Origin of the sequence: Solibacillus sp. FSL W7-1472 (assembly GCF_037969775.1) — a bacterium.
Lineage (GTDB): Bacteria > Bacillota > Bacilli > Bacillales_A > Planococcaceae > Solibacillus > Solibacillus silvestris.
In genome coordinates, this window is record NZ_CP150208.1 from 270,172 (window position 1) to 327,842 (window position 57,671).

The 57,671-nt window shown below is 40.0% G+C and carries 52 protein-coding genes and 2 riboswitches (2 of these 54 only partly in view); of the genes, 35 read left to right on the forward strand and 17 right to left on the reverse strand.

Annotated elements, in window-relative coordinates:
• From MKY07_RS01355 to MKY07_RS01385, 7 genes are all read left to right on the forward strand, one after another.
• Positions 1–611 carry the 3' portion of a sensor histidine kinase gene (locus MKY07_RS01355; protein WP_008407991.1) on the forward strand. It extends 973 nt beyond the left edge of the window, so the window shows 611 of its 1,584 coding nt (coding positions 974–1,584); its start codon lies beyond the left edge, outside the window; its stop codon occupies positions 609–611.
• A gap of 5 nt (positions 612–616) precedes the next feature.
• Positions 617–1,306 carry a response regulator gene (locus MKY07_RS01360; protein ID WP_014824949.1) on the forward strand — a complete coding sequence of 230 codons (690 nt, stop codon included), beginning with the start codon at positions 617–619 and terminating at the stop codon, positions 1,304–1,306.
• A 176-nt stretch (positions 1,307–1,482) separates the two neighbouring features.
• Positions 1,483–2,502, forward strand: a complete 1,020-nt coding sequence (locus MKY07_RS01365) for a tripartite tricarboxylate transporter substrate-binding protein (RefSeq protein ID WP_087617090.1) — start codon at positions 1,483–1,485, stop codon at positions 2,500–2,502.
• A 59-nt stretch (positions 2,503–2,561) separates the two neighbouring features.
• Positions 2,562–3,026: a tripartite tricarboxylate transporter TctB family protein gene (locus MKY07_RS01370; RefSeq protein ID WP_008407994.1), complete on the forward strand. Its 465-nt coding sequence runs from the start codon at positions 2,562–2,564 to the stop codon at positions 3,024–3,026.
• Between the two features lie 19 nt (positions 3,027–3,045).
• Positions 3,046–4,572, forward strand: a complete 1,527-nt coding sequence (locus MKY07_RS01375) for a tripartite tricarboxylate transporter permease (RefSeq protein WP_339263560.1) — start codon at positions 3,046–3,048, stop codon at positions 4,570–4,572.
• Positions 4,573–4,661: 89 nt separating this feature from the next.
• Positions 4,662–5,639 (forward strand): zinc-binding dehydrogenase, encoded by a 978-nt coding sequence (locus tag MKY07_RS01380; RefSeq protein ID WP_339263561.1) that lies wholly within the window; start codon positions 4,662–4,664, stop codon positions 5,637–5,639.
• A gap of 120 nt (positions 5,640–5,759) precedes the next feature.
• Positions 5,760–6,851, forward strand: coding sequence for a nitric oxide synthase oxygenase (locus tag MKY07_RS01385; protein ID WP_339263562.1), 1,092 nt, complete (start codon positions 5,760–5,762; stop codon positions 6,849–6,851).
• 92 nt (positions 6,852–6,943) lie between these two features.
• Here the strand turns inward: MKY07_RS01385 and MKY07_RS01390 are convergent, their stop codons facing one another.
• Positions 6,944–7,498, reverse strand: coding sequence for a restriction endonuclease (locus MKY07_RS01390; RefSeq protein WP_339263563.1), 555 nt, complete (start codon positions 7,496–7,498; stop codon positions 6,944–6,946).
• Positions 7,499–7,559: 61 nt separating this feature from the next.
• Entirely contained in the window at positions 7,560–8,759 is a 1,200-nt protein-coding gene (locus tag MKY07_RS01395; RefSeq protein ID WP_339263564.1) for an MFS transporter, read from the reverse strand.
• Between the two features lie 155 nt (positions 8,760–8,914).
• Positions 8,915–9,095: riboswitch (Lysine riboswitch) on the forward strand.
• A gap of 92 nt (positions 9,096–9,187) precedes the next feature.
• Between MKY07_RS01395 and MKY07_RS01400 the strand changes: the two genes are divergently transcribed.
• The 4 genes from MKY07_RS01400 (at position 9,188) to MKY07_RS01415 (ending at position 13,920) form a co-directional block, all read left to right on the forward strand.
• Positions 9,188–10,645, forward strand: coding sequence for an amino acid permease (locus MKY07_RS01400; protein ID WP_339263565.1), 1,458 nt, complete (start codon positions 9,188–9,190; stop codon positions 10,643–10,645).
• A 256-nt stretch (positions 10,646–10,901) separates the two neighbouring features.
• Entirely contained in the window at positions 10,902–11,597 is a 696-nt protein-coding gene (locus MKY07_RS01405) for an RNA 2'-phosphotransferase (protein ID WP_065217523.1), read from the forward strand.
• Positions 11,598–11,722: 125 nt separating this feature from the next.
• A riboswitch (purine riboswitch) is annotated at positions 11,723–11,824 on the forward strand.
• 149 nt (positions 11,825–11,973) lie between these two features.
• Positions 11,974–12,546 carry a xanthine phosphoribosyltransferase gene (locus MKY07_RS01410; RefSeq protein WP_008408004.1) on the forward strand — a complete coding sequence of 191 codons (573 nt, stop codon included), beginning with the start codon at positions 11,974–11,976 and terminating at the stop codon, positions 12,544–12,546.
• A 90-nt stretch (positions 12,547–12,636) separates the two neighbouring features.
• Positions 12,637–13,920 (forward strand): nucleobase:cation symporter-2 family protein, encoded by a 1,284-nt coding sequence (locus tag MKY07_RS01415; protein WP_339263566.1) that lies wholly within the window; start codon positions 12,637–12,639, stop codon positions 13,918–13,920.
• 52 nt (positions 13,921–13,972) lie between these two features.
• On the opposite strand, the gene MKY07_RS01420 is transcribed toward MKY07_RS01415, so the two are convergent.
• The 6 genes from MKY07_RS01420 to MKY07_RS01445 form a co-directional block, all read right to left on the reverse strand.
• Positions 13,973–15,733 carry a hypothetical protein gene (locus MKY07_RS01420; protein ID WP_339263567.1) on the reverse strand — a complete coding sequence of 587 codons (1,761 nt, stop codon included), beginning with the start codon at positions 15,731–15,733 and terminating at the stop codon, positions 13,973–13,975.
• A gap of 21 nt (positions 15,734–15,754) precedes the next feature.
• Positions 15,755–16,360: a prepilin-type N-terminal cleavage/methylation domain-containing protein gene (locus MKY07_RS01425; protein ID WP_339263568.1), complete on the reverse strand. Its 606-nt coding sequence runs from the start codon at positions 16,358–16,360 to the stop codon at positions 15,755–15,757.
• Positions 16,353–16,811 (reverse strand): prepilin-type N-terminal cleavage/methylation domain-containing protein, encoded by a 459-nt coding sequence (locus tag MKY07_RS01430; protein ID WP_339263569.1) that lies wholly within the window; start codon positions 16,809–16,811, stop codon positions 16,353–16,355. The genes MKY07_RS01425 and MKY07_RS01430 overlap by 8 nt, the downstream gene beginning before the upstream one ends.
• 729 nt (positions 16,812–17,540) lie before the next feature.
• On the reverse strand, positions 17,541–19,469 hold the full coding sequence (locus MKY07_RS01435; protein ID WP_339263570.1) for a hypothetical protein: 1,929 nt from the start codon (positions 19,467–19,469) through the stop codon (positions 17,541–17,543).
• A 1-nt stretch (position 19,470) separates the two neighbouring features.
• Positions 19,471–19,986, reverse strand: a complete 516-nt coding sequence (locus MKY07_RS01440) for a prepilin-type N-terminal cleavage/methylation domain-containing protein (RefSeq protein WP_339263571.1) — start codon at positions 19,984–19,986, stop codon at positions 19,471–19,473.
• Positions 19,979–20,392 (reverse strand): prepilin-type N-terminal cleavage/methylation domain-containing protein, encoded by a 414-nt coding sequence (locus MKY07_RS01445; RefSeq protein ID WP_339263572.1) that lies wholly within the window; start codon positions 20,390–20,392, stop codon positions 19,979–19,981. Before MKY07_RS01445 ends, MKY07_RS01440 begins: the two co-directional genes overlap by 8 nt.
• 411 nt (positions 20,393–20,803) lie before the next feature.
• Here MKY07_RS01445 and MKY07_RS01450 point away from each other — a divergent pair, with 411 nt between their 5' ends.
• The 9 genes from MKY07_RS01450 (at position 20,804) to MKY07_RS01490 (ending at position 29,998) form a co-directional block, all read left to right on the forward strand.
• Positions 20,804–22,222, forward strand: a complete 1,419-nt coding sequence (locus MKY07_RS01450; RefSeq protein WP_339263573.1) for a VanW family protein — start codon at positions 20,804–20,806, stop codon at positions 22,220–22,222.
• 17 nt (positions 22,223–22,239) lie between these two features.
• Complete coding sequence (locus MKY07_RS01455) at positions 22,240–23,904, forward strand: ATPase, T2SS/T4P/T4SS family (protein WP_339263574.1); 1,665 nt, start codon at positions 22,240–22,242, stop codon at positions 23,902–23,904.
• Between the two features lie 14 nt (positions 23,905–23,918).
• Positions 23,919–24,965: a type IV pilus twitching motility protein PilT gene (locus MKY07_RS01460; protein WP_339263575.1), complete on the forward strand. Its 1,047-nt coding sequence runs from the start codon at positions 23,919–23,921 to the stop codon at positions 24,963–24,965.
• Positions 24,962–26,170 (forward strand): type II secretion system F family protein, encoded by a 1,209-nt coding sequence (locus MKY07_RS01465; protein WP_339263577.1) that lies wholly within the window; start codon positions 24,962–24,964, stop codon positions 26,168–26,170. The genes MKY07_RS01460 and MKY07_RS01465 overlap by 4 nt, the downstream gene beginning before the upstream one ends.
• A gap of 93 nt (positions 26,171–26,263) precedes the next feature.
• Positions 26,264–26,743: a prepilin-type N-terminal cleavage/methylation domain-containing protein gene (locus tag MKY07_RS01470; protein ID WP_339263579.1), complete on the forward strand. Its 480-nt coding sequence runs from the start codon at positions 26,264–26,266 to the stop codon at positions 26,741–26,743.
• A 128-nt stretch (positions 26,744–26,871) separates the two neighbouring features.
• A complete protein-coding gene (gene pilM, locus MKY07_RS01475) occupies positions 26,872–27,849 on the forward strand; it encodes a pilus assembly protein PilM (RefSeq protein WP_339263580.1) in 978 nt (325 codons plus the stop codon).
• Positions 27,846–28,439 (forward strand): PilN domain-containing protein, encoded by a 594-nt coding sequence (locus MKY07_RS01480; protein WP_339263581.1) that lies wholly within the window; start codon positions 27,846–27,848, stop codon positions 28,437–28,439. The genes pilM and MKY07_RS01480 overlap by 4 nt, the downstream gene beginning before the upstream one ends.
• Positions 28,436–29,209: a potassium transporter gene (locus MKY07_RS01485; RefSeq protein WP_339263582.1), complete on the forward strand. Its 774-nt coding sequence runs from the start codon at positions 28,436–28,438 to the stop codon at positions 29,207–29,209. Before MKY07_RS01480 ends, MKY07_RS01485 begins: the two co-directional genes overlap by 4 nt.
• 33 nt (positions 29,210–29,242) lie before the next feature.
• Positions 29,243–29,998, forward strand: coding sequence for a prepilin peptidase (locus MKY07_RS01490; RefSeq protein WP_339263583.1), 756 nt, complete (start codon positions 29,243–29,245; stop codon positions 29,996–29,998).
• A gap of 556 nt (positions 29,999–30,554) precedes the next feature.
• Here MKY07_RS01490 and MKY07_RS01495 read toward each other — a convergent pair.
• From MKY07_RS01495 to MKY07_RS01535, 9 genes are all read right to left on the reverse strand, one after another.
• Positions 30,555–30,779: a hypothetical protein gene (locus MKY07_RS01495; protein WP_339263584.1), complete on the reverse strand. Its 225-nt coding sequence runs from the start codon at positions 30,777–30,779 to the stop codon at positions 30,555–30,557.
• Positions 30,780–30,864: 85 nt separating this feature from the next.
• Positions 30,865–32,256 (reverse strand): class II fumarate hydratase, encoded by a 1,392-nt coding sequence (fumC, locus tag MKY07_RS01500; RefSeq protein ID WP_008406176.1) that lies wholly within the window; start codon positions 32,254–32,256, stop codon positions 30,865–30,867.
• 370 nt (positions 32,257–32,626) lie between these two features.
• Complete coding sequence (locus MKY07_RS01505) at positions 32,627–32,938, reverse strand: hypothetical protein (protein WP_008406178.1); 312 nt, start codon at positions 32,936–32,938, stop codon at positions 32,627–32,629.
• 106 nt (positions 32,939–33,044) lie between these two features.
• Positions 33,045–33,605 (reverse strand): DUF1273 domain-containing protein, encoded by a 561-nt coding sequence (locus tag MKY07_RS01510; RefSeq protein ID WP_039966958.1) that lies wholly within the window; start codon positions 33,603–33,605, stop codon positions 33,045–33,047.
• A 71-nt stretch (positions 33,606–33,676) separates the two neighbouring features.
• On the reverse strand, positions 33,677–34,879 hold the full coding sequence (locus MKY07_RS01515; protein ID WP_339263585.1) for an ornithine--oxo-acid transaminase: 1,203 nt from the start codon (positions 34,877–34,879) through the stop codon (positions 33,677–33,679).
• A 66-nt stretch (positions 34,880–34,945) separates the two neighbouring features.
• A complete protein-coding gene (locus MKY07_RS01520) occupies positions 34,946–36,109 on the reverse strand; it encodes an MFS transporter (RefSeq protein WP_014824922.1) in 1,164 nt (387 codons plus the stop codon).
• Between the two features lie 111 nt (positions 36,110–36,220).
• Positions 36,221–37,054 carry a MerR family transcriptional regulator gene (locus MKY07_RS01525; RefSeq protein ID WP_008406183.1) on the reverse strand — a complete coding sequence of 278 codons (834 nt, stop codon included), beginning with the start codon at positions 37,052–37,054 and terminating at the stop codon, positions 36,221–36,223.
• Positions 37,055–37,173: 119 nt separating this feature from the next.
• A complete protein-coding gene (locus tag MKY07_RS01530; RefSeq protein ID WP_339263586.1) occupies positions 37,174–38,358 on the reverse strand; it encodes a YbfB/YjiJ family MFS transporter in 1,185 nt (394 codons plus the stop codon).
• A 147-nt stretch (positions 38,359–38,505) separates the two neighbouring features.
• Positions 38,506–39,780, reverse strand: a complete 1,275-nt coding sequence (locus tag MKY07_RS01535; protein WP_008406185.1) for an OFA family MFS transporter — start codon at positions 39,778–39,780, stop codon at positions 38,506–38,508.
• Between the two features lie 808 nt (positions 39,781–40,588).
• Here MKY07_RS01535 and MKY07_RS01540 point away from each other — a divergent pair.
• From MKY07_RS01540 to MKY07_RS01610, 15 genes are all read left to right on the forward strand, one after another.
• Positions 40,589–41,200 carry a flavin reductase family protein gene (locus tag MKY07_RS01540; protein ID WP_008406186.1) on the forward strand — a complete coding sequence of 204 codons (612 nt, stop codon included), beginning with the start codon at positions 40,589–40,591 and terminating at the stop codon, positions 41,198–41,200.
• Positions 41,201–41,445: 245 nt separating this feature from the next.
• Positions 41,446–42,555 carry a dipeptide epimerase gene (locus tag MKY07_RS01545; protein WP_339264610.1) on the forward strand — a complete coding sequence of 370 codons (1,110 nt, stop codon included), beginning with the start codon at positions 41,446–41,448 and terminating at the stop codon, positions 42,553–42,555.
• Positions 42,556–43,233, forward strand: coding sequence for a benzoate transporter (locus tag MKY07_RS01550; protein ID WP_014824919.1), 678 nt, complete (start codon positions 42,556–42,558; stop codon positions 43,231–43,233).
• Positions 43,234–43,705: 472 nt separating this feature from the next.
• Complete coding sequence (locus tag MKY07_RS01555; RefSeq protein WP_339263587.1) at positions 43,706–43,888, forward strand: amino acid transporter; 183 nt, start codon at positions 43,706–43,708, stop codon at positions 43,886–43,888.
• Between the two features lie 165 nt (positions 43,889–44,053).
• Positions 44,054–47,185 (forward strand): BTAD domain-containing putative transcriptional regulator, encoded by a 3,132-nt coding sequence (locus tag MKY07_RS01560; RefSeq protein WP_339263588.1) that lies wholly within the window; start codon positions 44,054–44,056, stop codon positions 47,183–47,185.
• Positions 47,186–47,716: 531 nt separating this feature from the next.
• Complete coding sequence (locus tag MKY07_RS01565; RefSeq protein WP_339263589.1) at positions 47,717–48,970, forward strand: substrate-binding domain-containing protein; 1,254 nt, start codon at positions 47,717–47,719, stop codon at positions 48,968–48,970.
• Between the two features lie 355 nt (positions 48,971–49,325).
• The gene (locus tag MKY07_RS01570; protein ID WP_014824915.1) at positions 49,326–50,084 is read left to right on the forward strand and encodes an ABC transporter ATP-binding protein; all 759 of its coding nucleotides are present in this window, start codon (positions 49,326–49,328) and stop codon (positions 50,082–50,084) included.
• A complete protein-coding gene (locus MKY07_RS01575; RefSeq protein WP_339263591.1) occupies positions 50,077–50,784 on the forward strand; it encodes an ABC transporter ATP-binding protein in 708 nt (235 codons plus the stop codon). The genes MKY07_RS01570 and MKY07_RS01575 overlap by 8 nt, the downstream gene beginning before the upstream one ends.
• Before the next feature lie 13 nt (positions 50,785–50,797).
• Entirely contained in the window at positions 50,798–51,661 is an 864-nt protein-coding gene (locus MKY07_RS01580) for a branched-chain amino acid ABC transporter permease (RefSeq protein ID WP_339263593.1), read from the forward strand.
• Between the two features lie 4 nt (positions 51,662–51,665).
• On the forward strand, positions 51,666–52,691 hold the full coding sequence (locus tag MKY07_RS01585) for a branched-chain amino acid ABC transporter permease (protein ID WP_008406201.1): 1,026 nt from the start codon (positions 51,666–51,668) through the stop codon (positions 52,689–52,691).
• A complete protein-coding gene (locus MKY07_RS01590) occupies positions 52,688–53,692 on the forward strand; it encodes a 3-oxoacyl-ACP synthase (protein WP_339263595.1) in 1,005 nt (334 codons plus the stop codon). Before MKY07_RS01585 ends, MKY07_RS01590 begins: the two co-directional genes overlap by 4 nt.
• Position 53,693: 1 nt before the next feature.
• Positions 53,694–54,593 (forward strand): alpha/beta hydrolase, encoded by a 900-nt coding sequence (locus tag MKY07_RS01595; protein ID WP_339263596.1) that lies wholly within the window; start codon positions 53,694–53,696, stop codon positions 54,591–54,593.
• 16 nt (positions 54,594–54,609) lie between these two features.
• Positions 54,610–55,341, forward strand: a complete 732-nt coding sequence (gene fabG / locus MKY07_RS01600) for a 3-oxoacyl-ACP reductase FabG (protein ID WP_339263597.1) — start codon at positions 54,610–54,612, stop codon at positions 55,339–55,341.
• Positions 55,342–55,356: 15 nt separating this feature from the next.
• Complete coding sequence (locus MKY07_RS01605) at positions 55,357–56,835, forward strand: AMP-binding protein (protein WP_339263598.1); 1,479 nt, start codon at positions 55,357–55,359, stop codon at positions 56,833–56,835.
• 137 nt (positions 56,836–56,972) lie between these two features.
• Positions 56,973–57,671: the start of an MMPL family transporter gene (locus tag MKY07_RS01610; RefSeq protein WP_339263599.1), read on the forward strand. The gene runs 1,404 nt beyond the window's last position; the window shows 699 of its 2,103 coding nt (coding positions 1–699); the start codon lies at positions 56,973–56,975; the stop codon falls past the right edge of the window.

The window sequence follows — 57,671 nt, forward strand, 5'->3', positions numbered from 1 at the left end:
AGTATATCGAATCGTTACGGGCACAGACACATGAATACAATAACTTTTTATATACGATTTCAGGGTTGATTCAACTGAAGGAATATGATGAAGCCCTCTACTTGATTCATTCTGAGCGACTTGGGAATCATGCGTTAATATCCTTTTTAAACGAAAAAATACAAGATACGTTTATTTGCGGTCTTATCATCGGGTTTTATAATAGAGCGAAAGAATTAAAGGTTACGTTATTACTAGATGAAGATAGTTTTTGTGGGAAACTGGGTCAACATCTTGAAAAGCATTTACTTATTTCAGTCCTAGGGAATTTAGTAACAAATGCCTTTGAAGCAGTAGAGCATTTAGATGAAGAAGAACGTATCGTACGAATTTATATTTACGAGGATGAAAAAGAAGTCATTTGTGAAATTGAAGATTCAGGGAATGGAATCGATCAACAAGTGATCAACAATATATTTGAAAAAAAGCAGTCAACAAAAGACAAAGAGCATCGGGGTTATGGCTTGTTTATCGTCGATGAAAACCTGAGAAAATTAAATGGATCAATTGCAATTGAGAGTGGAGAATTGGGTGGGGCACTATTCATTTTTTCAATTCCAAAAGAGGGGTGAGTCGTATGGGGAATACAATTGAAGTACTAATCGTTGAAGATGATATGCGGATTGCTCAAATACATGAAAAGTTTCTTGAGCAAATTGATGGTTTTAAAACGATAGGAATGTCCCATACAATTGAAGAAGCAAAAATTTGGCTGGATACAATAAAGCCGGAATTGATTTTGCTGGATATTTACTTTGCCGATAACTTGGGGACAGAACTAATCGATTATATTAAGCAAAAGGATATGGATACCGATATTATTTTAATTACGGCAGCAGCGGAGGTTGAAATTGTAAAAAAGGCATATGCGAGCGGTGTGATTGATTTTTTATTAAAGCCTTTAACACTACAGCGTTTTAAAGAATGCCTTCTCAAATATAAAGAGAAAAAAACAATACTTAGCTCAACCGACCGCTTACAGGCTGAGGATATAAAAAAACTGTGGAATAACCTTACATATGCGGGTGAACTGGAAAAGGGAAGCAACCCTAAAGGCATTGATTCTGTTACAAAAGAAAAAGTGGTGACCTATATTCAAAATTGCGATGAAGGAATTACTGCTGAAAAACTTGGCAAAGAAATAGGGATCAGCAGAACTACAGCGAGGCGTTATTTGGAGCATCTAATGGATGAAAAAGTAATTTTTGTTGAGCATATTTATGGCTACGTCGGCAGACCAGAGCGCCGGTACTTTATAAAAAAATAACAAACAAGAGTATGTCGAATAGGGACATGCTCTTTTTTATGTCGTGAACAATATGAACAATATAGACACTATGAAAATAAAAGACAATAGTTTCGTTATATATAAAAAAGACACAATATCCTTTTTAATTAAGATAACGCTTACATAACGCGTGAGACAGAAGGGGGACTATTTTTATGACAATGAAAAAGAAGCTGTTAACTTTATTTTCAGCAGCGGCGTTAACACTGACATTGGCAGCGTGTACTGATAGTGAGGGGACATCATCAGGCGATAAAGACTATCCGACAAGTAACTTAACAATCGTAGCACCATCCGGGGCTGGCGGGGGATGGGATTTAACATCTCGTTCGATTGCAAAAGTTATGAATGAAACAAAATTAATCGAAAAACCGATAACAGTAGAAAACAAACCAGGTGGCGGTGGTGCCGTATTCATGGCAACTTACGCGACAAAAGAAGCTAAAAACGACCATATGTTAATGGTAAAATCACCACCGATTTTAATTAATAACTTAAAAGCTGAAGGGAATAGCCCTTACGGATATAAAGATACAACACCTTTAGCACAGCTAACGAAGGATTTTGGTGCAATTGTTGTTCGTGCTGACTCTCCTTACGAATCGTTAACTGATTTATTGGATGCTATTAAGGCAGATCCAACAGCGCTTACAATGGCTGGCGGTTCCGCTCCAGGTTCAATGGATCACTTAGTTACAATTTTACCTGCATATGAGTACGGCATTGATCCAAAAGCCGTAAAATATGTTTCTTATGACGGCGGCGGGGAAGCGATGGCAGCATTATTAGGGAATAATGCCGATGCGATCGGAACAGATATTTCAACTGTAACACCTTATGTGAAGAGCGGTGACGTTCGAGTATTGGCAGTTACATCACCGGAAAAGTTAGCACTTGAAGGTTTAGAAGAAATCCCGACATTGTATGACTTAGGGATTGAGGCAGAGTTCACAATTTGGCGCGGTATTTTCGGACCTAAAGATATGTCTGATACTGCAAAGGATTATTGGATTGAAAAACTAACAGAGTTAAACGATAAAGAGGAATGGAAAACAGAATTAGAGCGTAACGGCTGGGCTCAAGACTTCCGTGTAGGTGATGATTTCGTGAAATTCCTTGAAGAACAAGAAGGAACGATTACTGAAATTTTAACAGCTTTAGGTATGCAAAAATAATGAAACCTTGATGTGGGCAAATTTATTGCCCATATCTTCTTTATAGGAGGTGTACAACGTTGAATTTAAAATTTGACCGTGTTGCTAGTGTTGTGTTTTTAGTGCTAGGAATATTAATTATCGTCGAATCCCAAAAAATATCTACAAGTGCGTACGGCTCTCAAATAGGCCCGAGTACATTTCCGTTTGGATTAGGAATAGCTCTAATTATATTAAGTATTTTGCTATTTTTTGAAACGATTCGTCATCAGGCAATGTATAAAATTGCTGAAGATAAGGAAGGGGAGAGCTTCTCTAATTATAAGCGATTCCTGATTATTTTTGTTTCAGCGGTTGCTTATGCATTTTTGCTTGAAAAACTAGGTTATTTAGTTACGACCTTTGCATTTTTATTAATCTCATTTCAAACACTTGAACGAGGAAAGTGGGTTAGCTCAATTATAGTGGCAGCCGCATTTTCAGCAATTATTTACTTCGGCTTCGTCAACGTATTAGGCGGATCATTGCCTAAATTCCCACTCTAAATAGAAAGGAGGAGCTAATTTGTCAACGATACAGTACTTATTAGATGGGTTTGCTATTGCTTTTCAATGGCATAATATATTATTCGCATTATTAGGTGTAGTTATTGGAACAGCTGTAGGCGTACTACCAGGAATTGGCCCAATGAGTGGGGTTGCATTATTAATTCCTGTTACGGCTACATTAACGTCAGGTTTACCAATAGAAATGGCTGCAACTAGTTCAATCATATTACTGGCGGGAGTATACTACGGTGCAATGTATGGTGGATCTACAACATCTATTTTATTAAATACACCAGGCGAATCTTCTTCAGTTGTTACGACGCTGGACGGATATCAAATGGCACGGCAAGGAAGAGCTGGAGCCGCCTTATCTATTGCGGCAATCGGTTCTTTTGTCGCAGGTATTATTGCGTTAATCGGATTGGTTTTATTAGCCCGACCATTATCTAAAGTAGCAATAAATTTTGGTCCGGCAGAATATTTTTCGCTAATGCTGTTAGGATTGGCAGCGGTAAGTGGTTTAGCGGGTAAATCGATTACGAAGGCATTAATTATGACGGTTCTCGGCCTATTATTAGGAACGATTGGAATAGATGCTGTTTCAGGAATTGCCCGATTTACATATGACCAACCGGTTTTATTTAGTGGAATTGAATTTTTAACAGTTGCAGTAGGTTTATTTGCATTAGGTGAAGTATTTAAAACGATTTTTGAGAAGGATGGCAACGATGAACCTATCGCGAAAATTAATCGCATTTTACCTACAAAACAGGATTTAAAAGATAGTGCGGCACCAATTACACGTGGCTCATTCCTTGGTTTCTTTTTAGGGGTGCTACCAGGTGCAGGAGCGACGCTTGCTTCATTCTTTGCTTATATTACAGAAAAGAAAATCAGCAAAAATCCGGAATCGTTTGGTAAAGGAAACATTGCCGGCGTTGCTTCTCCGGAGTCTGCAAATAATGCGGCGTCGGGTGGAGCGATGATTCCTCTTTTAACATTAGGAATCCCGGGATCAGGAACGACAGCTATTTTAATGGGTGCGTTCATTATGTACAATATTCAGCCAGGCCCATTACTATTTGAGGAACATCCGGATGTAGCATGGGGATTAATCGCGAGTATGTTCCTTGGAAACTTAATGCTGCTTGTATTAAACATGCCGCTAGTTCGAGTTTTCGCTAAAATCATCCAAACACCGAAAAGATTTTTACTGCCTATTATTATTGCCATTTCATTCTTTGGTGTATATGCAGTTCAGTATACGACATTTGATTTATTCCTATTATTAGGATGCGGTATTGCAGGTTATTTCTTTGCGAAAAATGATTTCCCTGTGGCCCCATTAGTTTTAGCGCTTGTGTTAGGACCAATGATTGAGAACAACATGCGTCGCGCATTAACAATTTCCAATGGAGAATACAGTATTTTCGTAGCAAAACCACTTTCATTAGTCTTTTTAATTATTGCAGTTTTATGGATACTGATTCCGATTCTTATGAAATTACGTGGGAAAAATGTAATTATTAATGAAGAAGGATGAGTTAAGCTACTAAGTGTTGTTTAACGAAGAGTTGCCGTCCGAATCCGGGCGGCTATTTTATTTGAAATAAATAAAGGGGAGTGCGTGAAATGAAAAGTGTACGTCAATACAAAGCAGGAACGGCAGATGTTTTAATTTTAGAGGATGTAGAAATACCTGCCATTCAACAGGGAGAAGTATTAATACAGGGGCTATATACGAGTGTAAATTATGCAGATATTAAAACGCGCATGGGAAGTAAAGGTCAGAGTACATTTCCGATTACATTAGGCTTAGATATTGTAGGGCAAGTCATCGAAAGTAAAAGTTCTGTATTTCAAAAAGGAGATTATGTTTTCGCATTCCCTAATGGGGGCTCTTATCAGCAAGTAGTAGCCGCGAAGGAATCATTAACCTTTAAAATTCCCGAAACAATCGATCCATTACAAGCCGCAGCACTTCCAACCGTGACAATATTATCTGAGATATTACTTAAACAAATTGGAGATGTACAAAAGGAAGATACAATTGTCGTACATAGCGCTGCTGGTGGTGTGGGGACAATGCTTGTGAAGTTGGCAAAACATTATGGTGTGTCAAAAATCATTGGAACTGTCGGTGATTTAAGTAAGAAAGATTATGTTCTGAGTATAGGTGCTGATGATGTGTTTACTTACGACAGCTTTGTAGATGGCGTTAAGCAACATACTAATGGTAAAGGGGCACAAGTGATTTTTGATTCGGTCGCTGGTGATGTTACAAAGGCAAGTCTTGAATGCTTAGCTAATTTTGGCACATTAGTGCAGTTTGGAAACAGTAGTGGAAAAGCTGGTGTAATATCAACAAGCGATGTGCACAATAGCTGCCGAAACATAAAAGGTTTCAGCTTAGGTACAACTCGTAAGGAGGCTCCTGCTCGCCTTGCTCCTGTTGTTGAGCGGATTATTCCATTGTTCGAAGGTGGACAATTAAGCGTTCCAATTGCGCGAGTCTATGATTTAGAGGAAGTTCAGGAGGCGCATCGCCTAATCGAAAGTAGAAAGCATCAAGGTAAGATTTTAATTCGCCTTATAAAAGATGGAAATTAAAAGATACAAACATTATGAACAATTTTAGTCATATATGAAAAATACATGTTTTAACCGGTTGTTGTATTGTTGAGATTCCCTATCGAAGGCGCGAAAATGGGATTAGAAGGGGATGAAACAATGGCAACAACGACTACAGTATTGCATGAACGAATAGAATTCCTAACTTTATATAAAAAAGAAACAAAGCAGTCAGAAGAGTGGCTGAAAGAACGGAAGAAAGAGGCGCATCTTCCTGATTTCACCTTAACGACAGATGAGCTTACGCACGGTGCACGGGTTGCATGGCGCAACAGCAATAAATGCATCGGACGCCTGTTTTGGAATAGCTTAAATGTGTTTGATCAGCGCCATTTATTAAATGAGGTCGAAATTTATGAAGCACTTCTACACCATATCGATTTTGCGACAAACAACGGAAAAATCAGACCGGCCATTACACTGTTTGACCCGAAATGTGTACGGGTGTTGAACCACCAGCTCATTCGCTATGCAGGCTATGAGACAGATGATGGGATTGTTGGAGATTCGGACTCGATGGAGTTTACGAAAATATGTGAAAATCTTGGTTGGCAAGGTGCACGTTCAAACTATGATGTTTTACCGCTTGTCATTCAAGTAGATAACCGGGAGCCAATGTTTTTTGAAATTCCTGAAAAGCATGTGCTGGAAGTGGCGATTACTCATCCGGATTATGATTTTTCAAAGTTAAATATGAAATGGTATGCAGTACCGATTATTTCGAGTATGCGTTTTAATATTGCGGGCGTTGATTTTCAGGCAGCGCCGTTTAACGGGTGGTATATGGGGACGGAAATCGGGGCGCGCAATTTGGCGGATACGTACCGCTATAATTTCCTGCCGAAAGTGGCGGAAGCAATGGGATTGGATACTGCAATGAATGCGTCGCTTTGGAAGGACCGGGCACTCGTAGAACTGAATGTTGCGGTGCTGCATTCGTTTAAAAAAGCGGGTGTAAGTATTGTTGATCATCATACCGCTGCCCAGCAGTTTCAGCTGTTTCAAAAGCAGGAACATGCAAGCGGCCGGGAAGTAACAGGGAACTGGGTATGGCTTGTCCCGCCATTATCTCCTGCAACGACCGACCTGTATCATGAACCGATTGCCAACACGATTAAAAAACCAAACTATTTTTATCCCGCATTAACGGGTAGTAAGCCCGATTGGTCAACTAACAATCAGTGGGGATGAAGAAACCCCCCACTGATTGAAGTTTCACTTTATCAGCAATAGTCCAACTAAAAATAGGTGTGCAGGAAGCCATAGCCCCTGCACACCTATTTTTACCTTTTATTTAACATAATTTGAATCAATTCATCTCGATCCATTAAATAAACGTCATTGATGTCGGCAAGTTTTTCGGCCTGGCGTGTAAAATGACTGTTTGTGACAACCCATGCCTCTGTTGCTTCATACATTTTTACCGCCCCGATAATTTCCTGTACCGCTTTTACACCGACAGTACCGGAATAGCGTTTTGCCTGGACTGCAATAATATCTTTTCCGTCCTTTAAAATAAGGTCGGCACCGTAGTCACCGCTCGTAGCGGTATAGCTCACTTTAAATCCGCGGCGCTTAAATAATTCGCCTAAAAATCTTTCAAAATCTTCACCGGTCATTTTATCGACTTCGCGAATGCCGGACTTCCGCAATTTCCTCGTCTTCAGCGATTTCAGCCAAATTTTAAACGCGATATATAGAACGAAATAAGCGACAATTCCCATACAGATGCCTTCAGATGTTTTCGTTACATAAAAACCAGCTGTACCAGCCGATGCGATGAAAAATAGCGGGATTACTGGCAGGCGTTTTTTATTCCGTCTTCTCTTTTTACGCAATAGTTCTGTACTCCTTTTATTTACTACGGTTATTATATCATAAAAGGGTACATACGTTTGGTTATATTGTACGATTGTCTGAGCTCATAAAGGAAGCCAAAAACAATAGAACAGAAATGAGAATGAACAGCACAACCGGGATTGTCCAGCTGTCCGTCAAATCATGTGCAAAGCCGAACAAAACTGGCCCGATTGCGGCAACAAAATAACCGATTGATTGTGCGAAGCCGGAAAGTTCAGCTGCATCATAGGCTGTCTTTGTGCGCAATGAAAACAGCATCAGTACTAAACCAAACGAAGCCCCTCCTGCAAAGCCTAATAAAATCATCCATACGACAGCAAGACTTGTCCATTCCATTAAGACACCAGTAAAACCGACTAAGTAACAAATCGTAAAGAAAATGACGATCGGACGTTGAGAAGCGATTTTCCCTGCAAGAATCGGAATAATAAATGTCATCGGAATTTGTGCAAACTGCATAACGGATACCATCCACCCGGCCGCTGTAGCATCAAGGCCCTGGCTAATGAAGATTTCCGGCAACCATGCAGACGAGCAGTAAAATATGAACGACTGGAATCCCATTGCTCCAGCGACTGCCCAGGCAAGCGGTGACCTCCACATTTGCGTTTTCTTAGTCTGCGATGTCGGCATATTTAATGCAATTTTTTCCTGGCGCAAAATCGGCAGCCAGATTAGTAATGTAAGAATCCCTAAAATAATTGTAATACCTGCTGCGATTTGCCATCCTGCGTTTGCCGCTATAGGATAACTGAAGCCTGCAGCAATTCCGGAAGAAATGTTCATTGAAACGGAATAGATCCCTGTTAATAATCCGATATGTAATGGGAATTTCCATTTGAAATAGCTAGGGATAAGAACATTCCCGAATGCAATTGCGACCCCGATTAATATTGTTCCTATAACGAGTAAAGACGTTGCCCCTAGCGAACGCAGTAAAATCCCTGCACAAAGTAAAATGACGGAATAAAATAATGTCCATTCAATCCCAAACTTACGGGCAATGCGTGGTGCAAATGGTGATACAACCGCAAAGGCAATTAAAGGAATAGTCGTTAAAAAGCCTGCAAGAAAGTTCGATATCCCAAGTCCTTCACGTATAAATGAAATAATCGGGCCGATCAATGTAATCGGTGTACGTAATGTGGTCGCAAATAAAAATACGGCTACCATAAAATAGATGAGCGGTCGGTTGAATAGTATTTTTTTGCTATTTTGATTTACTTGTTGTGTGTCCATTTTAGATTCTCCTTTTGTATGTTGATATATGTTAGAGTAGTGTGAATACTCATAAAAAACAGAATAAAGGTGAAGCCATTGCTATCAAAAAAATGTTATGTTAGACTTTTAATCATTGATTCAATTAAATTAAATAAAACATTACCTCATGTAAATTATGAGGTAGAGGTCGCAATCATTAAGACTAGTATAGCTGAGATTAGGAAGAATCGGTGAAGCTTTATGAAAGGAATGGTTGCCGAAGTGTTATTTTTCTTCTTGAAAATAATGCTGGGGCTGTTTCCGATAAGGAACAGAACTGTCACATGTGTGAGCATGTGTTGAGCTATCTTTCAAGTTTGATGAGGTGTAACTATAACCATCACAAAAACTTGTGGTGGTTTTTCTTTTACACTTCACCAACAAAACAAAAAGGGAGTTTTATATTCATGAGTGAGATTAAAATAGATCAGCTCGGTAATAATAACGGGTTGAAAAAAAGTTTAAAAAGTCGCCATGTAACGATGATTTCGCTTGGCGGAACGATCGGTACAGGTTTATTCTTAGCATCAGGTGGTGCCATTGCACAGGCAGGTCCTGGTGGGGCATTGCTCGCATATGCACTGATCGGCGTGATGGTGTATTTCCTAATGACATCATTAGGGGAAATGGCTGCCTATATGCCAACATCCGGTTCGTTTAGTACGTATGCAACAAAATTTGTTGATCCGGCTTTAGGCTTTGCGCTTGGCTGGAACTATTGGTACAACTGGGCGATTACAATTGCAGCAGAAATTGCGGCCGTTTCGTTAATTATGAAATACTGGTTCCCGGACAGTTCTTCAATGTTATGGACCATTTTATTTATCGTAGTTGTTTTATCATTTAACTTAGCGTCTGTAAAAGCTTTCGGTGAAGCGGAATACTGGTTTGCGATGATTAAAGTTGCAACGGTAATTGTCTTCATCATTGTCAGCTTCTTAATGATTTTCGGAATTTTAGGCGGGAATGATCCGGTCGGCTTTACGAATTTCTTCAAAGATGATGCACCGTTTAATGGCGGTTTCCTTGCACTATTCGGTATTTTCCTTGCAGCCGGTTTCTCATTCCAAGGTACGGAAATGCTTGGGGTAACGGCAGGGGAAACAGATGATCCAGCCAAAAACATTCCAAAAGCAGTTCGTTCAGTATTCTGGCGTATTTTGCTGTTTTACATTTTCGCAATCGGTGCAATCGGATTACTGATCCCGTATACGGATTCACGTCTTTTATCTGAAGATATTGCGACAAGTCCATTTACATTAGTATTTGAAAACCTAGGTGTGGCGTTTGCGGCATCTGTTATGAATGCCATCATTTTAACGGCGATGTTATCTGCAGGGAACTCAGGATTATATGCAGCTAGTCGTATGCTTTATCAGTTAGCGGTAGATGGAAAAGCGCCGAAACTTTTCATGAAAGTAACATCGCGCGGTATTCCAATGTATGCACTTTTAGCTACATTAGCAGTTGGTTCGTTAGCATTCCTGGCATCGTTTTTCGGTGACGGTGTTGTCTACATTTGGCTGTTGAATGCTTCCGGTATGTCCGGTTTCATCGCTTGGCTCGGTATTGCCATCAGTCATTACCGCTTCCGCCGTGCATATGTCGCACAAGGACATTCATTGAGCGATTTACCGTATGTATCCAAATTCTTCCCATTTGGACCGCTATTCGCGTTTGCCTTATGTATGATTGTCGTGCTAGGTCAAAACTATATGGCATTTACGGGCGGAACAATTGACTGGTACGGTGTCGTCGTTTCATATATCGGCTTACCATTGTTTGCCGCTTTATGGTTTGGCTACAAATTTAAACATAAAACGAAAATCGTTCCTTTACAGGACTGCGATTTATCAAATAAATAATTAATTTCTGAAACGCAATGGTGAGCTTATAGGCTTTCATTGCGTTTTTTGTTGTATTGAGGATTATTTGTCTTCAAGTGAGGAATATATAGGGGAAAGTGAGGATTAAGTGAGAGTGATTGAGTATTATGCTAGACTGATTGAGGATAACCAGTATATAACTGAGGATTAAATTTCCCGAGTACGATTGCTGCAACAGTGGTATTATAAAAGAAATAAAACAATGAGTAACGCTGAAGAATAAGGAAGTGAAAACATGCCTATTTCAAAAGGTTTCTATAAAAAAGTCTATCCTTGGTTAACAGGGGAAGATGATAAAAAGGTGATGTATCGACCGTTTCTCACAAAAGGGAACCCGTACAAATCCCGTATTTTCCTAGTAAGCTCGCATGCGGTGCCGCTATTTAAAGTGGAAGACCGGAGTGAGCAGACTTTTGCAGAGTCATTAGTGAACAGAGATCTTTTCCAGGATCTATATTTAAGTGAAATTAAAGGGGCACCCCGTGAATTTAAAGGCTCATTGCAGTTTGAAAATTGGCTGGAAAATAATCATCACGAATCGCTCATTTATACGTCGCTGAATACATATCAGCTGGAATCAGCCGATGAAGCGAAAGTAGCTAAAAAAGAGGATACAGCTAATTTTGAGCGGGGGAATCACATTTTTAAAGAAGTAATGGATGAGTTTCAGCCGGAAATTATTATTTTGCAAGGGACTGCCGCATACGAGCAATTTAAAGCGCGGTATGCTGACCGTTTAGTCATTTATAATGAAGATGTAACAAAAGTGCAATTACTAGAACAGACCGGACCGTTTGCGGAAATGGTATATGAAGATGGCAAAAAGGTTTCGATTTTCGTTACGCGCAGCATGAGCTACTTCGGTACGGATGGTTCGAAGTTCGAACAATTCAAGGAAAATTTATCAAAAATTTTACAGAAAAATGCTTAAAACCGAACATTATCCCTAATAAAATTTACTTTTTAACTAAATTTCCGAAAAATAAGAATAATTTTATTATTTAAATGTTATTGCAAACTAGCATTTCCATGATTATAATTGGAACATTCATATTGTTAAATTAAATATTCGCCACTCATATAATAGCAAGGATAAGGCTTGCAAGTTTCTACCGGTTTACCGTAAATAAACCGACTATGAGTGAAGCATGCTTAATGAATGTATTTGTCCGATTATTATATATTTGCACAAAACATTTGTTATTACTTTTGAACTTACTCGGAAGTCTTGCTCCACTCATCGTAGGGAGCTTGCCTTTCGAGTTTTTTGTTTTTTGATTACATTTAAATGGGAAGGAGCTTTTATCATGAAGCTTTTAAAGGAAAAAATAGAAAAAGAGGGCCAAGTGCTTTCAGATACAGTGTTAAAGGTAGATTCATTTTTAAATCATCAGATTGACCCGTTATTAATGAAAGAAATCGGAGACGAATTTGCGAAGCGTTACTCGGACCAAATCATTACGAAAGTATTGACGATCGAATCATCTGGTATTGCCCCTTCAACTTTTTTAGGGTTAACACTAGGTGCACCTGTTGTCTTTGCGCGCAAACGCAAATCACTGACATTAACGGACAACCTGTACACATCAAAAGTACATTCATTCACGAAAAACGAAACGAACGAAATTTCGGTATCGAATAAGTTTATTACGGCAGATGATAATGTCGTAATCATAGATGACTTTTTAGCAAATGGCGAAGCATTGAAAGGCCTAATCGACATTGCGAACCAGGCAGGAGCAACAATTGTCGGTGCAGGTATCGTAATTGAAAAAGGCTTCCAAGAAGGTGGCAAAATTTTACGCGAGCAAGGACTGCGCATCGAATCATTGGCGAATATTAAATCATTGGCTAACGGCAAAGTAGAATTTTACGATTAATTAAGCAGCACATATTTCTAAAAGGTAATAAAGTTCAAACGATGTAAATTGACTCAGCAAGAGTACACATATATTGGAGGAAAACTTTTTATGAATAACACGAAAGCAACAATGCTTGGAATTCAGCATCTGTTGGCAATGTATGCAGGAGCCATTTTAGTACCGTTAATTATCGGTGGGGCATTAGGATTCAGTTCAGCGCAAATGACATATTTAGTCGCAATCGATATTTTCATGTGTGGGGTAGCAACACTGTTCCAAGTATGGAAAGGTAAAGTGATCGGAATTGGATTACCGGTTGTATTAGGCTGTACATTTACAGCGGTAAGCCCGATTATTGCAATCGGTTCTGGCGGCGGCTTAGGTGATGTTTACGGCGCGATTATCGCATCGGGTATTATCATCGTATTAATCGGTGGTCTTTTCGGGAAATTAATTAAATTCTTCCCGCCTGTTGTAACAGGTTCGGTCGTAACGATTATCGGAATCAGCTTAATTCCAGTAGCCATTAACAATATGGCTGGAGGACAAGGGGCAGCAGACTTTGCATCAGGTTCAAATGTGGCATTAGCGTTTATTACACTATTAATTATTTTAGTAATTTACCGCTTCACAGTTGGCTTCGTTCGTGCAATTGCTATTTTACTAGGTATGGTGTCAGGTACAGTGATCGGCATTTTCATGGGCAAGGTTGATTTTACCCCAGTTGCTGAAGCTTCTTGGCTGCACATTATGCAACCATTCTACTTAGCAACACCAACATTCAATGCTTCTGCTATTTTAACGATGACATTGGTGGCAATGGTATCACTAGTTGAATCAACAGGTGTTTACTATGCATTAAGTGATATTACAAAAAAAGATTTAACTTCAAAAGACTTATCTAAAGGGTACCGTGCAGAAGGACTAGCATCGATTATCGGTGGTATTTTCAACGCCTTCCCTTATACAACATTCTCACAAAACGTAGGACTGATCCAAATGTCAGGCGTACGCGACCGCAAAGTCATTTTCATCACAGGCGGTATGCTAGTAGCACTTGGATTCCTGCCAAAATTAGCAGCATTAACAACGATCATCCCAACACCAGTACTAGGTGCAGCGATGTTGGCAATGTTCGGTATGGTTATTACACAAGGTGTGAAAATGCTTGCACCGGAAATCCAAAAATCAATGGAAAACGCAATGGTCGCAGCACTAGGCGTCGGTCTAGGAATCGGTGTTGCCACAGTACCAGGCATTTTCGAAAACCTGCCTTCATGGATGTCGATTTTAACATCGAACGGGATTGTTGCCGGATCAGTAACAGCGATTTTCTTGAATGTGTTGTTTAATATGGTCGGGACGAAGCGTGTTGATCCGATGCATGTTTAGTCATAATAAAACGCCTAGTCACACTGAGTGATTAGGCGTCTTTTTTTATAGTTCAATATCTTTCAAGAACTTCTGGGGGATTGATTGAAGTAATAGCTTCATCTTTCTCGTCCCGTTTAAACTCTGTATACTGGCTAATTAGTTCCTCATCATAGGTAATCTTCAAACGTGAATTTTTCGCTGGTAAGCCGGTAGCAGAATTAATAGTTTTTTGCGCTACCCCTGTCTCATACCTGCTGTTATTGGACTGCCCCCGAACTGCGGTTAATATCAACCTTTTAGCAGATAAGCCCCCATACAGATTAATATTCGACCCAACCCCATACATAATCATATCCTGTTTAGAGTAAAAGAAGCCCTTAATCGTACTAGGGGTATCCTGATCGACGGAAATATTACTAATGGAAATATCCCCTGTAGCAAAGATGAAAATCGTACTGTTTGCATCAATCCCGTTCAATGTACTGTCAGATATGGTGACATCTCCGTTGACATATAAAATAGCATTACTTTTTAAGTTTGTTTTATAAATTTTTAAGTCTCCGTTAACATAGTAAGTCCCCGAAAGTTTGATGTCTCTGTTAGTGGAGTTTTGAGTAGCATCTGTATTAATATTAAAGTTTGCTTTGCTTAATATTTGATTGTAGTTCCATTCCCAGCAAATTAAGAACTGAACTTTACAAGAACCTCGAACGCTTTCCTCTCCATGAATAAAAATAACATCCTGTGGGTTGTACTTTGAAGTCTCATGATTGGTAGTATTGACTGTTAATCCATTATTGTAATTTTTTTTGTACTGTTTTGTGGTATACAAAGGAGTGATTTTTTCTGAAATTTCTACCTTATCCGGTTCAAGGTTTCTTGAGACAATGGATAATCCCTTTGTTGAAAACAGCTTATTTTGAATTTCCGTTGCCGTGTTTGGCTGATTCGGAATATATTTTGTATAGCGGTTTGAATTTAAATATTCCACCTTGTTTTCAACGCGATTTTCGATATGTCTAAAGTAATCAATAGAAGTCCCGCTGTTAACTACATAAATATTTTTCCCGGATTCTTTCATAATAATTTTAGGGCTTACACTTTTCGAATCAGCCACCATTCTTAAAAATGTGCTATCTTCCCAATTGGCAGTTTCCGTACCACTGCCGCTTCGTGAAATCCAATGTGCCCTTTCCGAAAGAATTAAATGACCATCCGTTTTTATGTCACCTCGTATTTCAACGCCTCCGTGTAAATAGAGGTTGCCCTCATCGTTTGTAGAAACCGCATATCGTAGCTGATCGGGTACTGAATCTGTCCCCATAATGACCTTTGTTCGAGTGACATGCTCTTTCCCATTGACATAGCCGATACTTTTGAATGTCACAACTCGTTTATAGGCATTTTTTCCGTCAGGGAGGTTATTTGTTAAAACAGGTTCGATCTTTTCAATGCAGATTTTTGTATAGCTGTTATTACTTCCCGGAATTTTATAACCGATTGTATCGGGAAATGGCTGTCCAGTGAGAGGGCATTGTAAAACAGGATTTGATAAAATGCGCACAAGCTCAGTTTTAAATTTATCTTTTCCAACTTTAACGGTAGGCTGGCTGATTAAATCCGTCAGTTGTTTTTGGATATCATTGATGGCAAAATCAATGCCTTTATCAGCCAAATCTTTGGACTGTACAATGTTTTCACGCGTTTCATTTTTTTTGATGCCATTTGTTGTCAATGTTAATAATGAAAATCCGAGAACAGTAAAAAGCATGAGAACTGCGACTGCCATTAATAAGGCAGAACCCGTATGATTTTTCAGATACTTGTTCATCTTAATACTCCTCTCTTTACGTTATTTCGATCGAACAATTGGCTGTACTTCATTTTTGAATGTCATTTCTTTTGTCGTCGTATTGTTGTCGCGCGTTACGGTGCTGGCCAGATTCAATACAATTTCATAGACCGATGTATCTTGCGGATTTCCGTTAATCTTTGAAGTAGGTAGTATTCTTAATCCCTTATTGACAATTTCATATTCTTCATCCAGAATGTGAATTTTTGTTATGCCGTTTGCTGTTTTAAATCCAATCGGTTTCAGTGTAGGGCGACAATAGCTGTCATTGCTCATAGGTTGTCCGTCACTGCCAAGGAACCTGCCGCTTTCATCTCTTCTGCACTTCGACAGATCATTTGTTACTTCGAGATAACTATTTCCGGTAGCAGTCGTTGTATTGCGGATAATATGATCTTGCCGCGTCGAATAGAGAGTCTTGATAAACTTACTGACGATAAGGTCCGCTTCATCCCGCAAAACGGTTTCCTGGCTGATAACTTTCGTATTTTCAATCGCTTTGGTCGCAATCGAAAAGATTAAAATCGAGACGATCGCTGTTAATACCATCGTTGCCAAAAGTTCTATTAATGTCAGACCTTTTTGGTTCGCTATATTTTTATTCAAGTGCAACAAATCCTTCCGAAGATCCTTTTGTTTTTCCGTCCGGTGCCGTTACTGTAACAACGACTCTAACCAGTTTTAAATCCTTTTCAGAATTGGAGGCATTAGTAATCTTCTGACTGTTCAGAGAAGCGCTGTAACTTACGTCATAATCCTTGCTGTTCATTTTAATGAGGGTAGGGGGCTTTTTTTTCGTGCGGTCGGACTGTGTCGCATCGATAAAATATCTGTTCGGATCTGTGATGGTACTGTTATAAGCAAATGACTCCGATTTCAGCCGAACGAGCATCGCATCGGCTAAATTGACGGTTATCAGTTTTTCGTTGTTTTTATAGGCAATTCGGTTTGACTGGATAAATAATTGAGAAAAACTGATCAGCACAATTCCGACTATAAGAATGGCTGCAACCACTTCCACCAAAGTAATGCCGCGTTGTTGTTTCAGGAATTTCACTTTAGTCGACCTCCTTTATCGCTGTATCGTTGGAATGAAATTAAAATAATGCAACAAAAAATATTTATAATTAATAGATGGTATAAATTAATAGGATTAAACGTTAAAAATGAAAAAGAATATATAGTTATATAGTATCAAATTCAGATGGGATCGATAATAACATAAAACAAAAAAATAATACAATTTAAATAACTTTACTAATATTGAGAATTCTATTGTATTTGGGATTTAGTAGAAAATCGTTGAATATCTAATAGTATATACCCTTATTTAGAGAAAAGAATAGTTAGGAGAAGCGATTTTTTGCGAGGAATTATATTGTTTGATATGAGGGGAGAGGGTCATTTAAGGTTATTAATAGAAGAGTGTGATAAAGCGCGAAATAGTTATAGGAAAGTCAGTGCGGTCGAGGGTTATGTTGCGTATTAATAAGTAAGCTTGGTATCATTTTGGAACATTATATTGTTAGGGCTGAAAAAAATAGGACTCAGTAATTTGAAATAAAAATTCAGCACGGAAATAGTCTTAAGACACTAGTGATAGACAATGTTTTATTAGGGCTCTGACAGACATTTTTATTAAATAAAAGAAGCTGAAAACAAGATTTCTCTTGCTTTCAGCTTCTCAGTTACGAATTTTCGTAATGGATTAATTGAATTGTATTGAATAACCGGAATTGATTTTGTACCAGTGGTATGAAACCCGTCAGAGCATGGGGGCGTTTAGTTAATTTCTCTCTACAAATTTAGGTGGATCAACTTTATATATCAACTCTTCTTTCTTGTTTAGTTCAATATAAGTGCTTACAACATCTTCGTTATATTGAATTTGTAAGCGTGAATGATAATCATAGCATTTTTTTTGGTTACTCTTATTAGGAAAATTACAGCGAGTATCATTTATTAACTGGTTTGAACTAATGGTGCTATTATTATCTTGTATCGTGTTTTTAAAGAAGTACCATCCATTATATCCATTATAATTAGTAGTGCCACCGGAAGAAGTCTCTTTTACATTCCCTCTAGTTGCATGTAATGTTATTCTATTACCATAGACTCCACCATGAATTTTCATATTAGAACCTGACCCATAAATTTCAAGCTCCTTGTCAGAATAAAAGTATCCATATATCTCACTAGGTTCATTGTGGAGACTCCACGAAGAGTTATTAGATAATTTCACTTCTCCCCTTGAAAAAATAACCAATGTCCCGTTAGCGGGTTCATTTTTTTCATTTCTGTAAGGGAGACTGTTAATAGTTGAATACTGTATATCTACAGGTTCACAAATAGAGTAGGTATTCAATAAAGTGCAATAATAATTACTTGGATTATTTACATAAATCAAGGCATTGGTTTTTAAATTAGAATCATGTACCCTTAATCGTCCATTTACAAAAATACTCCCGGAAAGCTCGACATTTCCGTCTATTATCAAATCTCCTTCTACGTATAATGTATTTTTTATTTTGACTTTTGTTATAGTAGAGCCAGAACCTGATATTTTCAAATTAGCGGAAGTTGCTAACTGATCAAACTCGTAATTCCCTTTTAGTTCGAAGGTATTGCTTGTATTTAAGGGAGAATAATTATCACTGCAACCATACGAACAATTACGAGGACTTGAACGATAAATCAAAAATCGTTTGTTTTGATATGTCCCGCTCGGAATTAAATATTGGTCCCTATTTGTATTAAGATCACTGGCTGAATTTCTCGTATAGTTGTAAGTGTTTTTTTTAGCAGACACATCAACACTATTAATATTAGAATCCGTAGTTACAACTGTTGGTACTTTATCAAATACAGCAGTATCAAAAAGTTTTGAAATATCATTTTCCATTGTTAAATAAGAGTTGCTTAAATTATGAATACCAGAATAACGATTACTGGCATTTCCCGCATCCTTAACTTGATAAAACTTACTATCTCTGCTAACTACAATCCTCGGATTACTCCTTGAACTTGTAGATTTAATACTTGGTTTTAAACTTTCAACCCAATAATGTTCTCCTTTAATGATATGCGCTTTATTGTAAGTGGTTAGACTTCCTTTATATCTTAGATCCCCGGTAATTTGTACTGCCCCATTTAAGTGAATGTTTCCATTGGAGGTTAATGTGTATTTTAGCTGTTCTGGTATGTGATCTGCGCCTATTTCCACAAAATTAGTCAATTGTTTTTTCTTGCCGTCTACTGCACCGAAACTGACTATTTCTAATTTTTTCTTTAAATCGTTTTGTCCATTTTCGTCATTTACTGGATGTACATTTTTAATACAAGCCAGTGATGTATCGTGTTGGCTCCTGCTTGTTGAAACCTTTAAGCCGTTAATAAGATTCCCATATGAGTCGAAAGTGCATTTATACCTTGTATTATTATGATTGAATTTTTCTAGTTCAATTATAAAGTCGTCCCTGGATTTTCCTTCTTTTGTATACTCGGCTAAATGTGTATTGATTTCATTGACTATAAAGTCCATTCCTTTTTCTGCAAGATTCAATGCCTGTGTATCGTATTCGCGAGAACTGTTTTTAGCAGTGCCACTTGTTGTGAGAGTCATTAATGATATTCCTAGAACGGTGAATAAAATTATTAGGCCAAAGGTTAATAATAATGCATAGCCATTGGAGTTTTGAATAGTTTTCCTGATCATATTAGCTCTCCTCATCTTCTCTTTCTAAATCGTTTATAGAGCGAACTTCGGACCTAAATGTTTTTTTGACATTTTTGCTTTTATTATTGAGCGTCAATGTAATATGGTAAGACCGATCGCGATTTGCACCTTCAAATATATCGATGTTTGATTCTTCCCATATTACTTCTAGCTGACTATTATTTAGAGTGAGAATACTACCTTTTATCCAAACTTTACTATCCTTGAATCCTGTTTCTAATGCCGAACCATTTACCGGAGTATTCTGTTTAAGATAATAGTTATTATTAGAAATATTTTCGATGAAAGTAATTTCTGAATCCTTTGAAGTGTAGATTCCTTTAATTAAGTTGGCCATGATTATATCTGCTTCATCTCGAAGAACGGTATCAGAATTTATTTTTGCATATGTCTTTATAGAATTTAGAAGAATGGAGGTTGCAAATATTGCAATAACACTGAAAATAACAATAGCAGCTAAAAGTTCTACTAATGTTAAACCCTTTTGATTATTCATATCGAATATACCCCTCTGCAGTACTTTTGGAATTCTTATATTTTACTGTTACTACTATATTAATAAGGTTTCTGTTTTTTTCATCGGGCGTTTGCGTTGCTTTAATACTCAAACGGTAATTATCACCGTCTGAGTAAAGTTTTTTCACAATGTCAGATGTTGTTTCAAATATATATATAGTTGTTGAATCTGGAGGAGGAAGGTGCTCTGCAAATGGCATTAGTTTAAGACGTTCCAACTCCGCTTCTGCCATATTAATCGCAACAAGTTTTTCATTATTATAAGCAGCTGTTTTATTCGATTGAATAAATAGCTGGGAAAAACTAAGAAGAACAATAGTTATAATAACTAAAGCCGCCACAACCTCTATCAATGAAAAACCACGTTGCTGTTTTAGAATCTTCATCTAAATTCCTCTTTCTATGTAGAACTTCAGCATAATTACCCGCCATTTTTCCAACCAAATAATCAATTATAAGTAAAGATTATAAGAGATATCGGAGGAACTATACTTTTAGTTTAGGTATTATTGATTATATAAAATACAAAATAAAAAAATTTGTAAACTATATAGTCATAAAGTAATCTATCATGTATTATATTAAATGACAATATAAAGTAAATTTGTGGAGAATTAAATCACATTAAGTACTATTCTGTAAATTTATGTATTACAATAAAAGTAATTATTTGATAACTAAAGTATTTAAGTTTACTATACACCTAAAATGAGGAAATAAAGAGAGTATAATTCAAATTTTACAAATAATTTGAACTACATATGACAGAAATAAACTGAATTGTGCGGGGTGAGAAGGTGAAAACTATTTTTAAGACAATTGTACTAGTTGCATTGCTTGCGGTACCACTATCAATATGGGTGCCGCATTTTATCGCCAGTTCTGATACTGTAGCAAATGACGAGGCAAAGAGTTCGACAATCGGCGGAATGGAAGTGGGTAATTTGGAGGGCGAGGATTTAAAATCAGCGCTGACAAAAAATGTGAATGACTGGTATGCCCAAAATTTAACGGTTTCTGGTGGAGGCAGTTCCATCGAGATCAGCTCTTCCACGTTCCAGTTTGATATCGAAAGTACGGTAAACCAGTATGAAGAGAATTACCGTAAACCATGGTATGCCTTTTGGGAAAGTGAGACAACGGTCCATCTGCCATTAACTGTTTTCCCGAGTGAAGTAGTAAAAGACGAGATTGCCAGTGTTTCAACTTGGGATACTGATGCAACGTACAGCAATGCGGAATTAGCTGCTTCTTATTTAAAAGCAGATGAGGTGGAAGCGGTGGTGATCGATACATCTCTGTTGGAAATTGACCGTATTTCGTTGTCATTGGAAGCTATGCCAGAAGGTGCGATGGGAATCAATGAACTTGTTCTTGCATTGAACGATACAGTGATTGATCCGCAAATGTCTTTTTCGATTATTGAACAATTGGGAGATGCAATTAATCTTGCCAATCGTGAAGCCATCAATTTTGTTGCTTCAAATGTCTACAACGCAGCGGTTCATGTAAATAGTGAGATACTGGAACGTTACTCGCAAAATGAAATCCCTTCCTATTTAAAGCCCGGCTTGGAGGCAAAAGTGGATGTGCTGGCAAATGAGGATCTGAAGTTTGTGAATCTATCTTCGCAGCCAATTGTATTGAAGCTTTCAATGGATGAAGGTAAATTAATGACAGAAGTATATACTCCAGCTAAAGAAACTGAAGTGTCCGTTACGGTTACGGAGGATGAAGAAATTCAGCCGCGCACGATTACACGCTACTCCAAAGAACTGGCAATTGGACAAACGAAACAAGTGCAGCAAGGGAAGGCAGGGCTGCGTGTTTCTGTCTACCGAACTGTTTATGATGAACAAGAACTGGTAAGCCATGATTATTATCCGCCTGTTGACCGGATTATCTTGAAATCTTCTCAACAGCCAGAACCGGCACCGACAACGGATAATGTAAACAACGATCCTACTGATCAGGTTGATTTAGATGGGGACGGTTTCCCTGATGGAGATATGAACGGCGGGGATTTACCGAATAACAATGACGGTAACAATGGTTCACAAAATAATGGTTCTGAAAATACAGGGTCCAACTCTGGTAATAACGGTTCAGGAACAAATAACTCAAAAAATAGTAATACAGAAAACCAAGATGATGAAGAAGAAAATCTCCCACCCGGCAGCTATTACGATAAAGGCGGGAATTTAATCACTCCGTAGAAGAGGAGGGCATAAAAATGAAGGCAAAATCGAGAAAACGTTTAGGAGACTTACTGGTAGAAGCGGGCGTAATTAATGAACAACAGCTGGATTACGCACTTCAAAACAAAAGCCGTGATGAAAAACTCGGAGACTTTCTGATTAAGGAAAATGTACTTACAGAGCAGCAGTTAATCGAAGTTCTGGAATTCCAACTCGGGATTCCTCATATAACATTAAATAAATATGCGATCGATCCGGAATTATTGCAGCTTGTACCGAGGGAATTGGCAAAGCGTGCAAATATAATGCCGGTTCGCCGTGATAAAAATAAGCTGCTTATCGCGATGTCGGACCCGATGGATTACTTTGCGATTGAGGAAGTCCGTATGGCGACAGGCTGTCAAATTGAAACAAGTATTGCTGCTAAAGACGATCTGTACCGGACGATTACGAAATACTATGATCTGCAGGCTTCGATGGATGCGGCATTGTCCGAAGTGTTTGTCAATACAACGGAAGTACAGCAGGAAATCACCGATGAAGACTCGGCGATTGTCCGTTTAGTCAATCAGATCATTGCCAATGGAGTAGCCCAGCGTGCATCGGATATTCATTTTGATCCGCAAGAGACAGATTACAAAGTACGCTACCGTGTAGATGGCGTATTAAAGACAGAGCGCTCACTGCCAAAATATATGCAGAATATGATGACCGCACGTGTGAAAATTATGGGTGGATTGAATATTACGGAAAACCGTATTCCGCAAGATGGCCGGATTAAGATCAATATAGAGTTTAAAAGCATTGATATTCGTCTATCAACACTGCCGACAGTATACGGCGAAAAAATCGTTATGCGTATTTTGGACGTGAGTAATGCCGCAACAGCGATTTCCCAGCTCGGCTTCACGGAGAAAAACGAAGCACTGTTTGAAAAGATGATTGCCAAGCCAAATGGGATTGTTTTAATCACAGGTCCAACAGGTTCAGGTAAGTCTTCCACTTTATACGCAGCGCTCTCCAATTTGAACAATGAAGGCGTCAACATAATTACAGTAGAAGATCCGGTGGAGTATCAGCTGAACGGTGTCAACCAGATTCAGGTGAAAGAAGAGGTAGGCTTGACCTTTGCGGCCGGCTTGCGTTCGATTTTACGGCAAGACCCAGACATTATTATGATCGGGGAAATCCGGGACTTGGAAACAGCCCAAATTGCGATCCGTGCATCATTGACAGGGCATCTTGTATTAAGTACATTGCATACGAACAGTGCGATTGAATCCGTTTCCCGTCTGCAGGATATGGGAATTGAACCGTTTTTAATTTCGTCTTCCCTTGTCGGTGTCATGGCCCAGCGTCTTGTGCGGAAGGTTTGCCGGGATTGCGGGACAGAGGTGGAGCCGACAATTCGCGAAAAAGAAATTTTTTCTGACAACGGTTTGGTTGTTGAAAAGGTACGAAAAGGCCGTGGCTGTAGTGCATGCGGCAATACCGGGTACCGAGGGCGACTTGCGATTCATGAATTATTGCCGGTTGACCGGGAATTAAAGAGTCTCATTTTAAATAGAGCAAGCGGCGATGATATCCGAGATTATATGCAGCAGTCAGGCTATAACACATTACTGCAGGATGGTCTGCAAAAGGTACTGCAAGGTGTCACTACAACGGAAGAAGTACTGCGTGTGGCGACGATTGACTAGGAGGGAATCAGGAGATGGCGACATTATACATTCAAGATTTACTGCAGCGTGCGTATGACGAAAACGCTTCTGATTTACATGTAACGATCGGGATTCCTCCTGTATACCGCGTAAACGGTCAATTGAAGCATTACGGAGATGTCATCGTTACACCGGAAATGGTCGAACAGATGATTCAGACGATTTTACCGACATATAAAGCAGCGGAATTCGAGGAAAAAGGCGAAACCGATTTCAACTATTCACTGGAAGGACTTTGCCGATTCCGTGTCAATGCTTATCACCAGCGAAATGCCGGGGCAATTGCCGCTCGTCTGATTTCGAGCAAAATCCCGACAATTGAGTCATTGAATATGCCAAAAGTGCTGTACGATCTGGCAGAAAAACCTCAGGGACTTATTTTAGTTACAGGTCCAACGGGGTCAGGGAAATCGACAACACTTGCTGCAATGATCGACTATATAAATGAAACAAAAGCAAAGCATATCATTACGTTAGAAGACCCGATTGAGTATTTACATTCGCACAAAAAATCGGTCGTCAATCAGCGTGAAGTCGGTGTCGATACAGATACGTTCGCAAATGGTCTTCGCGCATCACTGCGTCAGGACCCGGATATCATTCTGGTAGGGGAAATGCGAGATTTAGATACGATTTCAACAGCGATTACCGCTGCGGAAACCGGTCACTTAGTATTTGCCACACTGCATACATCAAGTGCACCGACAACGATTGACCGGATTATCGATGTGTTCCCGCCTTATCAGCAGGGGCAAATCCGGATTCAGTTGGCGAATGTATTGCAGGGCATCATTTCACAACGGCTGTTTATCCGCAAAGATAAAGCAGGGCGTGTAGCGGCAACAGAAATTTTAGTGAGTGTGCCTGCTGTGACGAACTTAATCCGAAATGAAAAAATTCACCAGATTCCAAGTATTATGCAAACAAGCAGGGCTTTGGGGATGCACACATTGGAAAACTCGATCCAGGCACTTATTTCTTCCGGGAAAATTTCATTGGAGGAAGCTCGTCCATATATGAACGTAGGTGATTACAGTTGACCGTATTTAAATATGTAGGACGTACGAAGATAGGTGTCACGCAAAAAGGAACAATCGATGCGACAAATAAAGCGGCCGCAATTAACAAGTTGCGTGAAAAAGGAATTAACCCGCGCGAAATTGAAGAATCGAAAAGCTTACTGCACAAAGATATTAATTTAGGAAGCCAAAAAGTTAAAGTACAGGATTTCGTTATTTACTGCCGCCAGTTTGCGACATTAATCCGTGCAGGTGTTTCGCTAGTTGAAGCGACAAGCATTTTAGCAAAACAGGCAACAAGCAAGCCATTAAAAAGGGCACTGGAAAAAGTGGAAGAGGACATTCGGACAGGTATTCCGTTTTCCGATGCGGTCCAAAAGCACCCGAAAGTGTTTCCGGAGCTGTTCATCAATATGATGCGGTCAGGTGAAGCGACAGGGAATATTGATGATACATTGGAACGCCTGGCAAACTCATATGAAAAGTCGTTCCGTTTAATCAAAAAAGTACAATCAACATTGACGTATCCGGCGATGTTACTAGTACTGATCGTAGTCGTAGTGTTTTTCATGCTGATCTTCATCGTTCCCACATTTGTCGAGTCGTTTGAATCGATGGATGCTGAACTCCCTACGTTAACAGTATGGACAGTTGCTTTAGGGGAATGGCTGAGAAAGTTTTGGTGGCTGCCAATTGGATTACTGGTGATTGGCGTTACGGTATTCCAGTATTTATTCAGAAACAATGCGCAGTTTCATTACACTGTACATTATATGCTGCTGAAGATGCCGATATTCGGACCATTGCTGCAAAAAACGGCGATTGCGAGATTGACGCGCAATCTATCTTCATTATTCAGCAGTGCGGTACCCATTTTACACGCACTTACAATTTCGGAAAAGGTTTCCGGAAATCCAGTTGTGGGAAAAGTTGTATTAGATGCCCGGGCAAGCCTTGAAAAGGGAAGTTCCTTAACAGAGCCGCTCGAAAAAAGCTGGATCTTCCCTCCGATGGTGACGAGTATGACGAGAATTGGGGAATCTACAGGATCCTTGGATTACATGCTTGAGAAGATTGCGGACTTTTATGAAGAGGAAGTTGAGAGAACAGTAGATACATTGAAATCATTGATAGAGCCACTAATGATTGTAATATTAGCTGGTGCTGTCGGGCTAATTGTAGCAGCAATCTTCCTGCCGATGTTCAGTATGTATGAAAATATGTAAACAGAAAAAGACGTTTTGCAAGGAGGCATCAAAGCAGTACAAAGCGTCAATGCAAAAAAACAATAAAAACTAAAATATAGAGGAGGATTTAATATGTTTGAACTTTTGAAAAAGCGTATTAAAAATGAAAAAGGTTTATCTTTAGTGGAACTTTTAGCGGTAATTGTTATTCTAGGTATCGTAGCAGCAATTGCTATACCGGCGATTGGAAACATTATCGAGAATTCACGTTATAATGCGGTGAAGGCAGATGGAATTAATGTAATAAATGCAGCAAATCTTTATTTTGTTGATAATCCTGGTGCAGCAGATGTAACTGTTAAACAGTTATTGGATTCTACTTTTTTAGATACACCGGGTAAGATTCCGAGTGCAGGAAAAGTAACAAAAGGTACTGCTGGGTCTACTGCAGGAACACAAAACGCTTTAACTACAGCTGCGATAAAATATTCAGGTGACAAAACTGTGACATTTAATGGAGCGACAATTTCTGGTATTAATGCAGATGACAAGAAGGGTAGTGGGTCTGGTAACTATACAATAGGAACAGCACCAGCACCATCAAATCCATAATCACCCCCCAAAGAACACCCAACCCAAGCGCTTGGGTGTTCCATTGGGCGATGATTTCGCTAGAATAATAGTTATGAAGACGAGCTTGCCCTACATATAGAGGCAAAGTAAAAGAGGAGGGTCCCTCTATGTTCAGTATGAAGAGAAAATCGCATGTATCGATTGTTTTTAGTAACTATGTTATGCGGGCACTTGTATCGAAGGGGCAGAAGCTGGAACAGCCGCAAATTTATGAGCTGCCATTGCCTGTCAATGTCGTGCATGAAGGTGCGATTGAAGACGAAATGGTGATCTACGATTTAATAAAAAACAATGTGGCGAACTGGGGCGGGCGAAAGCAAAATGTGCGCTTTTTAGTGCCGGATGCGTCTGTGCTCTTGAAAGCATTTGAACACCCGGCTGATGTGAGCGGGAAAAAGCTTCAGGAGTTTGTGCAGATGGAGATCGGGCAATCGATTCATTTGCCGTTCCAGGAGCCGCTTATTGATGTTTATGACTCAATTGAAGGGGATGGAAAAGCGGTATTGTTTGCTGCACCTCCTGATGAGGTCGGTAAGATGATTGGCCTATTATTGGACAATCATCTGCATCCACAGGTGGCGGATGTTCGTGCATTGTGCAATTTGCGCTTGTTGGAACATATCGAGTTTATCGATCATAAACGTACATACTTAGTGACAGACTGGTCAATCAATGAACTGTCGATCGGCATTTTTTCGAATGGGGAAGTGGAGTTTCTACGCTTTCTGACGATTGATACAGATCCTGAGAAATGGCAGCAAACCATTCTGGAAAATGAGGAAGTCGAATTAAACTATACGGGCGACTTAAATGATTTCCGGGCGGCTACAACCGATCAGGTGCTTGAAATCGACCGGATGATGAACTTCTTTAAATTCTCCTTACATAAAGGCGAGAAGGTTGTTGACGAAATCATTGTGATGGGCGATCATCCATTGCTTCATATCATCGAAATCTTATTGATCGATAATTTACCGACACCGATCCGCATTGTCGATGATGCGGTAATTGAAGAATCTTTCCCGAATTGCAAAGCGAAGCATGCGACATTGTTGGGTCTTGCCTTAAAGGAGGTTAATGAATGATTCCAAATATTAACCTTCTCCCTAAAATTGAAAAGGGCGAGGCGAGTTTAAATATTGCTTTTTATGTAGTGGGGATTGTCTCTTTAATAACTTTAGGGCTTTTAATATGGACATTTTTCAGTGCCAAAAGTGAAATTGCGAGCACTACACCTGAACGTGACTCGTTACTTGCTGCAAGGGATGGGCTGCAGGCGGAATTGGCTTCCTATAGTACGTTAAGTCAGGGATCTTTGGAGGAATCGGTCGCTTTTGTCGAGCGTGTTTCCTACCCGGTATCGCCAATTATCTTCGAAACGCGAAATTTATTGCCGGAAGATACATATTTGCGCTCCTATGCCTTTTCTGAATTGGGCGTACAAGTGGTGGTGGATTTCGAAACATTGAATGCTGTCTCGAATTATGTAAGTGAGCTTGAAAAAAGCCCGTATTTCAGTGACATTCAAGTTGGGACCGTTTCCAATTTCGATATTAATCCTGCCGGTGAAGAGACAGATGAAGCACTGCTCTTTGAGGAAGTCCCGCGCTATAATGTAGAAATTATGCTGGTGATCGACCAATTATATGTCGTTGCTGGAGGTGATGAGCAATGAATTCCATCTCAAGCAGTAAAAACGGGACGCTTTTATTAGTCATTGCATTGGCGATGGCCCTTTTATTTGCTGTCTATTACTATGTTATTAAGCCAAAGGACGACGAGGTACAGGCCATTCGTACTGAAATAACGAGTCTGGAAACTGAAATTTCCGCAATGGAGCAAAGTTTGGCGGAATTAAACACACAGCATTCGCAAACAGACGTAAACGAATTTACATTGCGCAAAAAAGTGCCGGCTACTCGTGAAATCGATGCACTCATTCTAGCAATGGAGGAAATTGAATATGTGACAGGTTCGCGTGTTCAAAGCATTGAATTTAATAATTATGATGCACTCGTATCCAGTTCAGGCTTGCAGGACCCGTTGTATACACCTGAACTTGAAGAGGGGGCAGCAGCAGAAGACGGTTCGGAATCATCAGAGACAACTGAAGCGACTGAACCAACCGAAACGACTGAATCGCCTGAAACACCAGAGGATACAGAAGCGGCAGATGGCGAAGTACCAGCAGAAGAACTGCCGATTTCCACAATTGCGGTAGAAACATTGCCGCCATCATTGAAACTGGTAACGTTCAATGTAAATGTAGTGGCGCCGAACGATGTGAATCTACAGCAGTTTATCGAAGAAATTGAAAAGAAAGAACGTGTCATGCGAATCGATATTATAGACTTTGCACTTCCTGGTGAAGAAGACCAGTTCACGGAAGAAGCATCGGACGTTGTAACGGCAAACATTCAAATTACAACATTCTACTATGAATAATTAAAGCCAGGTACAAGTAAGGAGCGTTATAGAATGGAGATTATGTATACAATTTTTGCGGGGATTTTCGGATTGGTTTTCGGTTCGTTTTACAATGTAGTCGGATTACGGGTACCGAAAAAAGAGTCGATTGTGACACCGCCATCTCACTGTGTCCATTGCAATCGACGTTTAAGCGCTTTTGAACTCGTACCTGTTTTTTCGTACATATTTTTACGAGGAAAATGCCGGACATGCGGTGTAAAAGTATCGCCGATTTACGCATTCACTGAGCTTGTAACAGGTCTGTTATTTGCATTTGCGACATGGCAGCTCGGCATTACATGGGAATTGGCCGTCGCACTTCTTTTTATTTCGTTACTCGTCATTATCAATGTGTCGGATATCGCGTATATGCTCATTCCGGACAAGATTTTGCTGTTTTTCCTCCCGTTGCTCATTGTCGGCAGAATTCTTTCGCCGCTCGATCCGTGGTGGGATAGTCTGGTCGGTGCCGCAATTGGATTTTCAATATTACTGTTAATCGCCATCATCTCAAAAGGCGGGATGGGCGGCGGAGACATTAAGCTGTTTTTACTGATCGGCTTAGTCTTGGGAACGTTCAATACATTATTAACACTATTTTTAGCTTCGGTAATCGGAATGGTCATTGGAATTGTCATTTTGAAAGTTCGGGGGAAAGGGCGCAAAACACCTGTACCTTTTGGACCGTCCATTGCCATCGCGGCGATTATCGTTTACTTTTACGGCGACAGGCTGATCGATCTATACTTAAACTTTCTGCTGTAATGAAAAATCGGATGCCCTGGAATTATTTTTCCGGGGCATTTTTTGCTTTTGTATCCACTCTTCTAAGGAGGAGTGGCGAATAAAGGTCGCAAACTGGCGATTAAAATTGAAAGTGACGATTAAGTGAACCGGGTTGGCGAATACCGCATCGAATTTGGCTATTATCCATGCCAAAGTGGCGAATATCCTGTCACAGTCCGCTGTAAGAGGGTATTTGTACCAATTTGAGGAATAAATTTCTCATAGGCAGCCGAGCAGACACTTTCCACTTGAAATTGAGGATTAATCCTTATCAAGTGAGGATTAAAAATACATTTGAGGATTATCTGTTCACAAATGAGGAATAAACAGCAACAACTGAGGATTAATACATCTATGTTGAGGATTAATCGGCATAAATTGAGGATTATCTACTCCAAAATGAGGATTAACATTTTAATAGGCAGCCGGTCGAACGTCTGCCGCTACGCTTTCGAGGCAAATGAATTACTACCTGTTAATCTAGGATAAAAGGGGTGTCCTGTAATCATTTTCAGGGCATCCCTTCAAATCTGTCTTAATAATCTATTATCACTTTCTCAAATGGATGATTGGTCAATAGTTCATATGTTGCCACTTCTACCGCTTTTTCCACGGTATCTGCTAAAACTAATATCCGGTAGTTGCCAAAATCATTATAATAGGCATCTGCTTCAACGTATTTAGTCGTTTCGCTCTGTATATTTCTGCGAATATTTACAACGATTTCATAACCATCCTTTACAAATTGAATTTTTTTCAATAAAAACAACCTCCTCAACATTAGTTTATTACTGATAAAAGTAATTGACTAAACTTGTTGGAAGGTTGTGTAGGATAGCTAAAAATTATTCGGCGTTTGGATAAATCATCGTTTTTGGATCAACATAACGGTCAAATTCATCTTCTGTTAAAAGACCCGATGCAATAGCAGCTTCTTTTAATGTTGTGCCTTCTTTATGTGCTGTTTTCGCAATTTTCGCCGCATTTTCATAACCGATATACGGGTTTAACGCAGTAACAAGCATCAGTGAATTTTTCAGGTTAGCGTCCAATACTTCCATATTCGGCTCGATACCGACTGCGCAATTGTCGTTGAATGATTTCATCGAATCGGCAAGTAGTCGTGCTGATTGCAGGAAGTTGTAAATGATCACCGGTTTAAATACGTTCAGTTCGAAATTACCTTGTGATGCTGCGAAAGCGATTGTTGCGTCATTGCCGACAACCTGAGTTACGACCATTGTCATCGCTTCACTTTGTGTCGGGTTGACTTTCCCCGGCATAATAGATGAGCCTGGTTCGTTTTCAGGAATCGTAATCTCACCGATACCTGAGCGTGGACCACTTGCCAGCCAGCGCACATCATTGGCTATTTTCATTAAATCTGCCGCCAATGCCTTCAATGCACCGTGTGCTGTTACGACTTCATCATGACTTGTCAGTGCATGGAATTTATTTTCCGCAGATGTAAATTCAATGCCTGTTAGTTTACTGATTTCTGCAGCTGTGCGGGCACCGAATTCCGGATGGGCATTAATGCCTGTACCAACAGCAGTACCGCCAATTGCAAGCTCCTTCATGAACTGTGTGTTCACCATAATCATTTTTTCGCATTTTAACAGCATATGATGCCAGCCGCCAATTTCCTGTCCAAGTGTAAGCGGTGTTGCATCTTGTAAATGCGTACGGCCAATTTTAATAATATCGTTGAATGCCAGCGCTTTTTCTTTTAATGTCGCCTGTAACAGTTTTAAGCGCGGCATTAGATAGTTTTCTACGATTTCGACTGCAGCAATATGTAGCGCAGTAGGGAATGTATCATTCGAGCTTTGTGACTTGTTGACATCATCATTCGGGTGTACCTTTTCATCCGATCCGGCCGCCGCCAGCTTTTCATTGGCTAAGTGGGCAATTGTCTCGTTCACGTTCATATTTGTCTGTGTACCACTGCCTGTTTGCCAGACGACAAGAGGGAAGTGCTCATCCCATTTACCTGCAAGAATTTCATCTGCTGCTTCCACAATCACATTTTTTTTCGTATCGGACAGTTTGCCTAACTTATTATTGGCGATAGCCGCTGCTTTTTTCAAAATGGTCATGGCACGAATAATTTCAATCGGCATTCTTTCTGTCCCAATTTGGAAGTTTTCCTTGCTTCGCTGGGTTTGTGCACCCCAAATTTTGTCTGCTGGTACACGAATTTCACCTAAAGTGTCTTTTTCAATACGGAATTCCAACTAAATCATCTCCTTTAATATATGTATACCCAATTTTCCATGAAAAAATGGCAAATCGTGTGAGGGGATTTGCCATTCTTCCAGGAGAAAAGATCAATCCTTTTAATCTTTTCGAAATATGAGAAAAGTAATTAATGAGTTTCGAATCTGAACTGGGGGGAACAGTATCGAAAAGGTTTTACCAACCTTACAATGATAATGATAATCTTTATCAATTAGAAAGTCAATAGTTTTATTAAACAAATTTTTAGAAAATTCAATTTGCTGAATCTCCCAATATGTAAAACAACGCCGAAAGCACCGAACCGATAGGATACTTTAGACGTTGTTATTTTCGGTATTCACTTAGGAAGTCATCCCCTTAATTTTGTTAGACTATTTTTACATAAAAATCCCGGCCATTTGTCAGTTCAGGAATTTCTATATTTTTTTCATTCTTATAATAGTCTGAAATAATATTAGCAAGCCCCGCATAGCCATTTAATAATGTTCCTTGTTTAATTTCTTTCGCGATATTATGGAACTCAAAATAATGAAGTGCATCATCGCTCAGCCCATATAAAATTCTTTCGATATCTGCAAGAGGAATGTTGATGCCTCTCGTATATCGGCACTCACGCTTATACGTATGGTGCGGTATATTGATTGGTGTTGTTTCATTAATCATCGTCAATTGGTTCATAATGTGGCCTCCTTTAATAGTGAAATATAATTTGTTTAATATATTATACCCCAAAACGAACAACTGTAGTCAGAATATTTACTAAATTTAGATATTTACATAATTTTTACCAATCATCTCCTTGTTGCATTTCCTCAGCTACCATTTGTAAATCATAAGCATTGATCATCAATAGCTCGTATTCCTCATGCTGCTCCATATACTTTTGGATGAGGCGAAGCACATACTTTGGGGACCCTTCATTTTCTTCATCGTAGACGAGCAATGTCGCATCTGTATTATCAATAATGAATTTGTCCTTTTCGATAAATTGCCATGGTGCTTCATAAGGGCGCTTCGTCACGCTTGTCACAAAATCGGCCTTACTTACTATATGCATAAAGGTCTCTTGTTTATGCTCATTCCAATTTTTTTCCTGTTCCAAGAAGGGGGTGATAATGGAGTATTTGAGTTGAGGGTAGTCGTTTTTCAGTTCCAGTACAACTTGTGCTGCCCATGTTTCAACACCTTGCTGGCCGCTGATCACGACCCACTCAAGTCCGTCTTCTATGAGGATGCGCAACTGGTTTTCCAGCGCCTTTTTAATAACCGGGACACCGGGATGCTTGTCATTGAATATCCCGAGTTCATGTGGACGGTAGCCCGTAATATAAAGTGATTTCATCATAAGTCTCCTTTGCCTAACCATCAATAAAATAAGGGCACTATGCATAACACAGCGCCCTCTTACTATACACTCTATTCACTAAAAACCGCTTTAATCTGCTCGAGTGCCCAATCCAGATCTTCTTTTGAAATGATCAGCGGTGGGGCAAATCGGATTACTGTGTCATGTGTTTCCTTGCAAAGCAATTTGCGTTCAGCCAGTTTTTCACAGTAGGGGCGAGCCGATTCGTGAAGCTCAACGCCTATGAAAAGACCGCGCCCGCGCACTTCTTTAATCACCGGGTTCTCAATTGTCTGAAGCTGTGCTTTAAAGTAGTCGCCAAGCTCCAATGAACGCTCTGTCAGCTTTTCATCTAGTAATACATCAATCGCTGCAATCGATACGGCACAGGCAAGCGGGTTACCGCCGAAAGTCGAGCCATGTGATCCTGGATTGAACACGCCAAGAATATCATCATTCGCGACAACTGCTGAAATCGGATAAACTCCGCCTCCAAGCGCTTTACCTAAAATGTAGACGTCCGGTGTAACATCTTCCCATTCACAGGCAAACAGTTTTCCTGTTCGTGATAAACCTGTTTGGATTTCATCTGCAATAAACAGAACTTTATTTTCTTTACATAGTTCATACGCTGCTTTTAAGAAGCCTTCTGTCGGGATAATTATACCTGCTTCTCCCTGGATCGGCTCCACGATAAATGCCGCTGTATTCGGTGTAATGGCTTCCTTTAATGCGTCAATATCACCGTAAGGAATTAATGTGAAGCCCTCCAGCATTGGGCCAAATCCGCGCTTATACTCCGCTTCCGAGGATAGCGACACAGCACCCATTGTACGGCCATGGAAATTGCCGTTACAGCCGATAATTTGCGCCTTGTTTGCTTCAATGCCTTTTACTTCATATCCCCAGCGACGGGCCGTTTTAATCGCCGTCTCCACAGCCTCAGCGCCTGTATTCATCGGCAGTACCATATTTTTGCCTGTTAGCTTACTGACCTTTTCATACCAAACACCTAATGTCGCACTATGGAATGCACGTGACGTAAGTGTCACCGCATCTGCCTGATCTTTTAACGCCTGAATAATTTTCGGATGACGATGACCCTGGTTTAAAGCAGAATACGCCGAGAGCATATCTAAATAACGGTTGCCTTCAGGGTCTGTCACCCAGGAACCCTCTGCTTTTTCGATTACGATCGGAAGTGGGTGATAATTGTGCGCCCCGAATTTTTCCGTAGTTGAAATAAGTTGTTCTGAATTTGATTTAGTTGTCATGATGAAATCCTCCTTAAGCAAATTTACTTGTAAAACAGATAAATCCATTGCAAAAGACAGAAAAAATTACATATACGATGCAGGTTTCTTCCAAATTAATGTTAACAGAATACCGAAGAAGATGACAACCGTTGCAAAGTAATATGGATAGTTAATATCTATATCGAATAACATCCCGCCTAAAATCGGCCCGAAAATATTCGCCAAACTTGTAAACATCGAGTTCATCCCGCCGACGAAACCTTGCTCATTGCCGGCAATTTTAGATAAATAGCTCGTAACGGCAGGACGGAATAAGTCAAAGCCGACAAATACGATACAAGTTACGAGTAAAATAGCAAAATATGAACTGACAACGGTCATTAAAAATACTAGAACGCCCGATAATATTAAGCTGTAGCGAATAAGCTTAATTTCTCCCCATTTTTGCGCCAGCCTGTCAAACAGCGCAACTTGTGCAATCGCACCGACAATTGCTCCACCTGTAATAACGATTGCGATATCTGTTGGAGTGAAACTGAATTTATGATCGACAAACAGGCTAAAGAACGATTCGAATGCTGCGAGTCCAAATGATGCGACAAAAATTAAAATAAAGGCGATCAAGTACATTGGTTCTAAAATGCGTTTAAATCCGGATGTTTGTACCGGTGCATTTTCTACATTTACCATATTGCGTTCTGGTTCACGCAGTAAAATAATAGATAGGATTGCTGCCGTTGTACCGAGCGCCCCTGCAAAGTAGAACGGCACACGTGTACCGAAATCAGCTAAAAATCCGCCGATACCCGGCCCGATAATGAAACCGGTACTAATTGCCGCACTCATGTAGCCAAGCGCTTTTGGACGCGTTTCCATTGTTGTAATATCCGCGATAAACGCTGTTACAGCTGGCATGATAAACGCCGCACTGATTCCGCCTAAAACACGGGAGATAAAAAGAACTTCTATCGTTTTCCCTAAACCGAACAGAAATTCTGAAATACCGAAAATAAATAATCCGATGACGATCATAATTTTACGTCCATATTTATCAACTGCTTTACCAGCGAGTGGTGAAACAATCAGTTGTGCAATTGCGAATGCTGCTGTTAAATAGCCGACAACGGTGCCGCTTATTTGCAGTTCATTCATTAGAGTAGGAAGTACCGGGATGACTAAACCGATTCCTAGAAAGGCGATGAACAGGTTTAATAAGAGTAACCCTAATGTTATTTTATAGTCTTTCATTGTTATTGCTCCTTATTACGTTGTGAAAAATCGTTAATCCGCATTATCTAACATAAACCCTACAGTAGCTATAGAGTCAATAGAACTGTTTAAAGTATTTGTAAAAATTAGTTAGAGCAGCTTAACTTTTAATTCCACGATGAACTGGTCTTCTCCATTTGGAGAATAGTTTAGAGGCATAAAAATTTCATAGACAACCGGCAAAACTTGTAATTGATGTTCTTCTATATAATGATAAAGCTTTTGGTATTGTGTTAAATACGTGTCCGGTTCAAAAATGAACGCAATGCATACATATCGTCCGGCAGGTATTGTTTTCACATCCATATCGGTTGTTAAATGCGTAATATACCGGTCTGTAATGAGCGGTGTAAAAACATGACTGTAATGCAGTTCATCCAGGCTGTCGTATTGCTGGTATGGAAAAATACACCCATACCGATTGCTCAGCAAGCTGTTTTCGACTTCCAGTGTTTTAATTAAGGAGCTGTAGTACGTGTTTGGAATATAGTACGGTGTCAGTTCATTTGTTTTAATCGATAAAATACGGACCGATTCTTCATTTTTGAAATAGACCGTATCCATTACATCGATTGCCAGCTGTTCTTCCATTTGCCTTTTTGTTTTATATAAAGACTGCTGAATTTCGTACATGCGATTCATTTGCTGTTCAATGACACTTTCCTGCTGCTTCAAAAAGGAGAGAAGTTCAGCAGGGGTAAACTGCTGCGCTGCTTTAATTTCCTCCAATGAGACACCGATATACTTCAATGATTTAATAATATCCAAATGATAAAATTGTGAGTCTTTGTAGTAGCGGTAATTTGTTTTAGGATCGACATAGGAAGGTTTGAATAAGCCGATCTGATCGTAGTAGCGTAACGTTTGGATAGAGATATTCGTCAGTTTGGAAACCTCGCCAATTGAATAATGTTTTTCTTCCATAGGATGTCCTCCGAAGTACAATGTTATCGGTATCGTAACATTAATGGGGGATAGGGGTAAATTATTTTGGAAAACCGAAAAAATCACATCTCCATAATTTCATGAGATGTGATTGAGGTTCAATATTTTATATCCGCAGCTAAATGAACAGGGCTTTTCCTGCTGTAGAAATACCCGATGAGTAACAGTGCAAGCGCGAGTGTAACGGTACCTCCTGCAAACAGCAGGGGGGCTTTAAACGTGCGGAAGTGAGTTTCCAGACGGGACGCAATAACCGGTCCGATAATTTGTCCAATCGCATAAAACGTAGTCAGTATTGATACGATATAGTTGCTTTGCTTTGGAAACAGCTGCCTAGCATAAGCGGTCGACATCGTTACGAGTCCCACAAACGTAAAACCAAATGACATCGCCGACAATAGTACGCTCCATGCCGATTGCGATAGAACCGGAAGCAAAATGCCGATAATTTGTATTGAATAGGCAAGACTCATCATGGAAACTGTTGAAAAACGGGACATGCATTTCATCCAAATCGGTGCAGACGGAATGGCTGCTAAACCGGCTAGTACCCAACTATATCCGGCATAGGCTCGTAATGATTCGATATTATAAATGATGTCTACTAAAAAAGTGCCTGTAATAATATAGCCGAGTCCTTCCAATCCATATGCAATGATCAGCCATGGCATAAACCCGCGCCAAATGTTGTTGTCCGCTGACTTTGGTTCCTTTATGTGATTCTTGACATTTAAATGCCGCCAAAAAAATATCGTCGTCGCCAAAAATAAGACGGATAATGCGCCAAGTCCAAGCCAGGATCCTTGCCAGTTAAAGCTCGCTTCAAAGAATGGCACGAAAAGTCCTGATAATGCGATTCCAAATCCAACCCCGCTAAACAAGTAGCCGCTCCAGCGTGTTAATAAATTTGCCGCTAAATAATCCATTACAATACTTGATGTAAGTACAAATATAAAACCGCTCGTTAATCCGGCGATAAAGCGCAAAAGTATCCATATTAAATAGGACTCAATCAATCCCATCAAAAGTATTGAAAAGACATTTATGAATACGTTCAATAATAGAAAATTCTTTTTCGACCGATTAACAAACCCTGCCCCTAAAGCTCCGATGAAGTATCCGATATAATTGCTGGAAGCCAGCCAACCGCCTTGTGTAAAAGATAAATTTTCATCAACACGCATGAACGGTAAAATCGGCGTGAAGGCAAAGCGGCTAATCCCCATTGCAACCGCTAAAAATAAAATGCCTCCTAAAATGATACTGAAATGTTGACGGTTCATGAACATCCCCCCTGGAAAAACATCCCTTACAGTAATTGTAACATTCTTAAATTCAAGAGTAATAGAGAAAATACCCGCAGAAATAAGAGAAAAAAGAAAAGAGATGAAACGGAAGTTGATACTTCCGTTTCATCTCTATAGAATCCCTTATGAATGAACAGGTTCTCCCTGTTTCCCTTTGTGTTTTGTACTTGCTTCTTCTTTTGCGCGTTGTTTTTTCATTTTGTTGACATTCGAGCGCATTAATAAAGAAATTCCTAATGAAATTGCAATTAAGAAACTGAATAAGTAAAACAATGGTACATAGCTATTTGCAGCTTCATAAACAGTTGATGCGATTAGTGGACCGAAAATCCCACCAAGTGACCAAGTTGTTAATAAATATCCGTGGATAACACCAAGTTGTTTCGTACCGAATAAATCACTTGCAAATGCTGGTAAATTCGAGAAACCACCGCCATAACAACTAACTACTAAGAATATGAACAATTGTAATAGAATGGCGTTAGTAGTGAATGGGAGTGTAATAAAGGCAATTAATTGAATCGTGAAGAAAATAACGAATACGTTAGAACGTCCGATATAATCTGATCCAGCTGCCCAAAGTAAGCGGCCACCACCATTAAATAAGCCCATTAATCCAACCATTGCTGCAGCTGCAGCTACAGATAAACCTGCAATTTCCTGCGCCATTGGAGAAGCAACAGAAATCAACATTAAACCAGATGTAACATTAATTAAATGCATTGCCCAAAGCATCCAGAACTGCTTTGTACGAACAGCTTCACGAGCAGACATTTGTGCAATTTCAGTTGTTTTTGCTTTTCCTGATGCAACAGCTTCTTCTACTTCGCCCGGTTTAGGCGGAGCGATATAAAGTGCACCGATCATCATTAATACAAAATAGCTAATTCCTAAAATAAAGTAAGTGTTTGAAATACCGAAAGACTCCATTAAGTTTACAGCTACCGGCGCGGTAATTAATGCACCAGACCCGAATCCTAATACTGCCATACCTGTCGCCAGACCGCGACGATTCGGGAACCATTTAACAAGTGTAGATACTGGAGCGATATAACCAATACCCATCCCAAGTCCACTTAACAGTCCGTAAGTCAACCAATATAAAACAACCGAATCCATAGCGATTGCAATACCTGCGCCACCTTGACCTAAACCGAATAGTACCGCTGCAACCATCGCTGCTCTTTTCGGACCTAATTTTTCTACTGTACTACCAAATAGTGCGGCAGCAAAACCTGCTAACCCCATCATAATTGTAAACGCGATTGTAATTTGCGATGCATCCCACCCAAGCTCTTCAGCAATTGGATTTTTATACACGCTATATGCATAAGCTCCACCGATTGAAAGGTGAATAGCGATTGCTGATGCAGCAATTAACCAACGATTCTTTTTCAAAAAATTTCCCCCTCACACGAAAATAAATATCGGTTATACGACATTTCTCTACTTGAAGTAGTTATGTCTAAAGTATGAACGTCCATGTACATTAACTTAACATTAACTTATTATGTTGTGCAAGTAGAATTTCACAAAATATATTATCTCGAAAAAACATATATTTCTCTTTTGGGTAATAAAATTGTACTTAAGGCAATTATTTTTTGATGGTAAAAATGCGCTTTAACGTTGATAAATCAAGGTTTTGCCGGTGGTGAAGTATTAGTTTAATATAGCAATATGTTAAGGGTAGGATAATATTGTAAACTGTAATAAATTCTATTTAAATAACTAAAAATACTTAGTTGTGCAAATAATTTCTCTTAAATGTTCGAAATGGATTAATGGAAAATACTTTTGAACTCATAATATAACAGTTACTAATACACATAAAAGAACTCATAAATAGCTTTATGCACTGATAAATCAACGTTTTTGCTAAAGTTTTTAATCTAAATAGCCCTGTTTTTATACTTTCCTTATAGAATGGCGAAACTGTTTATAACAGTTAGTTGAATAGGAAATTTTTGAAGTTTCGCTGAAGAATTTTGATTGAAAAAGAAAAATATCCAGGAGGAGGTAGAGGGATTTTGTTTCAATAACCTTGAAAAAGCCTATTAAAACAGCCTTTAAATCACACAAAATATGGAACGAATTAAATATGTATAAAAGTATTTGTCCTAAATTAAAATGCAGAAAAACTATTTGACGTGTTGCAATCAGTTCTCTAAAGTCAAATTAGTGATAAGAAAAGAGGCGAGTTTTTATGAAGAAAATTGATCCAAAACAAATATCAGAACGTGAAAATTATAAATTTCTGATAGGTTCCATCATTCCAAGACCAATTGCCTTTGTTACATCGATATCTGAAGATGGGGTTGTAAACGCGGCGCCATTTAGTTTTTTCAATATCGTTTCTTCAAATCCTCCGATGATTTCGGTAAGTATCCAACGGAAAAAAGGGGAGCCAAAAGATACAGCAAGAAATATTCGTGCAAAAGAGCAATTTGTTGTCCATATTGTTGATACTGAAAATGTAGAACAAGTAAATAAAACAGCTGCAAACTTGCCACCGGATGAAAGTGAGATAGCAGTTGCAGGTCTGTCATTAGTAAAGAGTGAAAAAATCGATGTTCCGGGTGTAAAGGAAGCGAAAGTCCGACTGGAATGTGTCCTTGAAAAAGCGCTGGAACTTGGCGGCGATGATGAAAATGCAGGTTGTGACCTGATCGTCGGAAAAGTCGTTTACTATCATATAGAAGAAAGTCTGTACGAGGATGGTCGAATTGATCCAAAAGGTCTTGGTGCAATTAGCCGTCTTGCGGGAAATGACTATGCAAAAATCGGTGAGCAATTTACAATCGAGCGCCCGCTTTAAATAAAGTGAAACTTCGATCAGTGGGATTTTTCATCCCCACTGATTGGAAGGAATACAAGCTGAAACCGTCACGTCCTGTGACAACGCTTGTGTGACCAACATCATGTTGGCCCGAACCAATCGGGCTTTTACGGGTAGATAATCTCCCGTCAAGATGTGGGAGTCTTGCCTCTGCCGCTACGCTAAGCTTTCGAGGCAGATAAATTACTATCCGTTAATGCGGGATAAAGGAGAAAAATCAAATGATACAAATTAAAACAATTGAATTATTTAATATTGAATTACCATTAATTGAACCATTTATCGTGAGCTACGGGACATATCCGAACATGCCGTCTATTATTGTAAAGATAACATCACAATGCGGTTTAGTCGGATGGGGCGAAGCAGTGCCGGACGAACATGTGACAGGTGAAACACTGGAAGGTACTTACGCTGTATTGAAACATACATTAGCACCGGCAATGATTGGGGAAAACCCGATGAACTTTGAAAAAATCCATGCCAAAATGGACGCGCTCATCTACAGTGCACCGGCTGCGAAAGCGGCAATTGATATCGCTTGCTTTGATTTGGCGGGAAAAAAACTTGGTGTACCTGCCTATCAATTGACTGGCGGGCGTTATTATGAAAGGTTCCCGATTACACATGTATTAAGCATCGGAACACCTGAAAAGATGGCAAATGAAGCGGCAGAACGTGTAGAAATGGGATACAACTCATTCAAAATGAAAGTCGGACGCGATGTAGCGAGTGATGTTGCCCGCATAAAAGCAGTGCGTAAACGTGTTGGAAAGGAAATTGCGATTCGTGTTGATGTCAACCAAGGCTGGGTAAACAGTTCAACAACGATGCAAGCAGTTCGTGAACTGGAACAATTGAATATCGACTGGCTGGAACAACCGGTACGTGCCGATGATATTGATGGCATGGTTGAAATTAAATCTAAAACATCAATTCCTGTCATGATTGATGAAGGTTTACGCGGTGTGCGTGAAATGCGCGAAATTATTGCAAAGCGTGCAGCGGACAAGGTAAATATTAAATTGATGAAATGCGGGGGAATGTATCCTGCAATGAAGCTAGCACATATGGCGGAAATGGCAGGGATTGAATGCCAAATCGGTTCAATGGTCGAGTCTTCGGTCGGTTCGGCGGCAGGTTTCCATGTTGCCTTTTCAAATAAAGTATTTACGAGTGTGGAATTAACTGGACCGTTAAAATTCTCAAAAGATATCGGAAACCTTCAATATAATGTCCCGTATATTCAGTTGAATGAACGTGCAGGTTTAGGTGTCGATGTTGACGAAGCGGTTTTAGCGGAATTAACACGTGACCATTGTGTGGTGCAGTAAATGATTGCGACAGGATTTTTAGGGAATGAACGATATGTCGTGCAGGTATTGAACGAAACACATATTCCGGAGTTAACCGTTTTGCAGCAGGAAGTGGTCGATGCACTGCCGAACAAAGCAATATTGCAGCCTCTCGATAATGAAGAGTTGAGCTTTATTTTAAGTGGGAACGGACTTATGATCGGGGTGTTCGTTGAAGGGAAATTAATCGCTTTTCGAGCACTGCTGGAGCCAATGATTGATGAAGAACATTTAGGCTATGATATTGGTTTGAAAACTGAGAAGGAACTGCGAAAAGTGCTTTATCAGGAAATCTCCAATGTTCATCCGGATTATCGGGGTCATGGCCTGCAGCGTACAATGGCTGAAATCATTATGCAGCAAGTGGATGAATCGAAGTTTCATACCGTTTGTGCAACGGTTATGCCGGGCAATATTGCGAGCTTAAAGGATAAGTTTTCTCAACATATGCATATTGCAGCATTGAAACTGAAGTATGGCGGGAAATTGCGTTATGTATTTATGAAGTCACTTCCTTATAAAGAACATAAGTGGACTGAAGAGCAATTTGTCCCAATGGATAATACGGAGGCACAGCAGCAACTTCTAAAATCAGGCTTTATCGGTATATCGATGAGAGCGGATGGGCCGGACTGGCTTATTCAATATGTAAAATAATAAAGGATGTGGCGATAATCAGTTATTCGCCACATCCTTTATCGATTTAATCCCGTCCATGTCGTTTGAATACTCCTTTAAATATCATTATCGTCAAAGCAGTCTAGATCATAGCAATCACTGTTATCTTCGTATAGGTAAGATACGTCATTCTCGTCGGATGCAATGTAAGTATAGTTTGGCATGTGTATCAGCTCCTTTTCATAATTATAAAATATTCAGAAAATTAAGTAAAGTACTTTTTTAAGGCACATGACCTTAGAAAAATAGCGGTAAATACTGATAATTCTATATTTACAGGCATTGGTTTCGCTTTCATTTCTCTAACATGACTATTTATTAACATGGTTTTCATACAGTTTTTCATACATAAATAGCTGAGTGGTTTACTCGTATATCTCATAGCGGTAACATTATTTGAAACTTTCTTTAATGACGAGTAGTACATATTAAAAGAGAGGAAGTGATTTTGATGGAGAAAAAACCGTTCAATGATGCCGATGAGCATTATCAAAAGCATGTGGGTACCCCTAGTTCTTATAATATGAAGCAAATGCCTAAACCTATTCGAATAATTGGCTATTTTTTCTTCGGTTTTATGGCAATCGTAGCTACTTTAATAATTGTATTAATTCTTTTGGACAAAATTCTCTAGTTTGGCATAGAGGATTTTTTCTTTTCTTAAATAGTTATAATATTCAACATGAATTATTAATATACTATATATTAGTCGTGTTTTATATAAATACTGTATTTTAAAGAATAATTTTCTGCTTTATGTTAATATATTTGTAAATTAATTCTAAATGGGGTGGAAAGCATGGAGCAACATATTTTTGTTTCGAAACTGATACCTCCAACACCAGTCAATAACTATTTAAGAAGAGCAAAATTAATGAAAAAGCTTTCGGATTGGCCGCATGCAAAGTGTACCATTTTACATAGTAGCGCAGGTTATGGGAAAACATCGCTTATGAGTCAATTTATAAATGATCAAAAAACAAAATCCTCCTGGTATCAGATTACGCCGGATGATGACTCAATATTTCCGTTTTTGCGTCATTTTATCTATAGTATTCAACAGCATTTCCCATCGTTCGGCGATAAATTAAAAGGATGGGATGAGACGTTAAAGTTTCACAATATGGAAGAATTACTGCAGCTTTCAAAACAAATTGCAAATGAGCTGCACGATATAAAAGAGCCTTTCTTAATTATGTTGGACGACTATCACCATGTGTCACATGTATTTCCGATCAACTACATTATGAATCAGCTGCTTCAATTTTTGCCTGCCAACCTTCATATCATTGTCGCCACGAGAAAAATGCCTGAGTGGAGCTGTTTGTTGACGCTTCGCATGAATAATCAGCTGATAGAATGTTTAGAACCGGAATTTACTTTTGCAGAAGAAGATGTTCAATATTTATTTGAAGCATTTTTTGACCGGCAACTAACGGATGAACAAAGCGAATTTATTATGCAAATGACGGAAGGCTGGGCAATGGCGATCATGCTGCTTGGCTATAAAGCGAAATATAGTCAGGAACAGCTCATCGATATAGCAGAAGGATCGGTCGGGAATTTTTTTGCATATCTTTCCGCGGAAGTATTCGATAAGCTGGATAATCAACTGCGCCTTCAGCTTTTAAAACTGGGCATCCATCAAGTGATTTCCCTTGATGTCATTACGGAACTATACGGAGTGGAATGGATCCAGCAAGTAAAGCCAAAGTTGGATGAGCTTGCGTTCATCACGCCATTGGCAGGAGGAACAAAATACCGGTTCCATGCACTGTTCCAACAGTTTCTACAGCAGCGGCTGAGCGAATACTATCCGGATCTGCATGAGGAATCTCATGAACAGGCAGCCCGGTATTATGCCAATCAAAATTTGGGTGTATTAGCTGTTACCCATGCAACCCAGCTGAAAAATAACCGGTACTATATCGAGTTACTGTTGCAATTTTCACCGCAGTTTATTGAGGCAGGGCAATTTGAATTTTTACTGGAACGGCTCAAAGACTTTGCGATGGAAGAGAAACCGTATCAGCTTTTGTATTTTGAAGGGGAATGCCAGCGTTACCGTGCACAATATGAACGGGCAAAAAATGCGTACAATGAATGCTTTATAAAAGCGCAGCTGCAGCAGGACCGGTTATTTTTAATGCGCTCACAGTTTGGGCTTGCTAATATTTATTTGGATACCCTCCAGCCTGTTTTTGCGGAACATCATCTGCAGCAGGCAATTAGTTTATTGAACGAAGTAGATGTGAGTGATACAGAACGTCATCTTATTAATAGTTTATATACCGAAAATCTGATTAATTTAGGGAAAGCGGGGGAGGCACTGCGCTGGAGCCAATCGCAAAACCTAGAGTTAAGCATTAATAATATTGATGCGCGTCTTTATTTGCGCCACGGTCAGCTTGAAAAAGCGAAAGAGCTGCTGAATGCGCGTGTGTCAAAACCGTTTCAATGGGAAGAAGCGCACCGCACGACCGATTTACTGCTCGTCTTGATCGATGTGTTAATGGGTGAGAATAAGCAGGCATATAGCCGAATTATTGAGGGTGGAAAAGAAGCGCTCGTTGATATGCCGTATACACTTGCCCTGACAAAGCTGCGTAAAGGGCTGGCGCTGCTTAACATGGAGATGAAAGATTTTGAACGTGCAAAAGGCTGTTTTGATGAGACGCTTGATCTCCTAAATCTTATTCACGTAAAGCGTATTACTGCCGAGTGTTATATGGGACTAATTTTATATCACCGCGATAATGTGTATGAGGCGAAGCGCCATGCACAAATTGGACTGAGGGAAACGAATAAAGTTCAGGATTTCTGGATGTCGGCGTTACTGTTGACGGCGTTGACAAAAGTTCTGGCAGAAAACAGCCATTTTGAAGAAGCGGTCGATACTGCAAAACAGGCATTATCCTATTATGAGCGCAGTGAGGATACGTACGGTCAGATGATATGTTTCTTTTGGCTGGCGTATTGTTTTGCTAATTTAAATAATCAGCAAGATGCGTTAACATATTATCGTCGTTTTTGGGATTTATGTGTGAATGATTATCCGTTTTTTATGGAGAAGAAAACCCTATTCGGACCGCGTTATTTAATTGTATTTGTTCAACTCGCGAAACAGCTGCAGCAGGAGATGCTCATATTTAACCAGCTAAATATAAATGCCGCACCAAGTACGGAGCTATCATTGACGTTATTTGGTCCTGTACAAGTCTATCGTGAGCATGAAATGATTCAAGATAAAGAGTGGAAGCGTTTGAAAGCGAAGGAACTATTTTTCTATTTATATATTCATCGCGAGCAGTTTGTATCACGCCAGCAAATTTGCGACGCGATCTGGCAGCAGGATGAAGAAGCGATGCAACGGGATTTTAAAGTTGTTTTTAACGCGATGTTAAAAACGTTGGAGCCGAAAAGATCGGCGCGTGAGGAAAGCAATTTTATTAAACGCCATCAGCATTTATATAAATTGGAAGACCGCTGGATTCATAGTGATGTTGCTTATTTTACGTATTATGTCCAGCGCGGACTTGAAGAAAAGACAGCAAAGCTTTCAAATGAATGGCTGAAGCTGGCGATGCGTCTTGTAGAGGGACCATTTTGTTCTGACATGGAACGGGATTGGCTGGAACCTTTTCAGGCGCATTACAATGAAAAAATCTTGCTCATTTTGGAACGGGTCGCGCAAAATTACGTTCGCCTACAGCAGTTTGAAAAGGTAATCCGGTGGGCTGACCGGATTATTGCTCTTGATGACGGTCATGAAGAAGGCTACCGGCTGTTGATGCTTGCCCATTACTATTTAGGGAACCGCCGGGAAGCGATCAAACATTATGAGCGCTGTGTAGATGTGCTGGACGACCAATATAAAATTACACCGATGGAACCAACCGAGCGACTGTATGAGCTTGTATTGAAAATGTGAATAGATTGATTGAGCGCTATGTTGAAGATGTATTTCAGCATAGCTTTTTTTATTGGAGTACAGTGAGGGGCTGAAGAGCGTTTTATTAGAACAAATGAGTGAGTTATTAGAGGAAGTTATTGCTTTATTAGAAGAAATGTGGCGGATATTAGATGTTGGTTGAAATTGAACTGAAAAGAGGCGTGAATTGCCGGTAGTGGGGGTGGAAAAAAGTTTTGCCGTAATTTTATTAGAACAATTGAACTGCTTATTAGAAGAAGTCGGTGTGATATTAGAAGATTAAGAACCTTTATTAGCTCAATGCGCAGTGATATTAGAACAACCGCACGATATATTAGAAAATCGGCATTTTATTAGAAAAAATTTACTTTTATTAGTACAAAACAAATTTTATTAGAACTTTTTGCACGGTAATTCACACTGCATCAAATTCCCCTCATCCCCCCGAATGTAACTCATTTGTAACTTCGCGATGTTACATTACGAATAAGCAGATAGCTATGCTGAAAATTTCGCTAGGAGGGACATTGAATGAAAAAGCGTTTATGGTTAATTTTCGCGGTATTATCGATTTTCTTATTGGTTGCATGTAACAGTGATTCAACAGACGGCGATGATTCATCAACTACAAATTCAGCTGAGCAAGGTGAGAGCGGGACAACAGAAACAGCTGCATCCGCAACTCCGATTAAAGTCGGTGTACTTGCATCGTTAACGGGAGCTCTTGAATCATACGGTAAGCAAACGAAAAACGGATTCGAGTTAGGTCTTGAATATGCGACGGACGGCACGATGGAAGTGGAAGGACGTAAAATCGAAGTCGTTTGGGAAGATACAGAAACGAAACCGGAAGTAGCCGTTCAAAAGGCAACGAAGCTATTAGAAGATGACGCGGTCGATTTTTTAGTTGGTTCATCAAGTTCAGGTGACACATTGGCAGTACTTCCACTCGCAGAAGAATACGAGAAAATTATGATTGTAGAACCAGCAGTAGCAGACAGTATTACAGGTTCAGAATTTAATCCGTACATTTTCAGAACGGCACGTAACTCTTCACAGGATGCTTATGCAGCGGCAGCCGCAATCGCTGGTGAAGGTGTAAAAATTGCAACGTTTGCACCGGATTATTCATTCGGTTGGGATGGTGTATCTGCATTTAAGGCAGCAGCTGAAGGATTAGGTGCTGAAATTGTGTTGGAAGAATATGCAGACCCGGCTGCAACAGACTTTACATCTAATTTGCAAAAAATTATTGATGCAAAACCGGACTTTTTATTCGTTGTATGGGCAGGGGCAAACTCTCCTTGGAACCAGATTGCGGATTTAAAACTGCAAGAAAAAGGCATTAAAATTTCAACTGGTGCACCGGACATTATTGCACTTCAATTTATGGAGCCGTTAGTAGGAATGGAAGGATTCTCTGTATACCACCATACACTACCGAAAAATGAAGTGAATGATTGGTTAGTAGAAGAACATAAAGCACGATTCAATGGTGAAGTGCCGGATCTATTTACACCGGGCGGATTTACAGCGGCCGTTGCGATTGTAGAAGCGCTGAAAAAATCAGGCGGGGATGCGGACGGAAATACGTTGATTCCATTAATGGAAGGTATGTCATTTGAAACACCTAAAGGAACGATGACATTCCGTGAAGAGGACCACCAGGCATTACAGGCGATGTACGCAATCCGCCTTGAAAAAGTAGCGGAATTTGATTATCCGGTACCAGTATTACTGCGTGAATTACTTCCGGAAGAAACAGAACCTCCTATTTTAAACTAGTAAATAAGTGAGGCTGTCTAAAAAGTGATGAACTTTCAAGACAGCCTTTTGTTATAAGGGTTTCCATGGAGTTTATACGAAATGGAATGGTTTATGAAAACTGAGTTGATTGGAATGGAGGGGAGGCGGTTAAAACCTCCTTCATTTCCAAGTGGGTCGTTGCTTCTGCGGTGGTCGCAACTAAAGGGTAACGAATGCTAAAAACGTCACGTCCTGTGACAACGCATTCATGACCAGCATCGTGCTGGCCTCAATACTCGGCGCAAAGAAACAAAGACAAACAAGTTTGACCTTGTTTCTTGCCTGCGGAAAGCGTCCGACCCGTAATGGAAATCAACTAAGAGAGGGTGAGATGATGGAACCGATTTTAAAGACGAACAATTTATCGATAAAATTCGGCGAGCATAAAGCAGTGGACAGCATTAATTTTGAAATGACAGCAAAGCAGTTTAAATCCATTATTGGGCCAAACGGTGCTGGAAAAACGACTTTCTTCAATTTAATTAGCGGCGAGCTGGAGCCTACTGAAGGAGATGTCTTTTTTAAAGGCCAATCACTTCGAAAAAAGTCATCTGTGGATCGGACACGATTAGGCATTGGAAGATCATTTCAAATAACAAATGTGTTCCCGAATTTAACCGTGTTGGAAAATGTGCGCCTTGCCGTGCAATCGAAACGAAAAGTGCGCTTTCATATGCTCAATCATTTTTTGAAATACAAAGAAATTACGAATGAAGCGATTGAAATTTTGGAACAAGTGCTATTAACCGAAAAGATGCATCAGGTGGCGAATCAGCTTTCCCATGGCGAAAAAAGAAAACTGGAAATCGGGATGTTACTGGCACTTGATACTGAAATTTTACTGTTGGATGAGCCGACAGCCGGCATGTCATTGGAGGAAGTACCTGCAATATTGGATGTTATTCGTTCGATTAAAGAGCGCGGAGATAAAACGATTTTATTGATCGAGCACAAAATGGATATGATTATCGATTTGTCCGATTCGATTATGGTGCTGTTCAATGGTGCGCTGTTAGCTGACGGGTCACCTGAGGAAATTATGAACAATGAAACGGTACAACAAGCGTATTTAGGAGGCCTTGCGTATGAATAATATTTTAACGCTGGAGCGTGTGGAGACGTTTATTTCACAATATCACATTTTGCAAGGTATCAATTTTGAAGCGAAAGCAGGAGAAGTATCGGTTTTACTAGGGCGGAATGGCGCCGGGAAAACGACGACACTTCGAACGATTATGGGATTGACACCGGCATCGAAAGGAGCGATTCATTTCGACGGGAAAGATATTACGAAAATGACGCCTTATGATATTGCGAACAGTGGAATCGGCTATGTACCGGAAGATCAGGGGATTTTCGGTCAGCTGACTGTAGAGGAAAACATGAAAGTGGCAATTCGAAAAGAAACGAATGCGACAATGCAAAAGCAGGCTTACATTTTAGAGTTATTCCCGGATTTGAAAAAGTTCTGGAAAAAGCAAGGGGGCAATCTATCGGGCGGTCAAAAGCAAATGCTTGCGATGGCAAGGGCTTTCGTCAACGACAGCAAGCTGCTGTTAATCGATGAACCATCGAAAGGGCTTGCGCCAATTGTGATTGAGAAAGTGATGGAAGCCATTACTGAAATGAAAAAGCATACATCAATCGTGCTTGTCGAACAGAACTTTATGATGGCGAGTAAAATCGGTGATACGTTCACATTGATTGATGACGGGCGAACAGTGCAATCAGGAGACATGCAAGGTTTAATCGAAGACGAACAGCTGAAGCGTAAATATTTAGGAATCGGATAAGGAGGGGAAGCGAATGGAACTAATAATCAGTTTAGCGATAAATGGACTAGCGACAGGAATGCTTATTTTCTTACTGGCAGCCGGATTGACGCTTATATTCGGGTTAATGGATGTGCTTAATTTTGCGCACGGCGGACTGTTCGTATGGGGTGCCTATACAGGGGTATTCACGTATTTATGGAGCAACAGCTTTTTAGTCGGAATTGTTGTAGCGATTCTCACAGGCCTTGTTCTAGGATTTATTACGGAAAAACTTATTATTAAGCCGGTTTACGGAAATCACGTACAGCAGATTCTAATTACGCTCGGATTTATGCTCGTGCTGCAGGAAATGATTAAAGTTGTTTTCGGTCCAAATGGTGTACCTGTTAAAGTTCCTTCTTATTTGGCAGGCAGCTGGCAAATTGGCGATTTAACGATTATTAAATACCGGATTTTTATTATCATTGTAGGTTTTGCTTTATTTGGTGTTCTGTACTTTATATTAAATCGGACGAAAATCGGATTAGTCGTTCGGGCTGGGGTTATGAATCGGGAAATGACACAGGCCTTGGGTATCAATATTAAGCGCGTATTTTTAATGGTCTTTATGTGCGGCGCGGCATTGGCGGCATTAGGCGGAATGCTGATGGCTCCGTATTCAGGGGTTGTTTATGCGGAAATGGGAATGGAATATGCAATTTTAGGATTTATCGTTGTAGTCATCGGCGGAATGGGGAGTTTCCAAGGTTCATTGATGGCAGCAATTTTAGTAGGGCTTGCCGGAAGCTTTATGGCATATTATGTGCCGTTTTTATCCGTTGCGGTCAACATGATTTTAATGGCAAGTGTTCTGATTTTCCGTCCACAAGGCTTATTCACAGTTGCGAAGGGGTGATTCAATGTTAAAACAGCCATTAATTTTATCGAAAATGAATTTAGTATATGCAGTCGTAGTAGGAGTCATGGCCGTATTACCGTTTGTACTGGATTCTCGAACGATGACGATTTTGTTAACGCAGTTTTGTATCTTTGCAATACTGGCGATGAGTTACGATATTTTACTAGGTTACACAGGTATTATTTCATTCGGTCATGCGATGTTTTTCGGGATTGGTGCGTATACGACCGCAATTATGCTGAGCGATTATGGTCCGTCCATCGGTATTTTTGCTGCTTCGATTGTAGTCGGTATTGTACTATCCGCCATTATTAGTGTAATAAGTGGTGCATTGACGCTTCGGTTGAAAAGTCACTTTTATGCAATGTTTACATTAGCGATTTCAGGGTTGTTCTTAGTGTTGGCGGAAAAATGGCGTACGGTAACGAAAGGGAATGACGGGTTTACTTTCCGAGCACCGGAACTGTTCCGTGAGCGACTGTACTTTTACTTTTTAGTGCTCATCTGTCTAGTTGTCATTTTCATTTTACTGAAACGAATCGTTGCATCACCGTTCGGGAAAGTGCTTGTTGCGATTCGTGAAAATGAGCAGCGTACACGTTCCCTCGGATTTAAAACGTTGGGGTACAAAATCATTGCTTCCGTTATTGCCGGTTCTGTTGCAAGTTTGGCAGGTTCGCTTTACGCCATATCGCTACGCTTCGTCAATACGAGTGTGCTGACGATGGATATTACGCTGGATGCACTGATGATGACGATCATCGGAGGAGTTGGAACATTAATCGGACCGATCATCGGTGCAGGCGTCATCGAATTTGCGCAACATTACTTATCAGGTCTTGCAAGAGACTATCCGATTTTTGAACGTTGGATTATATTCTTCGGTATCTTGTACATTTTAGCGGTAATATTCTTCCCGCGAGGCATCGTAGGTACGGTATCAATGCGCTATCACGAGTGGAAGCTGAAAAAAGGGCAAAAAACAAAGGCATCTGTCAAGCTTCGTGAAAAGGAGATACAGCGATGATCGGGATAACTGGATTAGGAATGTATTTACCTGAAGGACGTATGACAGGTGCCCAAATTGCAGAAAAAGCAAATATTCCAACCTTTGTCGTTGAGACGAAAATGGGCATTATTGAAAAAGTAGTTGCCAGTCCAAATGACCATCCAGTTGAAATGAGTGTGAAAGCGGCAAAGGAAGCAATTTCCGAAGCGCAAGTGGATGCAAAAGATATTGATGTCGTCATTTATATGGGGGAAGAGCATAAAGAGTACCCGTTATGGACGGCTGCCATAAAAATTCAGGAAGAAATCGGGGCAGTGAATGCATGGGCATTTGATGTCCAGCTTCGGTGCGGTACGGCCATTATGGCGATGAAAGTAGCAAAAAGTTTAATGTTTGCGGATGATTCCGTCAAGACGGTTCTGTTGGCTGGAGGGTACCGCAACCATGATTTTATCGATTATGAAAACGAACGTACACGCTTTATGTTTAATCTAGGTGCAGGTGCGGGTGCCATGATTTTACAGAAAAAAGCGGGCGGGCACGAAGTACTGGAGGCCTCGCTCATTACAGACGGTTCATTTTCGGAAGATGTTGTTGTTCCGGTAGGTGGCACAAAGGAACCGTTAACGGTTGATCATCTTCAGGAAGGCCGCTATATATTGGATGTTCTCGATCCTGAAGGCATGAAGCTTCGTTTGGAGCAGAAATCATTAAGCAATTTTTTAAAGGTAATTCGCCAATCGCTGCAGAAAAGTGGTTATAGCGAAACTAATTTACATTATGTTGCGATGCTTCATATGAAAAAGTCTGCACATGACTATGTATTACAAGAGCTGGGGCTTTCAGAGGGGAATTCGATTTATTTGTCGCATTACGGTCATATCGGGCAAATCGATCAAATTTTATCTCTTTATCTTGCGCGAAAGGAAGGGAAACTGCAGGAAGGGCAAATTGTTTCGTTAGTGAGTGCAGGTATAGGCTATGCATGGGGTGCGATTACAGTAAAATGGGGGGCTTAAAATGAATAAGCTGGACGTTTTGGCAAATGTGGAATTATCAAATGGTGAAACTTTAACATATCGGAAGCGAGAAGGCGGCGATGAACTTGTGCTATTAGTTCATGGCAATATGACAAGTTCGAAACATTGGGATTTGCTGATGGAATCAATGGATGAACGATTCACAATTTATGCGGTAGATATGCGCGGCTTTGGCGAATCCACGTACAATAAACGGATTACATCGATTAAAGACTTCAGCGATGATATTAAGCTTTTCGTTGATGCACTTGAGTTGAAGGACTTTACAATCATTGGCTGGTCGACAGGCGGTAATGTGGCGATGCAGTTTTGTGCAGATTACCCGGACTACAGTAAAAAGCTTGTATTATTTGCTTCGGGTTCAACACGCGGATATCCGTTTTATAGTTCAAATGCGGACGGAACACCGGATCTTACAAAGCGTTTAGCGACAATTGAACAAATTGAGCAGGATCCTGTGAAAACGATTCCGATGCAGCAAATGTATGACACGAAAAACCGTGATGGCCTGAAGTTTATATGGAACAGTGTGATCTATACACAGAACCAGCCGGACGAAGCGCGCTATGAACAATATGTGGATGACATGCTGACACAGCGTAACTTGGCGGATGTGTACCATGCATTAAATACATTCAATATAAGTGCAGTCGATAATGTAGTCGCAAGGGGAACGAATCAAGTGAAAGATATACACATTCCGACATTTGTTTTATACGGCGATCGCGACTTTGTAGTTACTGGGGCGATGACAACCGAAATTATCGAGGATTTTGCAGGCCAGGCACAAATAATGAAACTGGCAAACTGCGGACACTCGCCGCTAGTCGATTGTTTGGATGAAACGAAAGAGGCAATAAAGGAGTTTATCCTATCTTAAAAGGGGGCGGGGCTATATGCGTTTAGCAAATAAAGTAGCAATTATTACAGGTGGTGCAGGTGGTATTGGCCTTGCAGCGGTAAAGCGTTTTTGGGAAGAAGGCGCAAAAGTGGCCATTGTAGACTATGACAAACAACAAGGTGAAAAAATGGAAGCAGAGCTAGGGGAGAATGTCGCCTTCTTTGCTGTTGATGTATCAAAACTCGCTGACGTAAAGGAAATGGTTGAGCAAGTTGTTGACCGTTTCGGCAAAATCGATATTTTGATAAATAACGCAGGGATTACCCGTGATGCAACGCTTGTCAAAATGAGCGAAGAGGATTTTGAGAAGGTTATTCAAATTAATTTAAACGGTGTCTACTACTGCACACAAGCAGTAGCACCTCATATGATCGCGCAAGGGTCAGGGAAAATTATCAGCACTTCATCGGTAAGTGGTGTGTATGGTAATTTTGGTCAAACAAACTATGCGGCAACAAAAGCGGCAATTATCGGGATGACAAAAACATGGGCAAAAGAGCTTGGTTGTAAAGGAATTAATGTAAATGCCGTGGCTCCCGGATTTACGGCAACGCCAATGGTCGAAAAGATGCCGGAAAAAGTGCTCCAGCAAATGGAGGGCATTACAAGTTTGCAGCGATTAGGGAAACCGGAAGATATCGCAAATGCTTATTTATTTTTAGCATCGGATGAAGCGAGTTATATTACAGGTCATGTTCTGCAAGTTGATGGCGGCATTATGATGTAGAAGGTGGGATGGCTAATGCAACAGCTGGACTTTTGGATTGCGAAACGAGCGGGCCAAACACCGGATAAAACGGCTTTAATTCAAATAGAAACAGGTGAAACGTGGACATATAAACAATTGATGCAGCATGCGAATGGGTGGAGCAGTACATTTTCCAGGCAGCAATTACAGCAAGGAGACCGAGTTGTGACGTTGATGGAAAATTCAATTGAAAGCTTTGCCATTTTAATTGCTTGTCGCTTAAACGAATTGATCTATGTTCCGTTGAATACGAAATTATCTATAGCCGAATTACAGGTGGTTTTATCCGATTGCACACCTGCTTTATTAATTACGGATGATACGCATTGTGAACGCGCAATGCAGCTTTCGCCAGCCAAGTTCTTAACATGCGGTAGCTCGGAATTAATTGAGCCTACTACATATAAGTGGCGTGATGAACCTCAGCTTCCATGGATGATGATTTATACAGGAGGGACGACCGGTAAACCAAAAGGTGTCGTCTTGTCGTATGAGGCTGTCACTACGAATGCGATAAATACCGTCATTAGCTGGGGGTTAAATGACAAGGACTGCACACTGAATTATATGCCCCTATTTCATACAGGAGGAATTAATGCACTTGCATTACCTATTCTTATGGCAGGCGGGACAGTAGTGATCGGCCAAAAGTTTGATCCGGAAAGAGCGGTTCGGGCAGTTGACGAATATAAAACGACCGTTTCATTGTTTGTACCGACGATGTACCAATCCATTATTGAAACAGACTATTTTATGCAGTCCAGTTTTCCGACAGTGAAATTATTTTTATCGGGAGGGGCACCTTGTCCAAAGCCTGTTTATGAGTGTTTCCTAAAAAGAGGGCTTTTTTTTAAAGAAGGTTACGGTTTAACGGAAGCAGGTCCTAATAACTTTTATATCGATGCAGAAATAGCGATGAACAAAAAGGGTGCGATCGGAAAAAGTATGCTTTTCAACGAAGTGAAAATTATCAATAAAGAAGGTCAGCTATGTGCAGAAGGGGAAGTTGGGGAACTTTGCTTAAAAGGCAGCCATGTTTTTACGCACTACTGGAAGAATGAAGAGGCGACGAGCCAAACATTCGAGGGTGGCTGGTTAAAGACAGGTGACTTGGCAAAGTTTGATGAAGACGGTGATTATTATATTGTCGGACGGAAAAAGGAAATGATTATAACGGGCGGAGAAAATGTATATCCGCAAGAAGTCGAACAATGTTTAATCGCCCATGAAGCCGTGCAGGAAGTTTCGGTTATAGGTATTCCAAATGAAAAATGGGGCGAATGTGTTGTAGCGTTTGTAATTTCTGGAGATCCGTCCGAGCAACTTCAATCTGAGCTTTTAAAGTACTGTAAAGAACGCCTCGCCAATTATAAAGTGCCGAAGCAAATTTATTTTCTCCAGGAACTTCCGAAAACAGTTGTCGGTAAAATTGATAAAAAGCAGCTTATGAATTGTGTGTTTATAACAGAATAAAGCGTATATACCGATGTTTAAAGGACCAAAATGTTGATAGGGACATTTTGGTCTTTTTTGAATCGATTTCCTAAGTAGTTTATATGAAGTTCATATAGCTCCTATATAATGCAGAAGTGTAAAAAAGGAGGATTTCGATGAACAAGTTATTAAATCCAATTACAGATTGGGTCTCAACAAAACGTGGGGCCTGGATTACGCTTATTGTATGGCTTGTGCTGATGATCGGGTTAAGTGCCGGTCCGATGCTGAGCGAATACAAAGTAACAAACTTCCAGTCACTGCCGGATGATGCGCAGTCAATTATCGCTGAAAATAAGTTGAGCGAGTATTTCCCGAACGATGAAGGTACACCAGGTATATTAGTTTTCCATAATGAAGATGGGGAAATTAATGTTGACAGTGTGAAAGAAATTTTAAATGCAATGATTACGGAAGATATTGAAGGAATCGATCAGATTATCGATATTTCAACATTGCCTCCGCAAGCTTTAGAGGGCTTCAAGTCTGAAGACAAGACGACTATGATCGTGCCGATGACGCTGGAAAAAGGTCTTGGCAATTCAGAGTATGCGGAAATTAACGATTTTGCATCTGAAATTGGGAATGAAGCAGCTGAAAAAACAGGCGATACGAAGTTTTATATTACTGGTCCAGCAGGGATTGCCGGCGATACAGTAAAGCTGTTTGAACAAGCAGATTTACAATTGTTATTCGCGACAATCGGGATTATTTTAGTGCTACTAATTATTATTTACCGTTCTCCGCTATTAGCAATCATTCCATTGCTTGCAACGGTAATTGTTTATCAAGTAGTAAATCAGTCGGTTGCTTTA

Bases quoted from the DNA above. Each gene is read 5' to 3' on its own strand.
- MKY07_RS01520 (WP_014824922.1), bottom strand. From the start codon at position 36,109: ATGAAAGACTATAAAATAACATTAGGGTTACTCTTATTAAACCTGTTC.
- MKY07_RS01580 (WP_339263593.1), top strand. From the start codon at position 50,798: ATGGAACTAATAATCAGTTTAGCGATAAATGGACTAGCGACAGGAATG.
- MKY07_RS01575 (WP_339263591.1), top strand. From the start codon at position 50,077: ATGAATAATATTTTAACGCTGGAGCGTGTGGAGACGTTTATTTCACAA.
- MKY07_RS01395 (WP_339263564.1), bottom strand. From the start codon at position 8,759: ATGGACACACAACAAGTAAATCAAAATAGCAAAAAAATACTATTCAAC.
- MKY07_RS01470 (WP_339263579.1), top strand. From the start codon at position 26,264: ATGTTTGAACTTTTGAAAAAGCGTATTAAAAATGAAAAAGGTTTATCT.
- MKY07_RS01525 (WP_008406183.1), bottom strand. From the start codon at position 37,054: ATGGAAGAAAAACATTATTCAATTGGCGAGGTTTCCAAACTGACGAAT.
- MKY07_RS01480 (WP_339263581.1), top strand. From the start codon at position 27,846: ATGATTCCAAATATTAACCTTCTCCCTAAAATTGAAAAGGGCGAGGCG.
- MKY07_RS01565 (WP_339263589.1), top strand. From the start codon at position 47,717: ATGAAAAAGCGTTTATGGTTAATTTTCGCGGTATTATCGATTTTCTTA.
- MKY07_RS01420 (WP_339263567.1), bottom strand. From the start codon at position 15,733: ATGAACAAGTATCTGAAAAATCATACGGGTTCTGCCTTATTAATGGCA.
- MKY07_RS01405 (WP_065217523.1), top strand. From the start codon at position 10,902: ATGCCTATTTCAAAAGGTTTCTATAAAAAAGTCTATCCTTGGTTAACA.
- MKY07_RS01555 (WP_339263587.1), top strand. From the start codon at position 43,706: ATGGAGAAAAAACCGTTCAATGATGCCGATGAGCATTATCAAAAGCAT.
- MKY07_RS01590 (WP_339263595.1), top strand. From the start codon at position 52,688: ATGATCGGGATAACTGGATTAGGAATGTATTTACCTGAAGGACGTATG.
- MKY07_RS01530 (WP_339263586.1), bottom strand. From the start codon at position 38,358: ATGAACCGTCAACATTTCAGTATCATTTTAGGAGGCATTTTATTTTTA.
- MKY07_RS01415 (WP_339263566.1), top strand. From the start codon at position 12,637: ATGAATAACACGAAAGCAACAATGCTTGGAATTCAGCATCTGTTGGCA.
- MKY07_RS01490 (WP_339263583.1), top strand. From the start codon at position 29,243: ATGGAGATTATGTATACAATTTTTGCGGGGATTTTCGGATTGGTTTTC.
- fabG (WP_339263597.1), top strand. From the start codon at position 54,610: ATGCGTTTAGCAAATAAAGTAGCAATTATTACAGGTGGTGCAGGTGGT.
- MKY07_RS01605 (WP_339263598.1), top strand. From the start codon at position 55,357: ATGCAACAGCTGGACTTTTGGATTGCGAAACGAGCGGGCCAAACACCG.
- MKY07_RS01595 (WP_339263596.1), top strand. From the start codon at position 53,694: ATGAATAAGCTGGACGTTTTGGCAAATGTGGAATTATCAAATGGTGAA.
- MKY07_RS01365 (WP_087617090.1), top strand. From the start codon at position 1,483: ATGACAATGAAAAAGAAGCTGTTAACTTTATTTTCAGCAGCGGCGTTA.
- pilM (WP_339263580.1), top strand. From the start codon at position 26,872: ATGTTCAGTATGAAGAGAAAATCGCATGTATCGATTGTTTTTAGTAAC.
- MKY07_RS01515 (WP_339263585.1), bottom strand. From the start codon at position 34,879: ATGACAACTAAATCAAATTCAGAACAACTTATTTCAACTACGGAAAAA.
- MKY07_RS01435 (WP_339263570.1), bottom strand. From the start codon at position 19,469: ATGATCAGGAAAACTATTCAAAACTCCAATGGCTATGCATTATTATTA.
- MKY07_RS01485 (WP_339263582.1), top strand. From the start codon at position 28,436: ATGAATTCCATCTCAAGCAGTAAAAACGGGACGCTTTTATTAGTCATT.
- MKY07_RS01440 (WP_339263571.1), bottom strand. From the start codon at position 19,986: ATGAATAATCAAAAGGGTTTAACATTAGTAGAACTTTTAGCTGCTATT.
- MKY07_RS01445 (WP_339263572.1), bottom strand. From the start codon at position 20,392: ATGAAGATTCTAAAACAGCAACGTGGTTTTTCATTGATAGAGGTTGTG.
- MKY07_RS01410 (WP_008408004.1), top strand. From the start codon at position 11,974: ATGAAGCTTTTAAAGGAAAAAATAGAAAAAGAGGGCCAAGTGCTTTCA.
- MKY07_RS01585 (WP_008406201.1), top strand. From the start codon at position 51,666: ATGTTAAAACAGCCATTAATTTTATCGAAAATGAATTTAGTATATGCA.
- MKY07_RS01380 (WP_339263561.1), top strand. From the start codon at position 4,662: ATGAAAAGTGTACGTCAATACAAAGCAGGAACGGCAGATGTTTTAATT.
- MKY07_RS01400 (WP_339263565.1), top strand. From the start codon at position 9,188: ATGAGTGAGATTAAAATAGATCAGCTCGGTAATAATAACGGGTTGAAA.
- MKY07_RS01385 (WP_339263562.1), top strand. From the start codon at position 5,760: ATGGCAACAACGACTACAGTATTGCATGAACGAATAGAATTCCTAACT.
- MKY07_RS01360 (WP_014824949.1), top strand. From the start codon at position 617: ATGGGGAATACAATTGAAGTACTAATCGTTGAAGATGATATGCGGATT.
- MKY07_RS01550 (WP_014824919.1), top strand. From the start codon at position 42,556: ATGATTGCGACAGGATTTTTAGGGAATGAACGATATGTCGTGCAGGTA.
- MKY07_RS01560 (WP_339263588.1), top strand. From the start codon at position 44,054: ATGGAGCAACATATTTTTGTTTCGAAACTGATACCTCCAACACCAGTC.
- MKY07_RS01540 (WP_008406186.1), top strand. From the start codon at position 40,589: ATGAAGAAAATTGATCCAAAACAAATATCAGAACGTGAAAATTATAAA.
- MKY07_RS01460 (WP_339263575.1), top strand. From the start codon at position 23,919: ATGGCGACATTATACATTCAAGATTTACTGCAGCGTGCGTATGACGAA.
- MKY07_RS01570 (WP_014824915.1), top strand. From the start codon at position 49,326: ATGGAACCGATTTTAAAGACGAACAATTTATCGATAAAATTCGGCGAG.
- MKY07_RS01505 (WP_008406178.1), bottom strand. From the start codon at position 32,938: ATGAACCAATTGACGATGATTAATGAAACAACACCAATCAATATACCG.
- MKY07_RS01455 (WP_339263574.1), top strand. From the start codon at position 22,240: ATGAAGGCAAAATCGAGAAAACGTTTAGGAGACTTACTGGTAGAAGCG.
- MKY07_RS01510 (WP_039966958.1), bottom strand. From the start codon at position 33,605: ATGATGAAATCACTTTATATTACGGGCTACCGTCCACATGAACTCGGG.